This window comes from Brevibacterium gallinarum (genome assembly GCF_014836885.1).
Taxonomy (GTDB): domain Bacteria; phylum Actinomycetota; class Actinomycetes; order Actinomycetales; family Brevibacteriaceae; genus Brevibacterium; species Brevibacterium gallinarum.
Window position 1 is genome coordinate 1 of sequence record NZ_JACSPY010000014.1, and the last position, 56,168, is coordinate 56,168.

Sequence of the window (56,168 nt, forward strand, 5' to 3'; positions counted from 1 at the left end):
TGCTTCAACCAGAAACAAAAAATTCTGGCATCACAAAAACAAACAAACACGCTATTGAGTTCTCAAAGAACAGACGCCCTCCGCAGCTACTAAAGCCGTTTTCGCTTTGTTCACCGCGGCGCGATCGGTTATTAACTTTAGACTCACACTTCCGTGCTTTGCAAATCGCTTTTCCGTGATCTGCGCCACACGCTTCTTCGCTCTGGGTCCGCCGTGAACGACGGTCGTCGTGAAGATTCAGTGTCAGCTGTTCTCGACTGCCGTTCCAGTGGTAGCGAGGCATCCAGCGGTTCGTATGCGACCGGGATGGCCTGCTCTCTTCGGTGTTTCCGTCGAGCAACAGGTACTAATCTACACAGGGTCTCCAGGGCTTTGCAACTCGAGGGCGCTGTGTTCTGGCTCACCGCTGATTTCAAGCCGCAGAACGGGCCTCAGCACCCCCGAGGCGGCTGCCTCGGCGGGTGCCGAGGAACAGCACCACGGCACCTGCTCCGATGACGATCCAGCCGGAGACCCCCAGTGGGTTCGCGATGATCGGTTTCGACCAGGTCCCGTCGGCAGCGATGAGGATGCTGATCCCGGCCGCGGCGTTGAAGCCGCCATGGCCGATCGCAGCCGGCCAGATCGAACCGGACGTCTCCCGCAGCCAGACGAATACTGCGCCCACGCAGATGCAGCCGATCATCATGATCGGGATCGTGATCGGCGAACGCGTCTCGAAGTTGTGCCCGAGCAGCAGCACGGGTGCATGCCAGGCGCCCCAGATCGCACCGGAGACGACGATCATCGCAACGGTCCCCACACCTCGGCGGCGGAGCGCTGCCGTGAGGTATCCGCGCCATCCCAGCTCCTCGCCCAGGCCTAGCACCCCGTTGGGGACGAACGCTGCGATAACGACCTGCACGATCTGCAGCAGCACGAAGAGCACCAGCGGCATCGCCAGGCCCGTCGCCTCGAGCTGCTCGCGCGCCGCCGTCATCTGCCAGTCCGGTTCGAAACCGCCGAGCAGCATCGCCACAAGGCCGGCGAGAATCGTGAGGACGAAGACGATGCCGATCGCCAGCATGCTGAACAGCAGCACCCGGAGAGCCGGGTGGAGACGGCCGATGCGCCCGGCAGGGCTGCCGTCGGGCGTGCGCAGCGGCCCGGCGCCCAGCGCAGCGAACGTCTGCCGGAGGGGCACCTTCTCGACCACACGCATGACGGCGAGGGCGCTGATCGCAGGCGTGAACATCATGAGCGACATGAGCAGGACAGGCACGATGGCGGCGATGACCGCCTCACCGGTGGGCGGGTTGTCGGGATCGGCGTTCATGAGCTGGCTGGCAGGGCTGCCGGTGCCGAAGAAGAGCTCGTAGTTCAGCCACAGCGGGAGCACGGCAAGCCAGGCGAGACCATATGCCAGGAGGCAGAAGATGATGATGGCGCGCCAGGACCCGAAAGCCGGGTCTGCCGACGAGGCCCGGGGCGGGGATGCAGGCTGGGGAGTCGTCACTGAATCTCCTGTTCTCGATCGCTGTGTCCCTCAGCACACTATCGCTGTCTGACCGGGTTGGGAATCCAGCGCATCCAGCTCCCGGACATAGCCTTCCCGCAGATACCCCGGCCCGGTTACGGTTCTTTTCACACCGGATGTGCGATTCGAAGGAGAACCTATGCACCTGCCGACCACCCGCCTCATCACTGCCGCGGCAGCGGCCCTCGCCCTCGTCCTGACCGGCTGCGGTCAGGGCTCGGATTCCGGTTCTGGTTCGGGCTCCGGTGACGACGAGACCACGCGCGACCTGACGTTCGCCACCGGTGGCACAGCCGGTGTCTACTATCCGCTCGGCAGTGAGTTCAGCCGGCTCTTCGCCGAAGACGTCGACGGCCTCAGCGTCGTCGCTGTTGAGACCGATGGCTCTGTCGACAATCTCGGCCGGATCGCCAAGGGCGAAGCGCAGCTTGCGTTCTCTCAGACGAACACCGCCAACGACGCCCGGGATGCCACTGCGGAGTTCAGCGATCTGGACAAGGGCATCGACAACATCGGCTTCATCGGCCAGATCTACCCCGAGGCCGTCCATGTCATCACCCTGGCTGACAACGGGATCGAGAAGTTCGAAGATCTCAAGGGCAAGCGCATCGCGATCGGTGCGCCGGGCTCTGCGAACAAGGCGGTGGCCGGGCTGCTCTTCGAGGCCTACGGCATCGGCGAGGGCGACTACACGCCGTTCGAGGAGAGCTTCGCCGATGCACGGTCCAAGCTGCAGGACGGTCATGTCGATGCCTCCATCGAGATCATCGGCGTGCCGGCCGCCTCGCTGAGTGAGCTCGATGCCTCGGCAGATGTCCGGCTCATCCCCCTCGATGAGGACAAAGCCGAGGAGATCTCAGCTGACAACCATTACGAGGCCTACACGATTCCCGGCGGTTCGTACGGATTCGCCGAAGACGACATCACCACCGTCGCCGTCTTCGCATCCATCGTCGCCTCGCTCAACCAGGTCAGTGATGGCGACGCCTACGGGATCACGAAGACGATCTACGAACGCGCCGAGGACATCTCGCTGGCGCAGAAGCGGTTCATCAAGCTCGAGGATGCGCTCTTCGGCCGCGGGGACGTGCCATTGCACCCCGGCGCCAAGCGCTACTACGAAGAACAGGGCGTCGACACCGGCGAGTGAGCCGACGTGAATGCCGAACAGAGCCGGAGTGCAGATCCGCACTCCGGCCCTGTTTGTCGGGTGGGGACTGTCAGCGGGTGACGGACAGTGCCCCGAGGGTCTTCTTGCCGCGGCGCAGCAGCACGACGCCCCGGTTGCCGGCGTCGAGGACGTCATCGGTGGTGATCGTCTGTTCGCCGTCGGTGACCTTGACGTTGTTGACGTAGGCGCCGCCGTCCTTGATGGCACGGCGCGCCTCGCCCTTGGACTTGACGATGCCCGAGGCGGCGAAGGCGTCAGCGACCGGCATCCCGGCCGAGACCTCAGCGGCCGGCACCTGCGTGCCGGGCAGCTCGGCGGTCGCCGAGCCCAGGGTTCCCGGGTCGAGAGCTGCCAGTTCGCCGGAACCGAAGAGCGCCTCGGCGGCGGCGAAGACCTGCCGGGTCGTCTGCTCACCGTGGACGAGAGTCGTGACGTCCTCGGCCAGGGCCCGCTGCGCGACCCGCTTGTGCGGGGCGGCTGCGAACTCCTCGCCGATCTGGCCGATCTCCTCAAGCGAGCGGAACGAGAAGACCTTGAGGAACTTCATGACATCGCGGTCATCGGCGTTGAGCCAGAACTGGCTGAACGCGTACGGGCTGGTGAGCTCGGGGTCGAGCCAGACGGTGCCCGATTCGGTCTTGCCGAACTTCGTGCCATCGGCCTTCGTCATGAGCGGGGTGGCCATCGCGTGGACGCTGACCCGCTCGACGCGGCGGATGAGGTCAGCGCCAGCGGTGAGGTTGCCCCACTGGTCGGAGCCGCCGTGCTGGAGCGTGATGCCGTAGCGGCGGTAGAGCTCGAGGAAGTCGTTGCCCTGCAGGATCTGGTAGGCGAACTCGGTGAACGAGATGCCGTGCTCGCTCTGCAGACGGGCGGCGACCGTCTCCTTGGCCAGCATCCGGTTGACCGAGAAGTGCTTGCCGATGTCGCGCAGGAAGTCGATCGTCGAGATCTCGCCGGTCCAGTCGAGGTTGTTGACCAGCTGGGCGGCATGCGGGCCCTCGACGTCGAGGAAGCGCTCGATCTGGGCGCGGATCTTCTCCACCCAGCCTTCGACGACATCGCGTTCGTTCAGCGTCCGCTCCCCCGACATCCGCGGATCGCCGATGAGGCCGGTGGCGCCGCCGACGAGGGCGTAGGGGTTGTGGCCGGCCAGCTGCAGCCGGCGGGCGAAGAGCAGCTGGACGAGGTTGCCCATGTGCAGGCTGGGTGCGGTCGGGTCGAAACCGATATAGAAGCTGACCGGACCGGCGTTCAGCGCCTGCTGCAGCGCCTCCTCATCGGTGGACAGCGCCACCAGGTCGCGGGTCTTCAGCTCACGGAAGATATCAGTCACGATTCACCTTTTCTCATCGGGTCTGCGCGGCGCCGGAATCCGTGGCAGTCACCGCGCTGGTGCCGGGCGGATTCTTCCCGGCAGCACCACAGTGCATATCTTACTCAGACGCGCGGGACCGGCAGGGCAGGGTCCGCATCCCGTTCCGGGAACTGCGCCCCCAGCAGTCCCAACAGCGGCTCGGCCTTCACCGCAGTCTCCTCGAACTCCGCTGCCGGGTCGGACAGGGCGGTGATCGCACCGCCGACTCCGTAGCTGAAACCCTCGGCGGTGATGACGAGGGTGCGGATGACCATCGACAGGTCGAGTGCCCCAGACAGTGAGAAGTAGCCGAGCGCCCCGGAGTAGATGCCGCGCGGTCCGGCCTCGAGCTCGTCGATGATCTCCATCGTCCGCAGCTTCGGCGCCCCGGTCATCGACCCGCCGGGGAAGCAGGCGCGCAGGCAGTCGACGATCCCGGCATCATCGGCCAGCTGGGAGCGCACGGTGCTGACCAGCTGATGAACGGTCGCGTAGCTTTCGACCTCCAGGAACTGCGGCACGTCGATGCTGCCGGGCACTGCCGTGTGTGTCAGGTCGTGGCGGACGAGGTCGACGATCATGAGGTTCTCCGCCCGCTCCTTCTCACTCGCCTGCAGCTCGGCGCGCATGAGCGTGTCAGTATGCGGGTCGGCCGTGCGCGGCCGGGTGCCCTTGATCGGCTTCGATGTCGCCTGCCGTTCAGTGCTGATTGCGAGGAACCGTTCGGGAGAGGTCGAGAGCACCCCGACCTCCCCGAAGCGCAGCAGGCCGGCCAGCGGGCTGCGGCTGGCCGAGCGCAGCCGCCGGTAGGTTTCGACGATCGGCAGCCGCACCTGACCGGTGATCTCGTTGGTCAGGCAGATCTCGTAGCTCTCCCCCGTCCAGATGAGCTCATGACAGCGGTCGATGAGCGCCTCGTAGGCAGCCCGGTCGTGGCGCAGCCTCAGCTCCCCGGTGACGGGCGGGCCGTGCGGCGGCAGCACCGGCCCCGAGGCGGTGAGCGCGCGGGCGGCGGCAGCGAACCATGCGTCAGTGCCGGTTTCGAGTTCTGGGGTGGTGAGTGCCAGCAGGTGGGCGGTGCCGGTGTGGTGGTCGATGATGATCGCGCGGTCGGCGAAGATGAGCTGCGCATCGGGCAGCGGTGAGGTGTGGGCGGTGCTGGCGCCGCATTCGGCTTTGAGCTCGTAGCCGAGGCTGCCGATCCAGCCGAGGGCGAACCCGCAGCCGGTCTCCGGCAGCTCGACTGCCGCACGCATCGTCTGCATGCCGGCCTCTTCACCGGAGAGCCAGTCGAAGAACCCCGACTCGATCGTCTGCTCCCCCAACCGGCCGGTGACCGTCAGCGTGCCTGCGGGGACGTCTGCGGTGACCCGGTGTGCCAGCGGTCCGGAGGCGTCGCCGAGAATGCTGAAGCGCCCATCGGGGTGGGCTGGGTCGCGGCTGTCGAGCCAGAAGGCATGCGTGCTGTCGGTGAAGAGACCGGTGAAGACGGCCTCAGCCGGGACGGTCAGCCGATGTGTCTGATGTGCCAGTCGCAGACCGGGCAGCGCGGCGAGCTCACCGGCGACCGGTGCACCGGAATCGTGTGCGGCCAGGCTGGCGGCTGCCGTGGGAGCCGGTGCGCGCTCGGCTGACGGCAAGGGATCCGAAACGCGGGCAGGCCGGTGGGTGGCGTTCCAGTCTGCAGCGAGCGCGAGGAAGTTCTCCAGCAGCTGCCGGCCGGCTGCGGTGGCGATGGATTCGGGGTGGAACTGCACACTCCAGGCCGGTCTGCTGCGGTGCGTCAGCCCCATGATGGTGCCGTCCTCAGCACGGGCGGTGACGCTCAGGTGCGGGCCCGGGTCGGTGACGGCCAGGGAGTGGTAGCGGACCACTGCGGTCCCGGCGGGCAGACCTGCGAAGAGGCCGGTGCCTGTGTGCTCGAGCGTCGAGATGCGGCCGTGGCGGGGTTCGGCTGCCGGGCCGATCGTGCCGCCGTGGGCGAGTGCCAGAGCCTCGTGGCCGAGGCAGACGCCGAGCAGCGGGATCGGCACCTCGGCGAGCACGGCTGCGCTGATGCCGATGTCGCCCGGCTTCTCCGGGGTGCCGGGTCCCGGTGAGATGACGACGGCGTCGTAGCCGGTGAGGGCGTCGAGTGCGGTGGGATCGCTGCGGTGGGAGATGACGGCAGGGGTGCTGCCGGCCAGCGTGGCGATGAGGTCGACGAGGTTGTAGGTGAAGGAATCATCGTGGTCGATGATGAGGATCCGGTTCACCGCTCACCTGCCGTCGGGGTTCGTGCCTGCCGGGCCGGTGCGGCCCGCAACTGAAGTAAAGCACATGCCGGTGCATGGGTGACCAGACGACGACGCCCGCCGTCCCGCCCAGGACGGGCGGAGCGGCGGGCGATCAGCGGAATCCAGCCTCAGTTCAGCGAAGCCGGATTCAGCTCAGCGAGTCGAGGAGTCCGCGAAGTCGCGCAGGCGGCTGAGTTCCGCCTCGGCGCTGGCCAGCTGCTGGGCGACGGCACTGCGGGCGGTGCCGCCCTTGGCTGACCGGGCGTCGATCGAGCCGAGCGTCGTGAGCACCTCGCGCATCTCGGGTGTGAAGTGCGCGGAGATCTCCGCATAGTCCTCATCGGAGAGATCCCACAGCTCGACACCGCGCGACTCGGCCTTCGCAACGGCTGCGCCGGAGAGCTCGTGGGCCACACGGAACGGCACGCCCTGGCGGACGAGCCATTCGGCGACATCGGTGGCCAGCGCGAAGCCGCGCGGGGCCAGATGCGCCATCCGCTCGGTGTTGAACGTCAGCGTCTGCACCATCCCGGCGAAAGCCGGCAGCACGAGGGCCAGGGTGTCGACGGCGTCGAAGACCGGCTCCTTGTCCTCCTGCAGATCGCGGTTGTAGGCCAGCGGCATCGCCTTGAGGGTGGCGAGCAGCCCGGTGAGGTCGCCAATGAGGCGGCCGGCCTTGCCGCGGGCGAGCTCGGCGACATCCGGGTTCTTCTTTTGCGGCATGATCGACGAACCGGTCGAGAACGCATCATCGAGGGTGATGAAGCCGAACTCGGCGGTCGCCCAGGCGATGATCTCCTCACTCAGCCGCGACAGGTCGATGCCGGTCATCGCCGCGACGAACGTGAACTCTGCGAACACATCGCGGCTGGCGGTGCCGTCGATGGAGTTCTCCACCGAATCGGAGAACCCGAGCTCGGCAGCCACCGCCTGCGGGTCGACGCCGAGGGAGGATCCGGCCAGCGCACCAGAGCCGTAGGCCGAAGCGTCGGCCCGGGCATCGAGATCGACCAGCCGCTCGACATCGCGCATGAGCGGCCAGGCGTGGGCGAGCAGATGGTGGGCCAGCAGCACCGGCTGGGCGTGCTGCAGATGCGTCCGGCCCGGCATCGGCGCCTCCGGGTGGGCCTTCGCCTGGGTGATGAGCGCCTCGACGACATCGAGGACGAGACCGGCGATGATGCGCGAGGAGTCGCGGATGTACATCCGGCCCATCGTCGCGATCTGGTCGTTGCGCGACCGCCCGGCACGCAGCTTGCCGCCGAGCTCCGGCCCGGCGATCTCCAGCAGCCCGCGCTCGAGCGCGGAGTGGACGTCCTCATCGGAGTCGGCTGCCGTGAACTCACCGGAGGTCACGCGGCGCTCGAGCTCGTCGAGGGCTGCGATCATGCCCTCGAGCTCGCTCTCATCGAGCAGCCCGGCCCGGTTGAGCACCCGGGCGTGGGCCCGGGAGCCGGCCAGATCGTAGGCGGCCAGCCGCCAGTCGAAGTGCGTCGACTTCGACAGCAGCGCCACCGCATCCGAGGGCCCCGAAGCGAACCGGCCGCCCCACAGGGCCAGCCGCTCAGGCGCCTCGGGCCCGGATCCGGCTGCGTGCTCGGGTGAGGTTCCAGGTGCCGGGCTCACAGCCGGATGCCCTTGTCGAACTTGTGGTCGCGGGCGGCAGCCTGCTTCGAGGACAGTCCGTAGATGTCGATGAAGCCGCGGGCCGAGGACTGGTCGAAGGTGTCGCCTTCGTCGTAGGTGGCCAGGCCGAAGTCGTACAGCGAGGACTCCGAGCGCCGGCCGGTGACAGTCGCACGGCCGCCGTGGAGCTCCATGCGGATCTCACCGCTGACGTACTCCTGGGTGTCGTCGATGAACGCGTCGAGCGAGCCCTTGAGCTCGGAGAACCACTGGCCGTCGTAGACGACCTCGGTCCAGCGCTGGTCGACCATCCGCTTGAAGCGGGCCTGCTCGCGCTCGAGCGTGATGTTCTCCAGCTCCTTGTGCGCAGCGATGAGGGTCATCGCGCCGGGGGCTTCGTAGATCTCGCGGCTCTTGATGCCCACGAGCCGGTCTTCGACGATGTCGATGCGGCCGATGCCCTGGGCGCCGGCGCGCTGGTTCAGCTCCTCGATCGCCTGCAGCGGGGTGACGTCGCGGCCGTCGATCTTGACCGGGATGCCCTTCTCGAAGGTGATGGTGACCTCGTCGGCCGGCGGCGGGAAGGTCGGGTCGTCGGTGTAGTCGTAGACGTCCTTGGTCGGGCCGTTCCAGATGTCTTCGAGGAAGCCGGTCTCAACAGCGCGGCCCCACACGTTCTGGTCGATGGAGAACGGGTTGGACTTGGTTGTGACGATCGGCAGATCGTTGCGCTCGGCATATTCGATGGCCTTCTCGCGGGTGAGCGCGAGGTCGCGGACCGGGGCGATACACTTCATGTCCGGGGCCAGGGAGGTGATGCCGACCTCGAACCGCACCTGGTCGTTGCCCTTGCCGGTGCAGCCGTGGGCGACGGTCTTCGCACCGAACTTGCGGGCGGCGGTGACGAGGTGCTTGACGATGACCGGGCGGGACAGCGCCGAGACGTTCGGGTAGGCGTCCATGTACAGGGTGTTGGCCTTGAGCCCGGGCATGCAGTACTCGTTGGCGAACTCGTCGCGGGCGTCGGCGACGTAGGCCTCGACCGCACCACAGTCGAGAGCGCGCTGGCGGATCGTCTCCAGGTCCTCGCCTCCCTGGCCGACGTCGACGGCCATCGCCACCACCTCGGCACCGGTCGCCTCGTGGATCCAACCGATGGCCACCGAGGTGTCGAGGCCGCCTGAGTAGGCGAGCACAATGCGTTCAGTCATGTCGGGACTCCTTTTCGGAAAGGTCGTTACTGTTCAGAATATGGGTCAGGGTCCGCCGGGTGCACCTGCACCCCGGCCGGCCCGCAGGTCTGGGTTATGCGTCGCCGGCCAGCTCGTGCAGCTTCTCGGCCAGGGCCTCCCCGCTGGTGGACTCGGCAGCGATGACGAGGACGGTGTCGTCGCCGGCGATCGTGCCGAGCACCTCGGGGATGACGGATCGGTCGAGCGCTGAGGCCAAGTACTGGGCGGCCCCGGGCGGGGTGCGCAGCACGACGAGCTGGCCCGAGCTGGTGGCGGTCACGAGCAGCTCTTCGAGCAGTCGCTGCAGCTTCGCGTCGAGCAGGTCGGTGGCCTGCGCGGACTGCAGGCTGCGGTCCCCTCCCTCGCCGGGCACCGCGTAGACGGAGCCCTTGGCGGTGCGCACCTTGACCGCGCCGAGATCGACGAGGTCGCGTGACAGGGTCGCCTGCGTCACGGAGAAGCCGCGGCCGGTCAGCAGCCCGGCAAGCTCGGTCTGCGAGCGGATCGTCTCCGTGCGGATGAGCTCGATGATGAGCTGCTGGCGGGCGGCCTTGGTCGTCGGTGTCAGCTGTTCGCTCATCCGCGTGCCTCCAGCCAGGCCATCAGCCCCATCTGGGCGTGCAGCCGGTTCTCGGCCTCATCGAAGACGACCGACTGCGGCCCGTCGATGACCTCGGCGGTGATCTCCTGGCCGCGGTAAGCCGGCAGGCAGTGCATGACGAGTGCGCCCTCAGCTGCGACATCGAGCAGTGCGGCGTTGACCTGGTAGGGCATGAACGGCGAATCGGCGCCGCCCCGGCCCTCAGCGTCCTGGCCCATCGACACCCACGTGTCGGTCACCAGCACATCGGCGCCGGTGGCGGCCACCGCGGCGTCGTCGGTGATCTCAATCGACCCGCCGGTCTCGACGGCCAGGGCCTGCGCGCGCTGAACGATCGCGGCGGCCGGCTGGTGGCTGTCCGGTGCTGCGATGCGCACGTGCATGCCGGCATTGGCGCCGGCGAGCAGGTAGGAGTTGGCCATGTTGTTCGCCCCGTCGCCGAAGTAGGCAAGCGTCGTGCCGGCCAGTCCCCCGGGTGCGTCGGTGGGCCGGTGTTCGCGGATGGTGAGCAGGTCGGCCAGCAGCTGGCACGGGTGGTAGTCATCGGACAGGGCGTTGATGACCGGCACCGAGGAGTTCGCGGCCATCTCTTCGAGGCCGACCTGCGCGTAGGTGCGCCAGACGATCATCGAGACCATCCTCGACATCACCTGTGCGGTGTCGGCGATCGACTCCTTGTGCCCAAGCTGCGCCTCACCGGGGTTGATGATGAGCGGGCTGCCGCCGAGTGCTGCGATGCCTGCGGCGAAGGACACGCGGGTGCGGGTGGAGGTCTTGTCGAAGATGACGGCCACGGTCTTGCGTGCCGCGTCCGAGGCGGCGGCTCCCGGTCCGGCGAAGGGCACCTGGGTGCCGGGGTCGGCTTTGAGTTCGGCTGCCAGGTCGAGGACCTCGAGCAGTTCGGTGGGGCTGAGGTCGGTGTCGGTGAGGAAGTGTCGGGTCATGACTGTGCCTTCACGGTCTCGGAGATGAGTGCTGGCAGAGCATCGAGGAAGTCCTGCAGCTGTGTCGGGGTGATGATGAGCGGAGGTGCCAGGCGGATCCGGTCGGGGGTGACCGGGTTGATGATGAAACCGGCCTCCTGCGCGACTGCTGCAAGTGCGCCGGCGACCGGCAGCTCACCGGCGACTGCCTGCTGCGGGTCGGTGATGGCGAAGGAGCGCAGCAGCCCTGCCCCGCGCGCCCCGGTGACACCGGGGACGGCGGAGAGCTGCTCGGCCAGCCAGTCGCCGGTCTCGCGGACATGGGCGAGAAGGCCGTCTGTCTCGATGGTGTCGAGCACGGCGAGTGCGGCCGCGGCGCTGACGGGGTTGCCCCCGAAGGTGGTGCCGTGCTGGCCGGCGGACAGCAGTGCACTGACCTGTTCACCGATGGTGATGAGCCCGCCGATCGGGATGCCGCCGGCCAGTCCCTTGGCCACGGTGATCGCATCGGGTGTGATGCCCTCGCCGATCTCCGGGTGCTGGAAGGCGAACCAGTGGCCGGTGCGGCCGATGCCGGTCTGCACCTCATCGAGAATCATGAGCGCCCCGGCAGCGCTCGTCGCCTCGCGCACGGCTCTCAGGTAACCGTCCGGGTGCAGGCGCACGCCGCGCTCTCCTTGGATCGGTTCGATGATGACGGCAGCGACCGTGTCGTCGACGGCGGCTCTCAGGGCGTCGATGTCACCGAAGGGCACATGGGTGACCTCGGGCATGAGCGGGGCGAAGGGTGCGCGGTAGGCTTCCTTGGCCGTCAGGGACAGGGCGCCGATGGTGCGGCCGTGGAAGGCGCCGTCGACGGCGATGATCTTCGACCGGCCCGGGCTGCCGGCAGCAGGGGCGTCCACCCGGCGGGCGAGCTTGATGGCGGCCTCATTGGCTTCGGTGCCGGAGTTGGCGAAGAACACCTGGGAGCCTGCCGGTGCTCCGGCGATCTCCAGCAGCTTCGACGCCAGGTTCAGCTGGGGGTCGGTGGTGAAGAAGTTCGAGACGTGGTCGATCGTCGACAGCTGGCCGGTCACCGCCTCGGTGATGGCCGGGTGGCCGTGGCCGAGGGTGTTGACGGCGATGCCGCCGAGCAGGTCGAGGTAGTCCTTGCCGGCATCGTCGGTGACGGTACAGCCGTGGGCTGCAACGAGCTTGGCCTTCGGGGTGCCGAAGACCGGCAGCATCGTCTGGGCGTAGTCGTCCTGCCAGCTCATGCCTGTCCTCCCTTCGTGTGGTCATCTTGGACCATGGTGCCGATGCCTTCGGTGGTAAAGACCTCCAGCAGCAGCGAGTGGGCCATCCGGCCGTCGATGATGTGTGCCTGCCGCACGCCGGCTTCGACTGCTTCGAGCGCGGCGGTCATCTTCGGGATCATCCCGGAGTCAAGCCGCGGCAGCAGCTCGCGCAGCTCGGCCGGGGTGATTGCTGAGAGCAGTGAGTCCTTGTCCGGCCAGTCGGCGTAGAGGCCGGGCACGTCGGTGAGCATGACGAGCTTGTCGGCGCCGATCTGGCGGGCGATCGCGGCGGCGGCGAGGTCGGCGTTGATGTTGAGCGGCTTGTTGACGGCTCCGCCTGCTTCAGCGGCGATCGAGCAGATGACCGGGATGCGGCCGGCGGCCAGCAGCTCGTTGATGAGCTCAGTGTTGACCGAGACGATCTCGCCGACCCGGCCGAGGTCGATCTCCTCACCGTCGACGGTGGCGGTTGTGCGCTTGGCCAGCAGCAGGTCGCCGTCTTCGCCGGAGAGCCCGACGGCGGCGTCGCCGTTCTGGTTGATGCGGGCGACGACCTCGCGGTTGACCTGCCCGGAGAGCACCATCCGCACGACCTCGGCGGCCTCTTCGCTGGTGACGCGCTGGCCGGCGCGGAACTCGCTTTCGATGCCGAGGCGATCGAGCATCCGGGAGATGTGCGGGCCGCCGCCGTGGACGACGATCGGGCGCAGGCCGGCGAACCGCAGGAAAGCGATGTCGTCGGCGAAGGACTGCTGCAGCTCCGGGGATACCATGGCATTGCCGCCGTACTTGATGACGATGGTCGCGCCCTTGAAGGTCTTGATCCACGGCAGCGCCTCGGTCAAGGTCTCAGCTTTGGCCTGAGCCTGCACGAGCCGGTGGGCAGAGGATGTCTCAGTCATGATGAGTAGGCGCTGTTCTCTTCGACGTAGTCATGGGTCAGGTCCGAGGTCCACACGCTGGCTTCGAAGTTGCCAGCGTGCAGGTCGATCTCGACGACGACGCGGCGGTCGAAGAGCACCTCAGCGGGATCGGCGGCCGGGGCGGAGCCGACGCAGACGGGCACGCCGTTGAAGGTGACGTCGATGGCCTGCGGGTCGAACTCGGCATCGGTGGTGCCGACCTGGGCGACGACGCGGCCCCAGTTGGGATCCTCTCCGAACACGGCGGCCTTGAAGAGGTTCGAGCGGGCGACTGCGCGGGAGACGTCGACGGCCTGCTGTTCGGAGAACGCGCCGCGGGTGGTGATGGTGATGTCGTGGCCGGCACCCTCGGCGTCGGTGTGCAGCTGGGCGGTGAGCTCGCCGCACACTTCGGTGAGCAGGCGGGTGAATTCGACGAGGTCGGCCTGGTGTTCGGAGGCCCCGGAGCTCATGACGATGACGGTGTCGTTGGTCGACATGCAGCCGTCGGTGTCGAGCCGGTCGAAGGTCTTCTGGGTGGCTGCGCGCAGGGCGATGTCGAGGTCGGCGGATTCGACGACGGCGTCGGTGGTGATGACGACGAGCATCGTCGCCAGTCCCGGTGCGAGCATGCCGGCACCCTTGGCCATGCCGCCGATGCGGTAGGCGGTGCCCTCGCGGGTAGCCGTCTTGGCCACGGTGTCGGTCGTCATGATCGCCTCGGCTGCCGCCGCCCCTGCCTCCGGAGTGGCGGCGGCAGCGTCGAGGGCAGCGGCGAGGTGGTCGAGGATCGGTTCGCGGAATTCCGGTCCCCCGACGCCGATGAGGCCGGTCGAGCAGACGAGGACGTCGCTCGGGTCAGCGTCGAGGAGTTCGGCGGTGCGGGTGGCGGTGAGTTCGGTGGTCTCGTAGCCGTAGTCGCCGGTGTAGCAGTTCGCACCACCGGAATTCAGCACGACCGCTCGTGCGGTGCCGTCTGCTGAGGCCTGCTGGCTCCACAGCACCGGGTTGGCCTTGCAGCGGTTGGCGGTGTAGACGGCAGCAACCGCATCGGCGGGGCCGTCGTTGACGACGAGGGCAAGGTCGGTCTTGCCGCTGGGCTTGAGTCCGGCGGTGGTGCCTGAGGCGCGGAAGCCGCGCGGGTAGGTCACGCTCATGATGCGACTCCATTCGGCTGGCGAGTCGGCGGTGGCGGCGGCCACCACCCTTCAATATGCATAACAATACAGCAGAAGTGAACTTTATTCATCCCCTGCGGTGTCATGGTGAGGGATGTCACGACCGCCTGGCTGCTCGCCCGCGCCTCAGGGGGCCAGTCCCCCGGTCGGCAGTCCGGTGGCTTCGGGCAAGCCGAGGGCGAGGTGGGCCGACTGCAGCGCCTGGCCGGCGGTGCCGCGCACGAGGTTGTCGAGGGCGACGACGGTGACGATCCGCCCGGCGCGCTCGTCGATGCCGAACTGGAGATGTGCGGTGTTCGACCCGGTGGTCGCTGACAGCTGCGGCCAGGCGCCTTCGGCGAGCATGTGCACGAAGGGCTCATCGGCGTACGCGGCGGCATACACCTCGGCGACGGCCTCGCGGGTCAGCTGCGCACCACCGGCCGGGACGGCTGAGAGCGTGGCGAGGATGCCGCGGCTGACGGGGATGAGGGTGGGGGTGAAGGAGATGCGCACCGGCCCGTCGGCGGGATCGGCGCCGAGGGCGAGGTTGAGGTTCTGTTCGATCTCGGGCACGTGCCGGTGGGTGCCGGCGACGCCGTAGGGTGAGGCGTTGCCGAGGATCTCGGCTGCTGTCAGGTGGGGCTTGAGTGCCTTGCCTGCTCCGGAGACGCCATTGGCCAGCACCGCACTCAGTCCGGTCGGCTCGATGAGCCCGGCCTGCAGCAGCGGGCCGAGGCCGAGCGTCACCGCGGTGACGTTGCAGCCAGGCACTGCGATGCGGCGGGTCTGCCGTAGCGCCTCGCGCTGCTTGGTGCCGTCGGCCAGCAGCATCTCGGGCAGCCCGTAGGTCCAGGTGCCCGGATGATCGCTGCCGTAGAAGGCCTCCCAGGCGGCTGGGCTGATGAGCCGGTGGTCGGCGGCGAGGTCGATGATGAGGGTCTCAGGTGAGGTCTCGGCGAGCGCGGCTGCGATCTCGCCCGAGGCGCCGTGCGGCAGGGCGAGGACGACGACGTCGTGGCCGGCGAGCACCTCGGCGGTCGAGGGCTGCACCGTCATGTCGCCGTAGGCGAGCAGATGGGGCTGGTGGACCGCCAGCCGGTCACCGGCGCTCGAATGGCCGCAGACCGTTGTAACGTGAAGTTCCGGGTGACTGCTCAGCAGCCTGAGGACCTCACCGCCGGCGTAGCCGGTGGCGCCTGAGACTGCGACTGACATTCGCGACATATGCATAATCATACCGCATCATCGAACTTTATTCAGGAGGGGTTGTGGCCCACGTTGTACAGGCGATCGAAGCCGGCGGACCGGAGGTGCTGCGCTACACCGAGATCGACGACCCGCAGGCAGGTCCCGGCGAGCTCCTCGTCGAGGTCGCCGCTGCAGGCATCAACTTCATCGACACCTACCGGCGCAGCGGCCTGTATCCGATGGAGTTCCCGCACGTCGTCGGCAGCGAAGGCGCCGGACGCGTCATCGCCGTTGCCGATGACGTCACCGGATTCTCAGTCGGCGACCGGGTCGCCTGGCACAACGCGCCCGGCTCCTATGCCACCAGCGTCGCCGTTCCGGCTGCCGGGGTGCTGCGGGTGCCCGAAGGCGTGTCCGATGAGGTCGCTGCCGCGATTCCGCTCCAGGGCCTGACGGCCCAGTACCTGGCGACCGGTTCGCACCGCCTTGAGCCGGGCCAGACCGCCCTCATCCACGCCGGTGCCGGCGGGGTCGGCCTGCTGCTCACCCAGCTGGCCAAGCACCTCGGCGCCCGCGTCATCACGACGGTCTCGACTGAGGAGAAGGCCGAGCTGTCCCGCGGTGCCGGCGCTGATGAGGTGTTCCTCTACGGCGAGGGCGTCGACATCGCCGCCACTGTCCGCGACCTCACCGACGGTGAGGGTGTCGACGTCGCCTATGACGGCGTCGGCAGGGACACCTTCGACGCCTCGCTGGCCTCGCTCAAGGTGCGCGGTTCGCTCGTGCTCTTCGGTGCGGCCTCCGGGCCGGTCGAGCCCTTCGACATCCAGCGGCTCAACTCCTCCGGCGGGCAGTTCCTCTCCCGGCCCTCGCTGCAGTGGTTCGTCCGCAGCCCCGAGGAGCTGGCCGAGCGTTCGGGCATGCTCTTCGACGGGCTCTCGACCGGCTGGCTCGACTTCCGCGTCGGCCACGAGTTCCCGCTCGCCGAGGCTGCCGAGGCGCATCGTGCGCTCGAGGGCCGCAAGACGACCGGCAAGGTCATCCTCAAGCCCTGATCCGGGCACTGTTCTTCCCGGCGGCGGGATCCGATGAGGTGCCGTCGGGAAGGGCGTCGATGATCGCCGCGGTGCCGGTTTAACCCGAGGTCGCGCTATTTGAATCTTCTCGTCGCCAGCGCCGGCGCCAGCACGACCGCGGCGAGCACGAAGCCGCCTAACAGCACCCACGCGCCGAAGTAGGTGAACAGCTTGAGATCCGGGGCCAGCGGCGGGCCGAAGTCAGCTGACATCATGACGACGCCGCCGAGGATGAGGGCGGTGGCGATGATGACCTGCACGAGCTGGTCGACCGTCGTGCGCACGAGGTTCTTGATGAGGTCGATGTTGAGGCCGCTCGTGCCGATGTCGAGGGTGCCGTCCTCCAGGTGCTGGGCGATCCGGCTGATCTGGGCCGGCAGCGAGGCGAGCATCGGGGCGTTCGCGGTGAAGTACAGGTCGGCATGGCCGAGGCTGTCCCGGAAGCTCACCGCCTCGCGCATGAGCGTGTCGCTGTGAGCGCGCACCAGATCGAGCAGGTCGATCGTCGGGTCGAGCTTCTTGAGGCTGCCCTCCAGCGTGGAGATCGCCCGGAATGCATCAGCAACGGCGCTCGGCAGTTCGAAGCCGTTGTCGACGACGAAGGACAGCAGTTCGGAGAACATCGCCGATGAGCTTCCGGAACCGCCGTCGAACTGGAGCATGATCTGGCCGATCTCGCGCTGCAGCAGCCGGATGTCGACACCGACCGGCGCCCCGAACAGGTCGAGGATAGCGGTGGTGGCAGCCTGCGAGTTCTGCCGTTCGAAGGCCATGAGCAGCAGGGCGATGTCGCGGCGGTCGCGCATGTCGAGTCGGCCGACGTTGCCGAAGTCGATGAGCCCGAGGCGCCCGGCCGGGTCGATGAGGATGTTGCCGGCATGCAGATCGGCGTGGAAGACGCCCTTGTGCAGCACCTGCCGGGCGACGGTCATGAAAAGCTGGTCGGCTGCCTCGCGGCGGGCGATCATCGACAGGTTCTCCACCAGGTCGCCTGCCTTCGACAGCGGGATGCCGTCGACGCGTTCGAGGACGATGACGCGTTCGCTGCTGAGTTCGGGGTACACGCGCGGGACGTCGACGAGCGGCTGCCCGTCGGGCCCGTGGGGCCAGCCGTTGCCGTGGTGCTGGGCGGCTTCGCGCAGCAGCTGGGTGTTGCGCACCTCGGTGCCGTAGTCGAGCTCTTCGTTGAGCGATTCGATGAAGCCGCGTGCGATCGAGCGCACGCCGATCTTCTTCGCCCACCCTGCCCGGTTGTGCGCCTGATCGGCCAATGCGCGGATGATGTCGGAATCGGCGCGGACCTGCTTGCGCAGGTGCGGGCGCTGGACCTTGACGACGACCTGGGTGCCGTCGGCGAGCTTGGCGGCATGCACCTGCGCGACCGAGGCGGCAGCCAGCGGGGTCTCGTCGAAGGAGGAGAACACCTGGTCGACGGGCCTGCCGAAGGAGCGCTCGAGCACCGGCCGGATCTGGTCGAAGTCGACCGGCGGCACATCGGACTGCAGCTTGGAGAACTCCTCGACGAACTCCTGGGGCACGACATCGGAGCGGGTGGCGATGAACTGGCCGAGCTTGACGAAGGTGACCCCGGCGGCGGCGAACGCCTCGGCGGTGGTGCGTGCGATCTCGCGCATCGAGACCTTCAGGGTCGGGATCCGCGGGCGCAGGTAGCGGGCGAGTCCGTAGCGCAGCAGGATGCGCTGGATCTGGGAGACGCGGCTGACCCGCCGGTAGAGCACCGGCAGGCGCACGATCTGGCGCATGACCGAGGAGAAGGTGCCGGTGGGCAGCACGAGTTCGATGGCCAGCAGCAGGAACATCTGGATGACGATGAGCCAGGCGAAGATGAGCAGGAAGACCATGACGGCCGGGAAGCTCATCTCGATCCACGGGATCTGCCCGCCCTGGGAGATGCCGAGCAGCTCGTAGGCCTGCAGGGTGATCGGCCACAGCGACATGCCCATGACGAGCGAGACGATCGTGTTACGCAGCGTCCCGGTGCCGACGGTGATCGTCCGGCGCACGAGCACGCCGACGATAACGGCATTGAGCAGACCGAGGAGGATCGAGTAGAGCACGTTCATGTTCGTCTGCCTTCCCCGTGTCTGTCCAGCTTCAGCTGATGTCCATCTCCGTGATCAGCTTACGGGCTTGTGAACCGGCTGCGGGGATCTGCTGGCTGAGCGTTTCTGCAGTGTCGTGACCAGCGCGGATGTAGCGGCCGGTCCACCCGTCGAGCTCACCGGAGGCTGCCGCAAGAGCGAGCGCGGCGAGCTCGGCAGGCGAGGTCCAGTCGTCGTCGGTGCGCCAGTCGTGCATCGGCATCGAGGCGGTCATGTCCGAGCGGATGACGCCGGGGGCCAGTTCGAAGATCTTCAGCCCCTTCTCGTCGCCGAAGTGGACGACGGAGTCGGCGATGCGGAACAGCGCGGCCTTCGATGCCGAGTAGGCGCCGTAGGCCGGGGTGCCCTGCGCACCGGATCCGGAGTTGAGGTCGATGATGCGGCCCGGCTGCCCGGTCGCCTCGGCCGTGGCGATGAGGACCGGGGCGAAGGCGTTGATCATGAGCAGTGGGCCGATGACGTTGGTGCCGATGACCCCGACGAGGGACTCCGGGTCGGCTTCCCACAGCGGGCCTTCGCTCGATTCAACCCGTCCGGCGTTGTTGATGAGCACCCCGAGGCGCACTCCGGTGGCCTGGGCATGTGCCTCGATGTCACCGCGCAGCGCGGCTACGGAGTCCGGCTGGGAGACGTCGACGCCGAATCCGGTGACCGTGCCCGAGGTCTCGGCTGCGATCTCTGCGGCAGCCGCCTGGGCACGTGCGGTGTCGGTGGCGGTGATCGCCACCGGGTAGCCGGCTTCAGCGAATCCGGTGGCCAGGATCCGGCCGATGCCGCGGGATCCTCCGGTGATGAGGGTCAGCGGGCGGGTGGTCTCGGCTGCGGTCATCTCAGCTCCTCACCTCGGCGCCGAAGCGCTCGGCGGCCACGGCGGTGGCGGCCTCGCGCAGTGCAGAGGCCTCGTCGGCGGTCATTGTGCGGTCCGGGGCGCGGAAGGTCAGGCGGAAGGCCAGCGACTTCTTGCCTTCGGGCACCTGGTCGCCTGCGTAGAGGTCGAAGATCTCGACGTTCTCCAGTTCGGTTCCCGCACCTTCGCGCAGCGCGTCGGCCACCGCCGAGGCGGGGGTCGCCTCGTCGACGAGGAGCGCGACGTCCTGCCGGGAGACCGGGTAGGTCGAGAGCACCCCGGCCCACGCGCGGGTGTCGGACTGGGTCAGCAGCGCATCGAGGCTGATCTCGAAGGCGACCGTGCGGGCGGGCAGGTCGAGGGTCTCGCAGACCTTCGGATGCAGTTCGCCGGCGTGGCCGAAGTGGGTGCCGTCGGTGAAGTCGAAGCGCGCGCAGCGTCCCGGATGGTACGGGGCGATCTGGTCGGCTGACACGGTGAGTTCGAGTCCGCAGGAAGCGGCGATCCGGTGCACCGTATCGATGACATCGGCAGCATCGGCCTTCCGGCCGGCGCCGAGCACACCCGGTGCTTCGGCATAGCCTGCCATGATGCCGGCGAAGTGGTACGGCTGGGCCGGCACCGAGGCGAAGATCGCCTCAAGCTCGTCCTCGCTCGGGTGGTAGCCCGGGGCGTAGGACTCGACTGGTGCCAGTTCGGTCGTCTCCGGCTGGGTCACGAGCCCGGCTTCGAAGATCGCGATGTCCTTGAAGCCGCGGCCGAGGTTGCGGGCGGCGGCATCGACGAGGGTGGCGAGCAGGTGGGTGCGCATGAGCGGCTGGTCCTCGGCCATCGGATTGGCCAGCCGGACGTTCATGCGGCGGGCATCGCCTTCCGGGATCCGCAGGGCGTCGCTGCGGGCGTCGGAGGTGAACGGGTAGGTCAGCACCTCGGAGTAGCCGAGCGCGGTCAGCAGATTCGAGATCCGCCGGCGGGCGGCCTGGGCGGCGTTGAGGCCCTTGCCGCCGGGGGCCACCGGCAGCACGGACGGGATCCGGTCGTAGCCGCCGGCCCGGGCGATCTCCTCGACGAGGTCGACATCGTCGGTCAGGTCGGCCCGCCACGTCGGGACGGTGACCTCCAGGATCTCAGCCTCGGGGTCAGCGACGTGGCAGCCGACGGCGCCGAGCAGCCGAACGATGTCCTCGCGGCTGTCCTCGGTGCCCAACCGCCGGTTGGGCAGGTCGGCTGCAAGCCTGACGGTCCGGGCCTGCGGCTCCTCGCCGGCGATGGTGACGGCCGGTTCAAGGGTGCCGCCGCCGAGTTCGACGAGCAGGTCCGCGCAGCGCTTGGCAGCCACCGGGCCGAGGGCGGGGTCGACGCCGCGTTCGAAGCGGCGGGCGGCCTCGCTCGGCAGCCGGTGCCTCCGGGCGGTGCGGGCGATCGAGATCGGGTCGAAGTGGGCGGCCTCGATGAGGATGCTGGTCGTCTCGGGGCCGACTTCGAGGTCGGCTCCGCCCATGACGCCGGCCAGGCCGATGATCCGGCTCTCACCTGCGGCACCGCCTTCATCGGTGATGAGGAGGTCCTCGGGATCGAGAGTGCGGGTGACATCGTCGAGGGTGGTGAGCTTCTCCCCTGCCTTCGCGCGGCGCACGACGATCTTCTCACCGAGGGCGTCACGGTCGTAGGCGTGCAGCGGCTGGCCGAGTTCGAGCATGACGTAGTTGGTGACGTCAACACTCAGGCTGATCGGGCGCATCCCGGCTTCGGTCAGCCGGCGCTGCATCCAGTACGGGGTCTGTGCGCTCGGGTCGATGCCGGTGACCTGCAGGGCGGTGAACCGGTCGCAACCGGGTACACCGTGGATCGGGGCATCATCGGCCAGCTCGACCGGGTAGCCGTCATCGGTGGGCTCCGGTGCCGGCTGATCGGCCGGGTCCGTGAAGTCCTGGTCTTTGAGCATCGCGAATTCGCGGGCGAGGCCGCGCATCGACAGCTGGTAGCCGCGGTCAGGGGTGACGTTGACGTCGAGGGTGACCCGGTCGAGGCCGAGCAAGCCCAGTGCGTCGTCACCGGGTTCGCCGGTGAGCCCGAGGCGGGTGAGGACGATGATGCCCTCGTGGTCCTCGCCGAGGCCGAGCTCCTTGGACGAGCAGATCATGCCGTCGGAGATGTGCCCGTAGGTCTTGCGGGCGCTGATGGCGAAGCCGCCGGGCAGCACCGCGCCGGGCAGCGCGGCGGCGATGAGGTCGCCTGCTTCGAAGTTGTGGGCACCGCAGATGATGCCGCGCGGTTCGTCCTCGCCGACGTCGACCTGGCACCAGTTGACGGTCTTGCCGTTGGAGTGGGTCTCCTTCTCCAGTTCGAGAACCCGGCCGACGACGAGCGGGCCGGTGACCTCGGGGGCGATGAAGTCCTCTTCCTCCAGGCCGATGCTGGCCAGTTCGGCAGCGAGCACCCGCGGGTTGTCGACGACGGAGAGGTCGACGTAGTCGGCGAGCCATTCGAGTGGGACGAGCATCAGGCATTCACTCCAAACCGTGCTGAGAACCGCAGGTCGCCTTCGACCATGTCGTGCATATCGTTGATGCCCTCCTGGAGCATGAGCGTGCGCTCGATGCCCATGCCGAAGGCGAAGCCCTGGTAGACGTCGGGGTCGATGCCGGCTGAGCGCAGCACGTTCGGGTGCACCATGCCGCAGCCGCCCCATTCGATCCAGCCGGGTCCGCCGACCTTGTTGGGGAACCAGAAGTCCATCTCGGCGCTCGGCTCGGTGAAGGGGAAGAAGCTCGGGCGCAGCCGGGTGCGCGATTCGGGTCCGAACATCGCGCGGGCGAATTCGTCGAGGGTGCCCTTGAGGTGGGCCATCGTGAGGTTCTTGTCGATCGCGATGCCCTCGACCTGGTGGAACACCGGGGTGTGGGTGGCGTCGAGCTCATCGGTGCGGAAGGTCTTGCCCGGGCACACGACGTACAGCGGGGCGCCGCGTTCGAGCAGTGAGCGCGACTGCACCGGGGAGGTGTGGGTGCGCAGCACGAGGCCGGCCTCGGCGGGCTCGACGAAGAAGGTGTCCTGCATCTGGCGGGCCGGGTGGTCGGGCCCGAAGTTCAGGGAGTCGAAGTTCAGCCACTCGGATTCGACCTCGGGGCCTTCGGCGACTTCCCAGCCGTGGCCGATGAAGTGGTCGGCGATGCGCTCCTGGATGAGCTGCAGCGGGTGGCGGGCACCGCCTCGGCGGCGGGCCGAGGGCAGGGTGACGTCGATCGCCTCGGCGACGAGCACCTCGGCGTCGCGCTGCTCTTCGAGCGCTGCCAGGCGCGCGTCGTGAGCCTTCTTCACCTGTCCGCGGGACTGGCCGACGAGCTTGCCGGCAGCTGCCTTCTCCGACTTGTCGAGTGTGCCGATCTCCCGGTTCGCCAGCGCCAGCGGCGCTTTGTCGCCCATGTGGGCCAGGCGGGCGGTCTTGAGCTCATCGAGGTTCGAGGCGGCATCGAACGCCGTCAGCGCAGCCTCAACGGCGGCGGCGACGGCGGACTCATCGCGCGGATCGACTGGCGCAGACATCTGCCTTCTTTCTGTTAGCGGACTCTCCATCGCATCCCGCGCATCCCGGCGCAGGAGCAGACCACGAGCCAGTCTAACGAACCGCGCACCGGCACGTGACCGCGTCCCACAGCTGTTGCCTCGCCACCGGCGCCCGCTTAGTGTCGAGGCATGGACTCCACCTCCGCGCAGCCTGTGGCTGCCTCCCCCGAATGGTTCGACGACAACCGCCGCAACTGGGATGACCGGGCCGCCGTGCACGTGGCCTCCGGCTACGGCATCCAGGCCCTCATCGACGATCCGCAGGCGATCCCCGACACGCTGGCACCCGATCTGCCCTACCTCGGCGACCTCTCCGGCGCCTCGGTCATCCATCTGCAGTGCCACCTCGGCACCGACACCATCGGCCTCAAACGGCAGGGTGCCGGCCGGGTCGTCGGCGTCGACCTCTCCGGTGAGTCGCTGCGCCAGGCCCGTGAGCTGGCCGCTGAGTGCGGTGCCGACATCGAATACGTCGAGTCGAACGTCTACGATGCCCGTGCTGCAGTCGACGGTGAGTTCGATATCGTCTTCTCCACCCTCGGGGTGCTGTGCTGGCTGCCCGATGTCACCGCCTGGGCGCAGGTCGTCGCCTCCCTGCTCACCCCCGGCGGGACGTTCCTCATCCGCGATGACCATCCGTTCTTCATGACGATCGGCGATGACGTCTCCGCAGGTCTGCGCGTCGAGCAGCCGTACTTCCAGCAGGCGCAGCCGATGACGTGGGAGGACGACTCCAGTTATGTCGACGCACCGGACGCCGAGCCGATTAGGAACACCCGCAATCATCAGTGGAACCATTCGCTCGGGGAGATCATCACCGCGCTGCTGCAGGCCGGCCTCGTCATCGACACCGTCGAGGAGACCCAGCATTCGGCGTGGGCGCGGTGGCCGGAGCTCATGTTCGAGGACGAGCACGGCTACCGGCTGCGGGAGAACCCCGAGCGGCTGCCGCTGCAGTTCCGCATCACCGCCCACAAGCCCTGAGACGGCCCGCGCCGGTTCTCACCTGGTGACAGGCGCGCTGCGGCTGCTGTCTGCAGTCGTAGAGTGAGCCCATGTCGTCATCGCTGCCGAATCATCGCGCCCTCATGACGGGGCTGACGATGGGAACGTGGCTCAACCCGATGAACTCGACGATGATCACCGTCGCGCTCATCGCGATCGCCCGGGACTTCGGGGTCGGGTTCGCTCACGTCAGCTGGGTCGTGACGGTATTCTACCTCGTCTCCTGCACCGCCCAGCCGGTGCTCGGCCGGTGTGCCGACAGGTTCGGGCCCAAGAAGATCTTCGTTGCCGGGATGATCGTCGTGCTCATCGCCACTGTGTGGTCGATGCTCGCGACCGGGATCGTCTCCCTGTCGATCGCCCGCGGTCTGCTGGCCGTCGGCACTGCGTGCGCCTACCCCTCGGCAGTGACGCTGCTCGGTGCCTGGATCCCACCGGGCCCGGAGTCCGTGCGGGCACTCGGCCGGATCCAGGTCGTCAACATCCTCGGCATGGCTCTGGGACCTGTCGCCGGTGGGCTGCTGCTGGCGGCCTTCGGCTGGCATGCCCAGTTCTGGCTCAATGTGCCTCCGGCCCTGCTGGCTCTCATCCTCGTCGCCCGGGCAGCCCCGGCTGATGTACTCACCGCCGGGCAGCTCGATGCCGGCCGGCCCGGCACTGTCCCGCCTGCTGGCGACCAGGCGCCCACCGCCTCGGGAGCGGGTCGCAAGCGAGCGAACCTGGCGCTGTTCATAGACGTGCCCGGCATCATCGGGTTCACGGTGGCGATGAGTGCGCTCATCCTCGCACTGCTCGATTCGCTGCCCGGGCTCAGGCTTGTGCTCATCGCGGTTGCGGTCATCACCGGTGCGGCGTTCGCGTGGTGGGAGCTGCGCGCCCCGCATCCGGTGCTCGACCTGCGCGAACTCAAGGCGAACACCTCGCTGCTGCTCGTGCTCGCGCAGTTCGCGACGTTCAACGTCGTCTTCTATCTGTGGATGTTCGGGTTCCCGCAGTTCTACGAGATCGCCCGCGGCTACCCGGTCGCCCAGGTCGGGATGCTCATGGCGGTGCTGGCGATCGTGTCCGCGCTCTCGGTCATGCCGGCCACTCGGCTCATCACCCGGCTGGGACTGCGGCCCTTCGTGTTCGGCGGCTGCGCGCTGCTGTTCTCGGCGCTGGCGCTCATGTGGCTGGTGGGCACCGATGGGCACCCGGTGTTCGATGTGCTCATCCTCGCTGTGGCCGGGATGCCCTATGGGCTCATTCCGCTCGGCCTCAACCAGGGCATGTTCGCCTCAGCTCAGCGCGGCTCGGCCGGAGTGGCTGCCGGGCTGTTCCAGCTCACCCGCTACCTCGGTGCGGTCATCGCGATGGTCATCATGGCGCTCATCATCGGCGAGCAATTCGAGCCGGCCCGCTGGCAGCCGCTCATCGCCGCGATGGCGGTCAGCGGGGTCATCGCACTCGGTCTCGTCGCCCTGTGGCGGCCGCCGAGCGTGCGCCGGTAGACGGCTCAGAAGGTGTGCTCGGCTGCCGGGAAGGTTCCGGATTCGACGTCGGAGGCGTAGGCGCGGGCGGCATCGAGCAGGCTGGTGCGCAGGTCGGCGTACTGCTTGACGAAGCGCGGCATCCGCCCGCCGCGCAGTCCGGCCATGTCCTGCCACACGAGCACCTGCGCATCGCAGTCGGCTCCGGCGCCGATCCCGATCGTGGGGATCGACAGCGCCTCGGTGATCGCGGCAGCAGCCTCGCCGGGGACCATCTCGAGGACGACGGCGAAGGCGCCAGCAGCCTCGACCGCACGGGCAGTCTCAAGCAGCTCCTGGGCGGCATCGCCGCGGCCCTGGACGCGGTAGCCGCCGAGCTGGTGCTCGGCCTGAGGGGTGAAGCCGATGTGGGCCATGACGGGGATGCCGCCGGAGGCGAGCTTCTCGATCTGGGGCACCATCTCAGTGCCGCCTTCGAGCTTGACGGCGTGTGCGCCGGCTTCCTTCATGAAGCGGGCGGAGGTGGCGAAGCACTGTTCAGGCGATTCCTGGTAGGACCCGAAGGGCAGGTCGGCGACGACGAGGGCGCGCCGGGTGCTGCCGGTGACTGCCCGGACGAGCGGGATGAGCTCGTCGACGGTGACCGGCAGGGTGGTCTCGTAGCCGTAGACGTTGTTGGCCGCGGAGTCGCCGACGAGCAGGACGGGGATGCCGGCTTCGTCGAAGATCCCGGCGCTCAGCTGGTCATAGGAGGTGAGCATCGCCCATTTGAAGCCCTGCTGCTTGTAGTCCTGCAGGTGGCGGATGCGCACGCGCCCGGCCGGCTGCGGGCCGGCGGAGGCCTGCGGCTGGGCGGAGCCCTGGCTGGTGCCGGTTCCGTAGGGTGATGGCTGCTCGGTCATGGTGCTCCTCGGCTCGATGGGCGTCCGTTCAGTCTACGGACTCACGCCTGCACCGGCAGGCGGCTTCCTCCATCTGAGCTCGTAGCGCCACAGCGGCAGCCGCCTCCCGCACCGTGCCTCACATCAGCTGGCTGCGGGCGGATTCGTAGATGCAGATGCTCGCGGCTGTCGCGAGGTTGAGGCTTTCGGCCTGACCGTACAGCGGGATCGCGACCGCGGCGTCGCACAGTGCGCGGTCGGCCTCGGGCAGGCCGTGGGCTTCGCTGCCGAAGACCCACAGGGTCGGGCGGCTGAGGTCGAGGCCGGTGTCCCAGGGCACGTGCAGGTCATGTGCCGGCGGATGGGCGTCAGCGGCGAGCACCTGCTGGCCGCGGGCGCGGGCGAGCTCGGTCACCTCGGACAATCCGACACCGGTGACGATCGGCAGGTGGAAGATCGATCCGGCAGTCGAGCGGACGACCTTCGGGTTGAAGGCATCGACGCTGTTGGAGGTGATGATGATCCCGTCAGCGCCGGCGGCATCGGCGACGCGGATGACGGTGCCGGCGTTGCCGGGGTCGCGGACCTGGGAGAGCACGACGAGCAGCCGGGCCTTCGCGGTCACCACCGATGTCAGTTCGGCGGTGCGCTGTTCGCAGCTGAGCACGACGCCCTGGCTGGCGACGGTGTCGGAGATGAGCGGCAGCAGCTCGTCGGCGATCTGGCGCAGGCGCACCCGCCGCTGGGCCGCGAGTTCGAGCAGGTCGGGGTGGCGCTCGGCGGACTCAGCGGTCATGAAGGCGTCGACGATCGGCGCGTCCTGGGCCAGTGCCTCGCGGACTGCCTGGGGTCCTTCGACGAGGAAGTGGCCGGTCTTGTTCCGCCATGGGCGTTTGAGCAGCTTGCCAGCCTCTTTGATCCGCTTGGACTGCGGGGAGGTGAGCACGGGGCCGGTGAGGCCGGGATGGACGGGCAGATCGGCAGGCTGCGGGGAGCCGGGGCGTATGGGGGCCATGGCTCCACCCTACCTGCAGACAGCACTCAGCCCCGGGGGATTCCCGGGGCTGAGTGGGTGCGGTCTGTCACCGCTGCGGCCGTCGCCCGGCCGCTGAGTTCAGCTGCGTCAGGCTGCCGAGGTCTTGGCGGCGTTGACGTCGGAGGGCAGGGCCTCCTTGGCGACCTTGACGAGCGAGGCGAAGGTCGCTGCGTCGTTGACCGCGAGCTCGGCGAGCATGCGGCGGTCGACCTCGACTCCAGCGGCCTTGAGGCCCTGGATGAAGCGGTTGTAGGTCATGCCGTTGGCGCGGGCACCAGCGTTGATGCGCTGGATCCACAGGCGACGGAAGTCGCCCTTGCGGGCCCGGCGGTCACGGTAGCTGTAGACCAGCGAGTGGATGACCTGTTCTTTGGCCTTGCGGTACAGGCGCGAGCGCTGACCGCGGTAGCCGGACGCACGGTCGAGAATGACCTTGCGCTTCTTCTTGGCGTTGATCGCCCTTTTCACACGTGCCACGTGTACTCCTTATGAAATCGGTGCGCGCACAGCGGTGCGCTCGGGCAGCGGGCCCGGTGTCGTCAGGCCTTGCCCAGAAGCTTGCGAGCCTTGGCTGCGTCGCCGCCGGTCATGACCTGGTCGACGGACAGGCGGCGCTTGCGCCGCGAGGACTTGTGCTCGGCCAGGTGGCGCTTGTTCACGCGCTCACGCATGACCTTGCCGCTGCCGGTGATGCGCATGCGCTTCTTGGCACCGCTGTGGGTCTTCTGCTTCGGCATAGTGCCGTCTCCTTATCGTTCTCTAGCGCAGCCGGGCCCGAGGTGGGGGCTGGCGCTGCACGGTGTGCTTCCCGGCCGTGGGGCCGGCAGGCACCAAACTTACGCGTCGGCCTCGGCGTCGCGCTTCTCTGCCTTGGCCTGTGCTTCGCGCTCGCGGCGGGACTTCACCTCGGCGCTGGCGCCCTTGGCTCCGCGGGATGCCTTGCGGGATTCCGCCTTGGCATCTGCCTTGGAGCGCACGGGCGCGATGACCATCACCATGTTGCGGCCGTCCACCCGGGGGGCGGATTCGACTGTGCCGAGATCGGAAACATCCTCAGCCAGCCGGTTGAGCAGCTTGATGCCCATCTCGGGGCGGGACTGCTCACGTCCGCGGAACATGATCATGACCTTGACCTTGTCGCCGCCGTTGAGGAAGCGGGAGACATGGCCCTTCTTGGTCTCGTAGTCGTGCTCATCGATCTTCAGTCGGAACCGGATCTCCTTGAGAGCCGTGTTGGCCTGGTTCTTCCGGGCCTCGCGTGCCTTCTGCGCCGATTCGTACTTGAACTTGCCGTAGTCCATGAGCTTGACCACAGGCGGCTTGGCCTGGGGTGCAACCTCTACAAGGTCGAGATCGGCTTCGCGGGCGAGGTCGAGCGCCTTGCGGATGGCGACGATTCCGACCTGTTCCCCGTTGGGTCCGACGAGACGGACCTCGGGGACCCGAATCCGATCATTGATACGCGGCTCGCTGATGTGCTCGCTCCTTCTTCAGCAGATGATGATCACGACCGCTGAACGGGAAAAGGCCCCCTTCAGCGCATGCGAAGGGAGCCCAGACGAACGAACTGCGGATACAACGCCGCATCGGCCAGCGCAGTGCCGGCCGTCATTCGAACCCGATCACCAGTGATGATCCAGGTGGGAGCTGAGCTCCACTTTGCACGAAGTTCAGTGTACTACCCGATGCAGCGAAGTGCACATCGGGTTGTGGATACAGCATGTCAGACGGCCGATTCACTCGCGCAAACGCGCGAAGCGCACGCGCGCGGGCGTGCCTGACCACGCGCGGACGTGGTCTGAGCGGACGCACCTGGCCTGAGGGAGGGCTCATATTGGCCGGCCCGCACCCGTGTGGGAAGCTGGTGGGCATGACCGACGCATCTTCGCATTCTGAGTTCCAGCCCGATTCTGCCCATGAGCAGGCTGCCCGCGACATCGCCGAGGTGCCGGCGCTGGAGATCATATCCTCTGCCGCACTGCACCTCATGAGCGCTGCAGCGATCAAGTGCGGGCTGAGCGAGGACACCGAGACGCAGAAGGCCGCCGACCTCATCGACCTCGACGAGGCGCGCAAGCTCATCACCTCGCTGGCCGGGCTCGTCACGGCTGCCGCCCCGGAGATCGGCAACCACCACGCCCGCCCGCTGCGCGACGGGCTGCGCAGCCTGCAGCTGGCCTTCCGTGAGGCCTCGGCGATCCCCGATGCTCCCGGCCAGGGGCCCGGCGAGAAGTTCACCGGCCCGGTCTCCTGAGACCGCGGGCCCCGAGGTTCCCAGTTGCCCCCAGAGGCCTCAGCCGAACATCTCTGAGACCCGCAGCACTCCCCCGGCGTCCTCGAACTCCTGCCTGACTGCCTCGGCGAGCGCATCGTCGAACAGGAAGTCGAGCGCAACTCCGGCGAGCCCGTAGGCGCCGTCGAGGACCCCGGTCTCGGCGGACTCGGACGCGGCCGCCTCGGCGAAGCCGCGGGTGTGCAGAGCGGTCTCCGCGTCTGCGATCCGCAGCATCGGGTGGATGCCGGGAACGAGGTAGCTGACATTGCCGAAGTCCGTCGACGCCGCCAGGCTGTCGCTCACGACCCCGCGCGGCAGGGGTGCCCGGCCGCGCTCCTGCTGGCGGATCGACCAGCGGCCGGTGAGCGCCTGATTGGCACGCACCGGCATGCTCGGCGGGTGCTTGTCCCACCGCACCTCGACCCCGCAGCCGGTCATGAGCGCCGCCCCGCGGGCGATGTCCTCGACCCGCTGGGAGAGATCCATCAGGGTCTCAGGCTCTGCGGAGCGGACATAGATGCTCACACGCGCCGATTCGGTGATGATCGACGGCCGATCCCCTCCCTCGGGGACCGCGGCGTGCACCCGGTCGATGGGCAGCATCTGCTGCCGCAGGAGCCCGATTCCCTGGTACAGCAGCGAGGCGGCGTCAAGGGCATTGCGGCCCATGAAGGGCTGGGCGGAGGCGTGGGCGGCGACACCGGTGAACTCGACGTCGAGGAGGCGCCGGCCGATCCACAGCACGTCAGCGGCGTCGTATCCGGCCGGATGCAGCATGATCGCGGCATCGAGGTCCTCGAAGGCCCCCGCCTGGGCCATGTACTCCTTGCCGGTATGCCCCTCCTCGGCCGGGGTGCCGAGCAGCACGACCTGGCCGGGAAGCTCGTCCTCACGCCCGGCATAGGCGCGCGCGATGGCGAGGAACGCACCGACACCGGTGGCGGCGATGACGTTGTGCCCGCAGGCGTGGCCGATATCGGGCAGGGCATCGTATTCGGCGCAGATGCCGATCGTGCGCCGGCCGCTCGGCCCGAAGCGGGCGCACAGGGCGGTGTCGAGGCCGTAGGCGCCGCGCTCGACCTCGATGCCGGCGGCCTTGATCTGGGCGGCGATGCGGCCAGCGGAGCGGTGCTCCTCAAAGGCGAGCTCGGCATAGCCGTAGATGTCACCTGCGAGGCTCAGCAGCTGCGGAGCGAGCGCGTCGACGGCCGCACGCACATCAGCCGTCGCCTCGGCCGGGGCGCCGGTGAAGGCGCTGCCCGGCGGGTCGGCGGCAGCGGCGCGAGCGGCCATCTCGGCCTTGAGCAGGTTGAGGTAGGTGGGGTCGGGGACCGTCGGCTGACTGCCGGGTGCGGGGTGCGGGTCGGACATGGGCTGTGCTTCTCCTCTTCGTGCCACCGGGATCGCCGGCGGCAGCGGGTCGGGCAGGCGCGTGTCTTCCCAGGCTACCGAGGCCGTGGTGCGGCGGCGACGTCACCGGCACCTCCGCCTCGGCAGCGGGGATCAGAGCTGGATCGGGTTGCCCGGCCCCAGCGGCAGGTCGAGGAAGAACCACAGGGCGAGCATGCCGAGCCAGGCGAGCCAGAACGGGATGACGAAGGGCAGCATGCGCGACATCAGGGTGCCGATGCCGGCGTCGGGCTGGTAGCGGCGCATGAGTCCCAGCAGCACGATCATGTACGGGTTGAGCGGGGTGATGATCTGGGTGGCGGAGTCGCCGACGCGGAAGGCCGCCTGGGTGAAGGCCGGTTCGTAGCCGATGAGGGCGAACATCGGGACGAAGACGGCGGCCATGAGCGTCCACAGCGAGGACCCGGAGATGATGAGCAGGTTGAGGCAGGAGGCGAGCGCGACGAAGCCGATGATCGCCACGAAGCCGGTCAGCTCCATCGCCTCGAGTGCCGCAGCGCCCTTGACGGCGGTCCAGGAGCCGATGCCGGTCCAGTTGAACAGGGCGATGAACTGCCCGAGGATGAACGCCAGCACGAGGAAGGACATCATGTCCTTAAGCGCCTGGCCCATCATCGTGACGATGTCGTTCATCTTCGTGATCGCCTTCGACACGATGCCGTAGACGACGCCGTTGGTGAAGAAGACGATGAACACGATGAACACGATCGAGTCGAGCAGCGGTGAGGTCGGCAGGAAGCCGCCCTCTTCGTTGCGCCACGGCGAAGCCGGGATGAGGAAGGCGAAGAGCAGCAGGGCTGCCAGCAGCACGGTGGCGATGCCGGAGGCGATGAGCGCCTTCTTCTCGCCGGCGTCGAGGTAGGGCGAGAGCTCGTCGTCGCGGGAGTGGACGCTGCCGTCCTCGTCGATCTCGGTCTCCTCGCGCGGGGTCTTGGTGCGCTCGAGCTGGGGTTCGAGGATCTTGTCGATGATGAGGCCGGCGATGAGCGAGAGCACGATGGCCGAGCAGACGTTGAAGAAGTAGTTCGAGACCGGGTTGACTGCAGCGTAGTCCTGGCCGGGCAGGGATTCCATCACCGCGGTGGTGATGCCGGCGAACAGCGCGTCGAGTGAGGTCGGGAAGATGGAGGTCGAGTAGCCGGCGCCGGTGGCGGCGAAGCCGCCGAGCAGGCCGGCGACCGGGTGACGGCCGGCGGCTTTGAAGACGAGGGCGGCCAGCGGGGGATGATGATGAAGGCTGAGTCGCCCATGACGGAGAAGCTCACGCCGACGAAGGCGACTGCGTAGGGCAGCATCCAGCGCGGGGCGGAGCCGAAGGTAATGCGCACGAGCGCGGCGAGCATGCCGGTCTTCTCGGCCACGCCGACGGCCAGCAGCAGGGGCAGCACGGTGGCCAGCGGCGGGAAGCCGACGTAGTTGGCGCCGATGTTGGCGGTGAACCACGCCATGCCCTCACCGGTGAACAGGCCCTTGATGACGACTTCCTCGTCGCTGCCGGGCAGGGAGACCTTGACGCCGGAGAGCGCCATGAAGGTCGAGATGATGCCGGTGATGACGAAGAGGCCGAGAAACAGGGTGAAGGGTTCGGGCAGCTTGTTGCCGATGCGCTCGACGGTGTCGAGGAAGCGCTGGCCGATGCCCGGCTTCTCTGGCGCCTGGGCGGATGTCGACATGGGGACTCCTGGGGGGTGAGCATGTGCGTTGCGGATGTGTCCCCAGACACACTAAACGAGATCATCTGCGAAGACATGCCCGAGGCGGCATATTCCGGGCCTGCCGGCCAAAACCACCCGGCGTATCTCACACCGTGAGAGGAACCCGGGCGACCAGGGGGATTTCATGACTGCAACACGCGGAGTTCAGCGAACCATTTCTTGAGTCATTCCAAATTACTGTTAGACTGAAGGCATGTCTTCACCGACACCTGCTGAGACGATCCGGGCGGCTGGCCTGCGGGTGACCGCACCGCGCCAGGCGGTCTTCGAAGTGCTCGCCGAACGGACTGATCATCCTGACGTCGAACAGATCACGACGAACACCCGGGCGCGCATCGGAAAGGTCTCCCACCAGACCGTTTACGACGTGCTCTCAGCTTTCGAGCGCGCCGATCTGGTGCGCTGCATCGATCCTGCTGGGTCGGTCGCTGCCCGCTATGAGCTGCAGCGTCACGACAATCACCATCACCTCGTGTGCCGGTCGTGCCATCACATCCAGGATGTGCCGTGCCGGACCGAAGGTGTGCCGTGCATGCACCCTGCTGAGGACTTCGGCTTCTCTGTGGAGCTGGCCGAAGTTGTCTACTGGGGGCTGTGCGATCGGTGCCAGGCCGCTGCTGCAGGAGCTGATCAGCCCGCAGCGACGGCGTCCGTCGAGCAGTCGGCTGGCTAGAACAAGCAACCACTCCACCGCAACCCCACGTGCGTCGGCGTGCACACGCGCCGGGCGCCTCACTTCAGGAGGACGTGTGACTGAGAAATTCACGACCAATGACTTCGGCATCCCCGTCGGCAGCGATGAGCACTCGCTGACCGTCGGTCCGAACGGCCCGATCCTGCTCCAGGATCACTACCTCATCGAGAAGCTCGCCCACTTCAACCGCGAGCGCGTCCCGGAACGCGTGGTGCACGCTAAGGGCGGCGGTGCCTTCGGTAAGTTCACCGTGACCAACGACGTCTCGAAGTACACCCGCGCTGCTGTGTTCCAGCCGGGCACCGAGACCGAGGTGCTCACCCGCTTCTCGACCGTCGCCGGTGAGCAGGGCTCGCCTGACACCTGGCGCGATCCGCGTGGTTTCGCCGTGAAGTTCTACACCACCGAGGGCAACCTCGACATCGTGGGCAACAACACCCCGATCTTCTTCATCCGCGATGCCATCCAGTTCCCGGACTTCATCCACTCGCAGAAGCGGATGAGCGATTCGGGTCTGCGCGATCACAACATGCAGTGGGACTTCTGGACCCAGGTTCCGGCCTCGGCCCACCAGGTCACCTACCTCATGGGCGATCGCGGCATCCCGCGGTCGTGGCGTGAGCAGAACGGCTACGGCTCCCACACCTTCCAGTGGGTCAACGCCGAAGGCGAGCGCTACTGGGTGAAGTACCACTTCAAGTCCAACCAGAAGGACGAGTTCATCGAGAAGTACGGTCACGAGGGCTTCTCGGCCGAAGAGGCTGATGAGATGGCCGGCATCGACGCCGACTTCCACCGTCGCGACCTGTTCGAGGCCATCAAGGCCGGCAACTTCCCGTCGTGGCGTCTGATGGTCCAGATCATGCCGTACGAGGATGCGAAGACCTACCGCTTCAACCCGTTCGACGTCACGAAGATCTGGCCGCATGAGGACTACCCGCTGACCGAGGTCGGCGTGATGGAGCTCAACCGCAACCCGGAGGACTTCTTCTCCGAGATCGAGCAGGCTGCCTTCGCACCGTCGAACCTGGTTCCCGGTACCGGTCTGAGCCCGGACAAGATGCTCATGGGACGCATCTTCGCCTACGCCGATATCCACCGCTACCGCATCGGTGCGAACTACGCACAGCTGCCGGTCAACCGTCCGAAGGCCGCTGTCAAGCACAGCTACTCGAAGGACGGCAGCATGTCCTACGAGAACTACCCGAAGGACCAGCCGGTCTACGCGCCGAACTCCTACGGCGGCCCGCACGCCGACGCCTCCCGCACCACCGAGAACAACCTTCTCGATGTCGATGGCGACGTGATGCGCTCGGCCCCGACGCTGCGCGAGGATGACGACGACTTCTCGCAGGCAGGCGCCCTCGTGCGCGAGGTGATGGACGATGCCGCGCGCGACCGTATGGTCGGCAACATCTCCGGTCACCTGCTCAACGGAGTGAGCGAAGAGATCCTCGTGCGTGCCTTCCAGTACTGGAAGAACGTCGACGCTGATCTCGGTGCTCGTGTCGAGAACGTCGTGCGTGCCGCGCAGAAGGAGAACGCCGGCACCGACGGCACCATCAACAAGCCGAGCTGATCGGCTCACCGTGCAGGCGGCTGACTGCCTGCGGTGAATGACGGCGGGGCCGGTGTCCAGGAGAGATCCTGGCACCGGCCCCGCTTCGTGTCTCCCGGCAACCGCCTCAGCCGGTTGCCGCTGACGATCGGATGCTGCTGTCGATGTGCCGGATGAGCATGTCGAGGGCCACGAGGTTGTGCCCGCCTTCGGGCACGATGAGGTCGGCACGGCGCTTGGCTGGCTCGACATAGAGCTCGTGCATCGGCTTGACCGTCTTGAGGTACTGCTGTTCGACCGATTCGAGGGTGCGTCCGCGTTCGATGACATCGCGTTTGATCCGGCGCAGGATCCGCACATCGGCATCGGTGTCGACGAACAGCTTGATGTCGAGCAGGTCAGCCAGCTCCGGTTCAGAGAAGATGAGGATGCCTTCGACGATGAGGACCGGTGCCGGTTCGATGCGGATGGTCTCTGACGAGCGGTTGTGGTCGGCGAAGTCGTAGACAGGGCAGTCGACGGCCTGCCCGCTGATGAGAGTGCGCAGCTGCTCGATCATGAGGGCGGTGTCGAACGCGTCGGGAGAGTCGAAGTTCAGCGCGGCCCGCTCGTCATAGCTGAGCCCGTCATGCTGCTTGTAGTAGTTGTCGTGATAGATCACGGAGGTCTGTCCGGCGAAGCGCTCGATGAGCGCGCGTGTCAGCGTCGTCTTTCCGCTGCCGGTGCCGCCGGCAATACCGATGGTGAATGATCGGCTCACGATTCTTCTCCCCCGTCTGATGATGCGTCCCAGCCTATAGGCTGCTGGGTGTGTGCGCTTGTGTGCCGGTCAGCTCAGTTCCGGCTGGGTTCGGCTTCGGTGAGTGTGATCGCCAGCGAGTCGACGAGGCTGACGAACTCCTCGTGTGCGCTCAGCTTCTGCTGGAAGGCCGCCAGCTCCGCCTGCTCGGGTCGTCGGCTGACTTTGAGGACGAGCCGGATCTCCGGGCCGGAGACATGGACGCTGCCGCTGCCGGGCTGCACGCCGATAGCCGAGATGAAGTCGCTGCCGGTGGCTGCCGCTCCTGCGGCTTTGGCCACTCGCTGATCGGCCCACGCCGGATGCCAGTTGTGTCCTTGGACGAAGGACCACAGGGCGGTGCGGCGCAGCAGGAAGGCGTGCGGGCTGCCGGGGTCGATGACCACGAGCTGGGAGTCCTCTTCGATCGCGGCGACACACAGCCGTTCGCTTTCGATCGGCACTGGGCGGGCCTCATCGGCCCACCGGGTCAGGGTGGGGATGTCGGTGAATGCCGGGGTGCACTCCCGGCCGTCTTCGGCAGCCAGGCGCACCATCGCCATCTCCGACTTGTTGTCGTGGACGAGCCCGCGCTCGTCGACAGTGTGCTCGACAGCTGCCGGCACGACGGGTGCGTAGATGCGCACCTGTGCAAGCGCCGCGAGGACATCGCGGTGGCGCTTCGGGTCCAAGGGCGCGGCTGCCACCGCCTGGAGCGCGCTCAGCAGGCCCTCATCGGCTTCTCCTGTGTCACCGGAGAAGGGATTGGGCTTGAGGTCGCGGCCCTCCCATGGGATGCCTGCTGAGTCGGCGCCACCTGCTGCGATGTGCGGTGGCAGCGGACGGCTGCCCGGCTGCGGATCGGTCATCAGCGTCCTGCGACTTCGAGAGCTTCCTGGAGGGTGAACTTGCCGGCGTAGAGGGCCTTGCCGACGATGGCTGAGTCCACGCCGAGGGGCACGAGTTCGCGGATGGCGCGCAGGTCATCGAGGCTGGAGACGCCTCCGGAGGCGACGATCGGCTTGTCGGTGCGCGAGGCGATGTCGCGCAGCAGTTCGGTGTTCGATCCCTGCAGTGTTCCGTCCTTGTTGACGTCGGTGACGACGTAGCGGCTGCAGCCGGCTTCCTCGAGCTGGGCGAGGATCTCGTAGAGGTCGCCGCCCTCCTTGGTCCAGCCGCGGGCGGCCAGGGTCGTGCCGCGCACGTCGAGGCCGATGGCGATCCGGTCGCCGTAGGCGGCGATGACCTCGGCCGTCCAGCTGGGGTTCTCCAGCGCTGCGGTGCCGATGTTGACGCGTTCGGCGCCGGTGTCGAGGGCACGCTCGAGCGTCTCGGTGTCGCGGATGCCGCCGGAGAGCTCGACCTTGATCGAGACGGCCTTGGTCACCTGCTTGAGCAGCGGGTAGTTGGTGCCGCGGCCGAACGCGGCATCGAGGTCGACGAGGTGGATCCATTCGGCTCCGCCGTCCTCGAACTGCTGGGCGACTTCGACGGGGTTGCCGTAGTCGGTTTCGGTGCCGGCTTCTCCCTTGACCAGGCGCACGGCGGTGCCGTTGGAGACGTCGACTGCCGGCAGCAGTGTCAGGGCGGGTTCGCTTGCGAGCTGTGACATGACCTCTTCTTTCATTTCTGCGCTGCGCTCAGCGCCTGAATCCAGTTGGCCAGCAGGGTCGTGCCTGCGTGACCGGACTTCTCGGGGTGGAACTGTGTGGCCCAGGTGGTGCCGTCTTCGACGGCGGCGATGAACGGGCTGTCCAGCGTGCACGTGGTGACGGCGGCTTCGGCCGGGGCTTCGGTGGCTGCGTAGGTGTGGACGAAGTAGAACCGCTCGCCGGCGATGCCGGCGAACATCTGGCTGCCTGGGGCCGCAGCGACCGTGTTCCAGCCCATGTGCGGCAGCACGGGGGCATCGAGGCGGGTGACGTTGCCCTCCCACAGCCCGATGCCGGCAGTGGTGAGACCGTGTTCGGTACCCGAGGTGTAGAGCACCTGCATGCCGACGCAGATCCCGAGCATCGGGCGCTGTTCGCGGTGCCGGGTGCGGATGACCTCGACGGCACCGGCGGATTCGAGTGCGTCCATGACGGCGGCGAAGGCGCCGACGCCGGGGACGAGCAACCCGTCCGCGGTCGCGGCACGGTCGAGGTCGTCGGTGAGCTGCGCGGTGGCTCCAGCGCGTTCGACGGCGCGCAGGGCGGAATGGACGTTGCCTGCGCCGTAGTCGAGGACGACGATGTCGGCGCTCATGTGCGTGCGGCTCCGAGCACTCTGCTGATGCGCTGGATGGAGACTCCCAGGGCGATGGCGGCGATGACGACGCCGGCCCAGGCGACCATGCTGCCGTTGAAGACGCCGATGAAGCTGGCGACGATGCCGACGAGGGCGAGGAAGGCGACCACCATCCACAGCAGCGCGGTGCGGGCGAGCGCCTCACGGGCCGGGGTCATCGTGGCTTTGCTGGCTTCGAGCTTGGACATCTTCGAGGTGTCGAGATGGCCGTCGATGTCGCGCGGTGCGATGGTCTCCAACAGCAGCTTCTCGACCTCGGCTGGAAGGTTCGTCAGCGCCAGTCCTGCCGGCACGTCGGCTTCGCGGCTGCCGCTGCGGAAGTGCCCGGCATCGATCTGCTCGTCGTTGCGGGCGAGCATGAGGACTTCGTGCTTGCCGGAGAGCTTCGAGATCGTCGCAGCCACGTCATTGCCCTCAGCGATGCTCGTGTCGTCGAGCACGATGGCTGAGAAGCTGCCGACCGGCACGACATCACAGCGGATGTCGGACAGGGTGCATGCGGCGGCAAGCTGTTCGGCACGGCCGAACGGGGTGACGATGACGGTGCGGCTCACAGGGCTCCCTTCGTGCTCGGCACGGCGGTGGTGCGGGGGTCGTCTTCAAGCGCGGTTCGCAGCGCGCGTGCGAAGGCCTTGAACTGGGCCTCGGCGATGTGGTGCGGGTCCCGGCCCGCCAGCAGCCGCAGGTGGGCGGTGATACCGGCGTGGACCGACAGCGATTCGAGGGCATGTCCGACCATCGAGCCGGTGAAGTGCCCGCCGATGAGGTGGTACTGCTGACCTTCGGGTTCGCCGGTGTGGACGAAGTAGGGGCGGCCGGAGATGTCGATGACGCAGTGCGCCAGGGCTTCGTCCAGCGGCACGGCGGCATCGCCGTAGCGGCGGATGCCGGCCTTGTCCCCCAGCGCCTCGCGCATGGAGTTGCCGATGACGATGGCGGTGTCCTCGACGGTGTGGTGGACGTCGATGTGGGTGTCACCGGAGGCTTTGACGGTCAGGTCGCACAGCGAGTGCTTGGCCAGTGCGGTGAGCATGTGGTCGAAGAACGGCACGGTCGTCGAGATGTCAGCCTGACCGGAGCCGTCGAGGTTGATGGTGACCTCGACATTCGATTCGCTTGTGCGGCGGGTGGAGGTGGCGGTGCGGCCTGTCATAGGTTCTCCAGGGTCTCAGGGTGGGCGGCGACGATGACGCTGATGGCCTCGATGAAAGCGGTGGTCTCCTCGGTGGTGCCCGCGTTGACGCGCAGGTGTCCGGGAATGCCGATATCGCGGATGAGCACGCCGGCGTCAAGCAAGCGCTGCCACAGCAGTCTTGTGTCGGACACGCCGCCGAAGAGCACGAAGTTCGCATCGGTCTCCGCGACGTCGAAGCCGAGCTCTGTCAGCGCGGTGACCATGCGGTCGCGCTCGGCGATGAGCGCTTCGACGTTGTCGAGCAGCACCGGGGTGTGCTCCAGTGCGGCGCAGGCTGCGGCCTGGGTCAGGGCCGAGAGGTGGTACGGCAGACGCACGAGGCGCAGCGCGTCGGTCACGGCCGGGTGGGCGATGGCGTATCCGAGGCGCACGCCGGCGAAGGCGAAGGCCTTGCTCATCGTGCGTGAGACGACCAGGCGCGGGTTCTCGCGCAGCAGGTGCACGGCGGTGGTGTATCCGGGCCGGGCGAATTCCGCGTAGGCCTCGTCGACGATGACGATGCCGGTGCTGGCGTGCAGCACCGCTTCGATGACCTCGGCGGGCAGTCCCCCGCCGGTGGGGTTGTTCGGCGTGCACAGGAACACGACATCGGGCTGATGCTCGCGTACGGCCGCAGCCGCGGTCTCGGCACTGAGGCTGAAGTCCTCACCCCGGTCGACGGCGATCCAGCGGGCCCCGGTCGACTGCGTGATGAGCGGGTGCATCGAGTAGCTGGGCACGAAGCCGAGTGCGGTGCGTCCGGGACCGCCGAACGCCTGCAGGATGTGGGACAGGACCTCGTTCGAGCCGTTGGCTGCCCACAGCCAGTCGGCGGTGAGGAAGTCAGCTGGCGTCGATCCGTCACCCGACTGACGAGAGGAGAAATCCTGCACGTAGGTCAGGAGCAGCTCACGCAGGCGGGTGAATTCCCGGTCGGGGTAGCGGTTGAGCCCGCGCAGCTGCGCATCAACGGCACGGCGCACTGCATCGACGACGGTCGGCGGCACCGGATGGGAGTTCTCGTTGACGTTGAGAGCGACGTCGACGGCCAGTTGCGGCGCCCCGTAGGGCTCTTTGCCGCGCAGGTCGTCTCTGAGCGGAAGATCACTGAGCGTTAGCACCGCACCAGTCTATCGAGCGGGGACTTCGAGTTCCTGCCCGGGGTGGACGACTGAGGTTTCCAGACCATTCATCTCGATGATCCCCTGCATCGTATCGCGCGGGTCACCGCTGCCGGTTGCCTCAGCGGCGATGGTCCACAGCGACTGGCCCTGCTCGACGATGACGGTCTCGGCCGGGACGACCGGCTCGGCGCTGCCGATGGCCTGCTGAGGACGCACCATGAGCACCAGCAGTGCTGCTGCACCGGCGATGACGGCTGCCATCGCGATGGTGCGCAGCAGACGCAGACCCTGCTTGCCCCGCGGGGTCAGCCGCCACGTGCGGTGCGGCGCACCGGTGCGGCTCCACGCGTTCATCGCTGCTGTGCTCATGGTGTCCTCCTCAGATCCTGTCTTCCCTAGCAGGCTGTTGCGCTGAGTCCCGGCCTGCCGGCTTCCCTCCGTCAGACCGGAGACTCGAACACATGTACTATTTAAGGACATATTCGAAGAAATGTCCAGTCCCTGCGAACATCTGTGCGAAAATGGATTCGAACGGAAGCTCGCGGGTCTGATGGAAAGACTGTCACCAGGCACTGACATCGCTCGCTGACCAGGAACGACGCTCGACTGCACACGGGGGAAGCAATGGCCGAACAGAAGAAGAGAGGGCGGGGACGTCCCCGCAACGAGGACATCATCTCCGAGATCGAGGAGTTCCGCGCTCGTCGGGGAATCGACACCGAGGACTCGCTCAACATGGTCGGTGCCGACGACCGGCGTCTGACTCCCCGTCAGAAGATCGTCCTGCAGACCATCGAGCAGGCGGTCATCGACAACGGCTACCCGCCGAGCATGCGCGAGATCGGCAAGGCCGCCGGGCTGGCTTCGCTGTCCAGCGTGGCGCACCAGCTCGCCCAGCTCGAGCGCCTCGGCTATCTGCGCCGGGATCCGCGCCGGCCGCGCGCCATCGAGATCGTCAATCCCGCCGATGAGGCTGCCAAGGCAGTCGAGGAGGCGTTCATCGAATCGTCGAATCTGGCCCAGGTGCCGGTGCTCGGCCGGATCGCAGCCGGCGGACCGGTGCTGGCCGAGGAATCCGTCGAGGACGTCTTCTCGCTGCCGCGTCAGGTGGTCGGCAGCGGTGAGCTGTTCCTGCTCAACGTGGTCGGCGACTCGATGATCGAAGCTGCGATCTGCGACGGCGACTGGGTCGTGGTGCGCAAGCAGCCGACGGCTGAGAACGGTGAGATCGTCGCGGCCCTCCTCGACGATGAGGCGACCGTCAAGCGGCTGCAGCGCCGTGACGGTGTGCAGTGGCTGCTGCCGGAGAACAAGGACTACGATCCCATCGACGGCACCTATGCCACGATCATGGGCATCGTCGTCGCGGTCATCCGCCGCGTCTGAGCACCCCTGCAATGCAGCACTTCGGCGCTTGGTCTTCGGACCGGGCGCCGCAGTCGTCTGTGCAGCATCAGCTCACCGGCAGGATCAGTCCTCGCCGTTGGGTGCCAGCCGGCTGAGCGCATCGCGGACGAGAGCCGGGTTGTCGGTGCGCCACATCGGCGGCAGAGAGGCGAGCAGGAAACCTGCGTAGCCGGCGGTGCGCAACCGGGAGTCGAGCACGGCGACGACGCCCTGATCCTGCACGGAGCGGATGAGCCGCCCGGCCCCCTGCGCCAGGCGCAGTGCGGCATGGGTGGCGCTGACGGTCATGAACCCGTTGGCACCGCGCTGGGCTGCAGCATGGGTGCGGGCGAGTGCGAGCGGGTCGTCGGGGCGTGGGAAGGGAATCCGGTCGATGACGACGAGCCGGCAGGTCCGCCCGGGCACGTCGACGCCCTGCCACAGCGACATGGTGCCGAACAGGCAGGTGTCGGGTTCGGCGGCGAACCGGCTGACGAGTGCTGAGAGGGTGTCCTCGCCCTGCAGCAGAATCGGCATCGGCAGGTGCTCGCGCAGCACAGTGGCCGCCTGTTCGGCAGCGCTCTTCGACGAGAACAGCCCGAGGGTGCCGCCGCCGGAGGCTGTCACGAGTTCGAGCAGCTCCTCCAGGGTCTCTTCGCTCAGCCCTCCCCTGCCCGGCTTGGGCAGGTGTCCAGCGACGTAGAGGATCCCCTGCTTGTCGTAGGAGAACGGGGAGCCGACGTCGATCGCATCGTAGGCCGGCGCCTCGGGCCCGGCGAGACCGAGCGAGGCGGCGACCGGTTCGAACTTCCCGCCCAGGGCCAGCGTCGCCGAGGTGGCGATGACGGTGGCTTCGGCGAAGAGACCGTTGCGCATGGTGCCGGCGACGCTGAGCGGGGCGACGACGAGCGAGGTGGTGTTCTCGCGGAAGGTGCTGCGGCTGACCCAGGAGACGTCGTTGCTGTCCGGTTCGGCCATCCGTTCGGCGAGGTCGAAGACCTCCTGGACGCGGGCGCGGGCCATCTGCCGGCCGGCGTCAGCGTCCTTGGCTTCGTTTCCGTTGGTATCCGACAGCAGCCGGCTGGCGGCATCCCGGATCTGGCGCACCGCCGCGGCGAGGTCCTCGGGCCAGCGCACGATGAGCCCCTCGCTGGCGTGTTCGAGTGCGCGTTCGAGTGCGCTGGCGGCGGTCGTGAGATTCTCGATGCTCGATTCCTGCGCCGAGGTGTGCTTGCGTGCCGAGGAGGCCGCCGCGTTGAGCATCGTGACGGTCAGCGAGCCGGTCAGTGCGTTCGTCACCCGGTCGCGCAGCTCGTGGGCCTCATCGACGATGACGGCACCGTGCTCGGGCAGGACGTTGGCTTCGCCGAAGGAGTCGATGGCCAGCAGCGCATGGTTGGTCACCACGACGTCGGCCTCGCTGGCCCGGATCTTGGCGCGTTCGGCGAAGCACTCCTCGAACATCGGGCATCTGCTGCCCAGGCAGTCGAAGGAATTGACCGAGACCTGCGCCCAGGCGCGGTCGGAGACACCGGGGGTGAGGTCGTCGCGGTCGCCGGTGTCGGTGGTGCGCTCCCAGGAGCGGATGCGCTGGATCTCCTCGCCAAGGGCGGTGATGCCCGACCCGCCGCGGTGGGCGGCGCCGTCGGCGCCGAGGTCGAACAGCGTCGTGTCTCCGTCGTCGGGGTAACCGCCGTCGAGCTTGTGCTTGCACAGGTAGTTGCGCCGCCCCTTGAGCACGGCGGCACGCGGTCGCGTGTCGAGTTCGCCCTTGATCGCCTTGACCAGGCGCGGCAGGTCGCGGTCGATGATCTGGGCCTGCAGCGCCAGAGTCGCCGTGGAGACGATGACGCGCTCACCGGTGCGCACGGCGTACTCGACGGCCGGCACCAGGTAGGCCAGTGACTTGCCGGTGCCAGTGCCGGCTTGGACGAGGAGGTGGGAGCCGTTGTCGAGTGCGGCCCCGACCGCCTCGGCCATGTCCTGCTGTCCGCGGCGCGGTGATCCGCCCAGTGCTGAGACCGCGGTCTCCAGCAGCGGCGGAATCCGGCTCATGCGCGGTGGCCGGCGGCGGCTCCCGCCCCGGCTTCGGACTCAGCTCCGGTGTCGGTGTCTGCCGGGAGGGGCTCCTGGCCGGCGAACATGTCCGGCTTGCGGAACTCCTCCAAGGCTGCGAGCAGGTCGGCATCGACCTTCGCCTGCACGGCGGTGCCTTCCGGCAGGTGCTTCTCGACGAGCACAGTGCCCTCGTCGTGGATGCGGGAGACGAGGTCTCCGCGGTCGTACGGAAGCAGCACGGTCACCTCGTGATCGGGTGCCGGCAGCAGTTCGGCCAGTCGCTCGCGCAGCTCATCGATCCCCTCACCGGTCGCTGCCGAGACGGCGACGGCCTCCGGGTAGCGGGCGAGCAGGCCGGTGAGCACATCCGGGTCGGCGAGATCGGACTTGTTGAAGACGATGAGCTCGGCGATGTCATCGGTGTCGGCCTCGGCGAGCACTTCGCGCACGGCTGCCAGCTGTCCGTGCGGGTCCGGGTGGGCGGCGTCGACGACGTGCATGAGCACATCGGCGAACGTCGCCTCCTCCAATGTGGAGCGGAAGGCCTCGACGAGCTGATGCGGCAGGTTGCGCACGAACCCGACGGTGTCGGTGAATGTGAATTCGCGGCCGTCCTCGGTCGTCGCCTGCCGCACGGTGGGATCGAGGGTGGCGAAGAGCTCGTTGCGGACCATGACATCGGCGTCGGTGAGCCGGTTGAGCAGGGAGGACTTCCCGGCGTTGGTGTAACCGACGATCGCCACGGCCGGGACCTGGTGGCGCTGCCGGTTGGCGCGCTTCGTCTCCCGTGCCGGGGTCATATCGGCGATCTGGCGGCGCAGCTTGGCCATCCGGGTGCGGATGCGGCGGCGGTCGAGTTCGATCTTCGTCTCACCGGGACCGCGCGAGCCGATGCCCTCACCGCCGGCGACCCGGCCGCCGGCCTGCCGGGACATCGACTCACCCCAGCCGCGCAGGCGCGGCAGGAGGTATTCGAGCTGGGCGAGTTCGACCTGGGCTTTGCCCTCGCGGCTCTTGGCGTGCTGGGCGAAGATGTCGAGGATGAGCGCGACCCGGTCGATGACCTTGACCTTGATGACGTCCTCGAGGCCGCGGCGCTGGCTGGGTGCCAGTTCGGTGTCGACGATGACGGTGTCGGCGCCCACGGCGGCGACGATGTCGGCCAGTTCTTGGGCCTTGCCGCGTCCCAGATACGTGCCGGGGTCCGGGTGGTCGCGGCGCTGCAGCACGCCGTCGAGCACGGTCGAACCGGCCGTCTCGGCAAGCGAGGCGAGCTCACGCAGCGATTCCTCCGCCTCGGCGGCGGTCCCGCGCGTCCAGATCCCGGCGAGCACGACCTTCTCCAGGCGCAGCTGCCGGTATTCGACCTCGGTGACGTCTTCGAGTTCGGTTGAGAGCCCGGAGACGCGGCGCAGCGCCTCGCGCTCGAGCGCATCGAACTGGCTGTCGTCCTGGTGGACGCGATCCTCGTCGGTGAGCGCGGAGCCGCCGCGGGAGAGGATCCGGTCGATCATCGCGTCGTCGCGGCTGCGCTCGGTCTCTGCTGGCTGGCCGGCTTCCTCTGCTGGCTGCCCGGTTTCGGCGGCTGGGGTGGTCTCGTCTGCACGGTGACGGCGATGGGTATCGCTTGGCATCGTCCTCATTTCTTCTCTGGCGGTCTTCTATTGTCCCACACGGCACCGGCGTCTGCGCCCTGCGCGCACCGTAGGATGGTGGCGATGAACGAGCACTACTTCTCCGCCCAGCCGGCCAGCGACGCGCAGCTGCGCACAATCGATGTGCGCCTGGCAGGCCGCGAGCTCAGCGTCTCGACGGCTGCCGGGGTCTTCTCCCCCGGTCATCTCGACACCGGCACGCGTCTGCTGCTCGACGAGATCCCCGACCCGCCTGCCGGTGATGTGCTCGACCTGGGCTGCGGCTGGGGGCCGGTCGCCATCCACACCGCCCTCACCGGCGCTGATGCCGGCACGCACCCGCGTATCTGGGCGCTTGATGTCAATGAGCGCGCCCTCGATCTGGTCCGCCGCAATGCCGCCGACCTGGGGCTGGGCTCGATTCGTGCGGTGACCGGAGCGGACATCCCGCCTCAGGTGCGGTTCGCTGCGATCTATTCGAATCCGCCGATCCGAGTGGGCAAGGCCGTACTGCACGAGCTGCTGCTCACATGGCTGCCCCGCCTTGCGCCCGGCGGTGCGGCGTGGCTGGTGGTGGCCAAGAAGCTCGGTGCTGATTCGCTGCTCACCTGGCTGCGCAGCGCGCTCGGCGAGACATACGCCGTGGAGCGGACGACGACATCGAAGGGCTTCCGGATCCTGCGCATCGAGCGGCTGGCCGACTGAGCGGCTGGCTGGCCACCTGGCCGTTCCCGAGGCGGTTCAGAGCAGCCGGCGCAGGCGCGCCTTGAGCTGTTCGGACAGTTCGATCGCGGCGGTGAGTTCGGCTGGGCCACTCAGACTGACCTGGTGGCCGTTGATGTCGACGCGCACGGTGCCGCCGGGCTGGTCGACCAGCCATTGGATCGGTCCGTGGGCTCCGGCCCAATGGTGGGCTGCCAGGGCGGCTGCGCAGGCTCCGGTGCCGCAGGCCTGGGTTTCGCCGACGCCGCGTTCGAACACGCGCATGCGCAGGCTGCCGGTCGTCGGGTTGCCGTCGCCGCCAGGTTCGATGACGATGTATTCGATGTTGGTCCCGGCCGGCGGGTCGGGGTTGAGCTGCGGGACCGCAGTGAGTTCGGCTGCGGCGAGCTCGTCGACTGAGGCGAGCGCGACGACGGTGTGCGGGTTGCCCATATCGACGTCGAGGCCCGGCCGGGCGACGTCGATGCCGCGGGTGAGCACGAGCGTGTCCGCGGCGCCGTCGCCGGAGCCGGGCAGCTGCCACCGGCCCATGTCGACGCGGTACCAGACCTCGGATTCGCCTGTCGGATCCGGTTCGATCGTCACGGTCTTGACGCCGGCGCGGGTGCCGACCGGCAGTGTCTGGGGGTCGGCGGCGAGGTCGTAGCTGCGCAGGTAGTGGGCGAAGGCGCGCACGCCGTTGCCGCACATCTCAGCAATCGAGCCGTCGGCGTTGCGGTAGTCCATGAACCATTCGGATCCGGCTTCAGCGGCCGTGACCGCTTCGGGAATGCCGGCTGCAGCACAGCGGATGACGCGGATGAGGCCGTCGGCGCCGATGCCGCTGTGCCGGTTGCACAGGAGTGCGACCTGGTCGGCGTTGAGGTCCTGTTCGCCGGCGGGGTCGTAGAGGAACACGAAGTCGTTGGCGGTGCCGTGCCCGGTCGACAGCGCCGGCGGTGCGGCGGTGTGGTGTGCGGCGTGGGCGTCGGTCATCGGCGTGGCTCCCTTTCAGCCGGCGGCGTCTCGGCACCGTGAGCATAGCACTGCCGGTACAGCGCTTCTGCCTTCTCCACCAGCTCGGGATCGGTGGCGTCGAGCCACTCGATGCGCTCGTCGCGGCGGAACCAGGTCAGCTGACGTTTGGCGAACTGACGGGTGCGTATGATCGTCGACTCGATCGCTGCCTCGGCGGTGGTCTTGCCGTCGAGATAGTCGATGATCTGGGCGTAGCCGATCGCTTGGGAGGCGGTCCGGCCCTCCCGCAGCCCCTCACCGAGCAGGCGGGTGACCTCGTCGACCCATCCGGCTTCCCACATCCTCTCCACGCGGGCGGCGATGCGCTCGTTGAGCACTGACCGGTCTTCGGCCAGGCCGATCTGCACGGTCGGCATGGCGTATGCGTAGCGGGGCAGGTGGGCGGTGAAGGGCTGGCCAGTCAGTTCGATGACCTCCAGGGCGCGGACGATCCGCCGGGTGTCACCGGTGGTGATCTTCGCTGCGGCGGCCGGGTCGAGTGCGGCGAGCCTGTCGTGCAGACTGCCGGGGCCGTGCTCGGCGGCTTCGTCTTCGAGCCGGGTGCGAATGGATGGGTCGGTGCCGGGGAAGGTCATGACATCGGTGGCCGCACGCATGTACAGTCCGGAGCCGCCGACGAGGATCGGCACCCGGTGGCGGGTCTGCAGATCGCTGATGATCGCCCGGGCACGCGTCTGGAAGTCTGCGACCGAGGCGTCTTCGGTGACGTCGAGGATGTCGATGAGGTGGTGTTCGATGCCGCCGCGTTCGTCGACGGGCAGCTTGGCTGTGCCGATGTCCATGCCGCGGTAGAACTGCATCGCATCGGCGTTGACGATCTCGCCGTGCAGGCGCTGTGCCAGGGCGACGGCGAGGTCGGATTTGCCGGTGGCGGTGGCGCCGACGATGTTGATGACCGGCGTGACGGGCTGGGTCGTGCGGTCCTCTGGATTCATCTCAGCTGCGGGTGCGGATCGTCGGCATGCCCAGCGATGTCGGTCCAGCCGGCCCTGCTGCCGGGCCCGAGGGGGCGCCGCAGCTGTCAGCCTGGCTGCGGTCCCAGGCGTCTCCGGAGCGGGTGCGGCGGACGGTGTAGGCGGCATCGGCGATAAGGAAGTACGGCTTGGCCTCGGTCACCGTTGTCGAGACGACGTCGCCGGGGCGGACGTCCTGGGCTGCGGGGTCGATGCGTACGTGGACGAGCCGGTTGTCTTCGGCCCGGCCGGTCATCCGGCCGTGTTCGGCATCTCCGGTCTTGGTGACCAGCACGTTGACGTCGGTGCCGATGAGCTTGCGGTTCTCCTCCCAGGCGATTTCGTCCTGGAGGGCGACGAGGCGTTCGAAGCGCTCCTGCACGACTTCCTTGGGGACCTGGTCGTCCATCGTCGCGGCCGGGGTGCCCGGCCGGATCGAGTACTGGAAGGTGAAGGCCTGGCTGAAGCGGGCCCGGCGCACGACGTCCATCGTGGCCTGGAAGTCCTCTTCGGTCTCTCCGGGGAAGCCGACGATGATGTCGGTGGTGATGGCTGCATGCGGAATCGCGTCGCGGACCTTGTCGAGGATGTTGAGGAACCGGCTGGTGCGATACGACCGGCGCATCGCCTTGAGGATGCGGTCAGAGCCGGACTGCAGCGGCATGTGCAGCTGCGGCATGACGGCTGGGGTCTCGGCCATCGCGGCGATGACGTCATCGGAGAACGCTGCCGGATGGGGGCTGGTGAAGCGGACCCGTTCGATGCCTTCGACGGCGCCGACGGCGCGCAGCAGCTTGGCAAACGCTCCACGGTCGCGGAACTCGACGCCGTAGGAGTTGACGTTCTGGCCCAGCAGCGTCACCTCAGTGATGCCGTCTGCCGCGAGCGCTTCGACTTCGGCGAGGATGTCACCGGGCCGGCGGTCTTTCTCTTTGCCGCGCAGGGCCGGGACGATGCAGAAGGTGCAGGTGTTGTTGCAGCCGACCGAAATCGACACCCAGCCCGAATGCGTCGATTCGCGGGTTGTCGGCAGGGTCGAGGGGAAGACGTCGAGGCTTTCGAGGATCTCGACCTGTGCTTCCCTGTTATGGCGGGCCCGGTCGAGCAGGGCCGGCAGTGAGCCCATGTTGTGGGTGCCGAAGACGACATCGACCCAGGGGGCGCGCTTGACGATCGTGTCGCGGTCCTTCTGGGCCATGCACCCGCCGACGGCGATCTGCAGGTCCGGGTGCTGTTCCTTGACCTGGGCGAGCCGGCCGAGGTTTCCGTAGAGGCGGTTGTCGGCGTTCTCGCGCACCGCGCAGGTGTTGAAGACGACGATATCGGCCTGGTCGCCGGCGTCTGCGCGGACGTATCCGGCGTCGTCGAGGAGTCCGGAGAGCCGTTCGGAATCGTGCACGTTCATCTGGCACCCATAGGTCTTCACCTCATAGGTGCGCGTGCGATTGCCGGCTTCCGGTTCAGTCAGTGCGATTGCCTCAGTCATCGGCAGACATTCTAGCGTGTACTCCCCCCACGACCCCACACGCTGGCTGTGGCTGATAATCTGCCGATTCATCCCCGATCTTAAAGGAGTGACCTTCATGTCACGCCCCGCCGTTCTCGATTCCATCAGTGTCTCCGGCGCACCGGACCAGGAGCGGCGATGACTGATCTCATCGTCTCGCTGACAACGGCTGCGTCTCTGGGCATCGCAGGGGTGATCCTCGCAGCTGTGGCATACCGCGGGCAGCGGGAAACGCTGCTGCGCAATCTGTGGGTGGGGCTGCGGACAGCAGCGCTGATGGAATCGGACGACGCATGGGTCGCCGGTCATCGGGCTGCCGCACGCTATCTGTGCATTGCCGGTGCCGGGCTGATCGTCAGTGCTGTGGCGAGCGTGTTCCTCACTGAGGCGGCTGTCGCGGTCGTCGCACTCGCCGGGTGCGCGTGGGTCTTGGCGTGGGTCTTCATCGCCTCGCGCGTTGCCGCCAGGGCAGCAGAACGCGGTTAGATTCAGCTGGGCCTGCAGCTGTCAGTCGGTTTCGAGCACCTGCCGGGTGACAGCGAACGACAGGCCGGAGGGGAAGCCGCGGCGGGCGAGCATGCTGAGGATGCGGCGCTGGCGTGTCTCATACGGAAGTGTCCGGGTCGAGGCTGCCTTCTTCTCGGCGACGGCGTAGGCGAGGTCCCATTCGTCGTCGATCTCGCCGAGGGCGTCATCGGCAATGGGCCCGTCAATGCCCTTCTTCTTCAGCTCGCGGCGCAGCGCTGATTGTGAGAGTTTGCGCTGTTCGCGCTTGGCTCGCACGAAGCTGTGGGCGAAGTTCGCATCATCGAGCAGCTTCGATCCCTGCAGCCGTTGGATGAGGGTGTCGACGATGTCCTCAGGGTGCTCGCGGCCAAGCAGCTTATCCCGCAGCTCGGCTGAAGAGTGGTCGCGCGCGGCGAGCATATTCAGTGCCCGCTTCTTCGCCCGCTTGTACTCAGGATCCTCAGCGATCGGATCCGGCTGTTCGTCCGCGGCGGTGTCATGCAGCCTGGCAGTCGCGTCTGCACCCTGGATCTGCCCGTCGGTACCGACGGAGTCGATTGCCTGCTGCAAAGCGGCCAGGACATCCGCATTGCTGCGCGCGTCCTGGCCGCCTGCCGGCTGATCAGCTGGGGACATTGTCCAGTGAGTCAGGCGCCTCAGCTGGAGCAGCCGTGCCGCCTTCGGCCTCTGCTGCGTCTTCCTCGACCTTGATGAGGCCCATCTTGTGCTTGATCTTCAGTTCGATCTCCTCGGCCAGACCGGGGTTGTCGCGCAGGAAGTTCCGCACATTCTCCTTGCCCTGCCCGAGCTGGTCGCCGTCGTAGGTGAACCAGGAGCCGGACTTGCGGATGATGCCGTTGTCGACACCCATGTCGATGAGGCTGCCCTCTCGCGAGATGCCCTGGCCGTAGATGATGTCGAACTCGGCCTGCTTGAACGGCGGGGCGACCTTGTTCTTCACGACCTTGACGCGGGTGCGGTTGCCCACGGCGTTGCCGGCTTCCTTGAGCGTTTCGATGCGGCGGACGTCCATGCGCACCGAGGAGTAGAACTTCAGCGCCTTGCCGCCCGAGGTGGTCTCCGGGGAGCCGAAGAACACGCCGACCTTCTCACGCAGCTGGTTGATGAAGATCGCGGTTGTGCCGGAGTTGGCCAGGGCGCCGGTGAGCTTGCGCAGCGCCTGGGACATGAGGCGGGCCTGCAGGCCGACGTGCGAGTCGCCCATCTCGCCTTCGATCTCGGCCTTGGGCACGAGCGCGGCGACCGAGTCGATGACGATGACATCGAGTGCCCCGGAGCGGATGAGCATGTCGGCGATCTCAAGAGCCTGCTCACCGGTGTCCGGCTGCGAGACGAGCAGCTGGTCGGTGTCGACGCCGAGGGCCTTGGCGTATTCGGGGTCGAGGGCGTGCTCAGCGTCGATGAAGGCGGCGATGCCGCCGTTCTTCTGCGCATTAGCCACCGCGTGCAGTGCCACGGTCGTCTTACCCGAGGATTCCGGGCCGTAGACCTCGACGATGCGCCCGCGTGGGATGCCGCCAACGCCGAGGGCGATGTCGAGGGCGATCGATCCGGTCGGGATCGCCGCAATCGGCTGGCGGGTCTCTTCGCCCAGGCGCATGACAGCACCCTTGCCGAACTGGCGGTCGATCTGCGAGACGGTCGCTTCGAGCGCCTTCTCCCGGTTGCCGGCGGCCGGTGCGGCGCCGCGCGTGTTCTTCGCTGCCATGGGTTCCTCCTTGAGGTGGTTCATCGATCTGCCAGCAACTCTAGGCTCCGGCGCTGACATCGACTCGATTCACGATGTGAAGCTGTGGACAACCCGCGCACTGCGCACCTGTGGTCACAGCCGGGCGGCGTATCTGGGCACCACTATAGCGGCTCATGCGAACATCAGTTCGAAATGTGCGGCGTGTCGTCGATGTTGCCCTCTGGTCGAAGCTCGCCTCCGCATGTGTGACGCAGAGTCTTCGCTCGACGCCAGCGTCCCCACACCTGCTCAGAACGGGTTGGCCCGCGGCTTCTTGTCCTGACCGAGCCAGCGCTCTTCGGGAACACCTGCGGCAGCGCAGACAGCCAACCAGATCTCACGTGCCTCGAATCCGGCTTCGAACGCCTCGGCCGGGGTGCGTGAGCCCAGCGCTGAGAGCGCCAAGTCGGTGTGCAGGGAGGCTGCGCGGATGGAGCCGAACTCGTCGTTCATCAGCTCCCAGTAGGCGGTGTGGCGCATCAGGCCTGTCCGGCGAGCGCTTCGTCTGCGAGCACGCGCTCGGACAGCTCGGCGGGAACGGTGTCGGGAATGTCGACGCCTTCGCTGATCGCGAAGCGGTCGCTGACCTCGCGCAGCAGTAGGGAGACCGGCATATCGAGGGCTTCGCAGATGGCGGCGAGCAGCTCGGAGGAGGCCTCCTTCTGGCCGCGTTCGATCTCACTCAGGTAGCCCAGGGACACGCTGGCCCCGGTGGAGACGTCGCGCAGGGTTCGGTTCTGCCGGCGACGTGCGGTCCTCAGCGTGTCACCGATCTCGGTCCGCAGAAGAGTCATGTGCGTCCTTTCTCAGCGACAGGGTTCATGTGAAACCTTCAACACCGCGGTGCTGTGGTTTGTTCCATCCAATCTACCGTTTCCGTCAATCCGGCGCCGCCTCAGGGCCGCTGTTTAAGACAATGCCCAGCGATCTTGCACCCAGGCGGCCAGCTGGGACAGGCAGGCCTCGACGGTCGCCTGCCGGATCTGGGCGCGGTCGCCGGAGAAATCGTGGCCCACCACCTCGGGTTCGGCCATCTGCGGGGCGAGCAGGGCGGTGAAGACCCGGCCGACCGGCTGGCCGTCCTGCGGGTCCGGTCCGGCGACCCCGGTGCAGGCCAATGCGATATCGGCCTGGCAGGCGCGGGCGGCGCCGGTGGCCATCTGGGCGGCGACCTGCGGGTGGACCGCTCCCGAGGCGGTGAGCAGGTCGGCGTCGACGCCGACCAGTGCGGTTTTGAGGTCGGTGGCATAGGTGACCAGTCCCCCGCGCAGCACGGCCGAGGCGCCGGGCACGTCGGCGATCGTGGCCGCGAGCTTCCCGGCGGTCAGCGATTCGCAGGTGGCCACGGTCAGCCCGGCGTCGGTCAGGCGGCGGATGATCTCGGCGGTTCTCACGGGGTGACCTTGAGCCGCTTGTAGATCTGGACGAGGTAGTCGACACCGGTGACGATCGTGACGATGACCGCGGCGGTGAGCACGACCCAGGCGAAGATGACGAGCCAGAACGTCACGATGGCCGGCAGCACGGCGTGCAGCGGGGCGATGGCGATGAACAGCGCCAGCGCAACGGTCTGCAGCACGGTTTTGAGCTTGCCGCCCTTCGAGGCCGGCAGCACGATGCGCTTGACGATGAGGAGTCTGAGGATGGTGATGCCGAATTCGCGGATGAGAATGATGACCGGGATCCAGATCGGCAGCACGCCGATCCACCACAGACCCAGCAGGGCGGCGGACATGAGGGCCTTGTCGGCGATCGGGTCGGCGATCTTGCCGAAGTCGGTGATGAGGTTGTAGCGGCGGGCGATGTCGCCGTCGATCTTGTCGGTGATCATCGCAAGCAGGAAGATAATGAGCGCCCACAGCCGCCACACCGGGTCGAGGCCGTCGTGGGCGAGCAGCACGAAGAGGAAGACGGGGACGAGCAGGATCCGCACCGTCGTGAGGACGTTCGGGACGTTGAAGTTGCTCGGCTTCTGGGCAGCCGCATCGTGTGAAGTCATCACCGGCCAGTCTAGCCGCTCACTCACCCCCTGTTCAGGCCGGTGGCTGGGCCTCCAGCAGGTATCGGCAGCCGAGGTCGGCGCACAGTGCTGCGAGCTGTTCGGTCAGCCGTGCGGCCAGTGGGATGCCGTGGGCTGAGCGGTCGGCGCGGTGGGCGATCTGCGGGTCTCCTGCGACCTGGACGGGCACGGCCGGGTCCAGCGGTGCGGCTGCCCGCAGGTCCTCCCGCAGCTGCGCGGTGTAGCCGGCTGCCGGGTCGGCGGGGTTGACGAGACCGGGGTCGATGGCGATGAAGGTGTAGCCGACGTCGTGGAAGCCGTCCCTGTTGCCCGGCTGGTCGGCTCCGCCGAGTGCTGCCGACAGGATCTGCACCATGGTCGCCAGGCCGTAGCCTTTGTGCCCGGCGGCCTGCGGGCCGGGCCCGCCGAGCGGGCTGAGGCCGTAATTGCCGGATTCGTCGGTCAGTCCGGCATAGGCGGCTGCGGCGTCGCGGACCGGTGTGCCGGTGGTGTCGGTGACCCAGTCGGAGCCGAGCTGGCGGCCGGTGAGCTCGTGGACTTTCACCTTGTTCAGCGGCACGGTCGTCGTGGCCATATCGAGCACGACCGGTTCGTCGTCACCGGTCGGGGCGGCGAAGCCGATCGGGTTGGTGCCCATGAACGGGTGCTTGGCACCCGTCGGGGTCTGCAGCGCTCCGCGGGTCGAGCACATCGACAGGCCGATGAGGCCTTCGCGGGCGGCCATGAGCGCATAATAACCGGCGGCCCCGTAGTGGTTGGCGCGGTGCACGGTGGTCAGCCCGATGCCGAACTCACGGGCCTTCGCCATCGCCTGGCGCATCCCCGCATGCCCGGCCAGGTGCCCGAACCCGGCACGCGCGTCGATGAGGACGCTGGCGCCGTGGTCGTGTTCGATGACCGGTTCGGCGGCCGGGTCGATGAATCCCTCGGCGATCTCCTGGTGGTAGATCGGCAGCATGGAGATGCCGTGGGAGTCGATGCCGGACAGGTCGGTGTGGAACATCACCTCGGTGCAGATCTCAGCAACCTGCTCACCGGCGCCGAATGCGCGCATGATCTCGACGATCTGATCCCGCGTCGAGGCGGCGGTGTAGCGCGGTTCGCTCACCGGTTCGTCAGCTGCCACGCGTCTTCACCGGAGGCCTCGACGATCTCCAGGCCGGTCTCCGGGTCGATGTCGCCGGGCTGGAAGCCGGCGGCGTCGTCGTCGGTGGCCACCGGTGAGTCGTAGGCCTGGTCGCCTTCCGGAGCGCCAGCCGGGTCACCTGTGCCCGAGGCGGCCGGCGCCTCGGGAGCGGCCGGCGGGTCCTCGCCGCGCAGGCGGGCGATGACCTCGGGCAGCTGTTCGGGGGTGATGAGCACGTCGCGGGCCTTCGGTCCCTCCGAGGGGCCGACGATGCCGCGGGATTCGAGCAGGTCCATGAGCCGGCCGCCCTTGGCGAAGCCGACGCGCAGCTTGCGCTGCAGCATCGACGTCGAGCCGAACTGGGTGGTCACGACCTGTTCGGCGGCCTGGATGAGCAGCTCGAGGTCATCGCCGATCTCCTCGTCGATGACCTTCTTCGGCTCGTCGACGGCGACGTCCTCGCGGTAGACCGGGGTGAGTTCGCCCTTGACGTGCTCGACGACGGTGTGGATCTCCGATTCGTTGACCCACGCGCCCTGCACGCGCATCGGCTTGGCTGCGCCCATCGGCAGGAACAGTGCGTCGCCCTGGCCGATGAGCTTCTCCGCACCCGGCTGGTCGAGCACGACGCGTGAGTCGGCCAGCGAGGAGGTCGCGAACGCCAGACGGGAGGGCACATTGGCCTTGATGAGGCCGGTGACGACGTCGACCGAGGGCCGCTGGGTGGCGAGCACGAGGTGGATGCCGGCGGCGCGGGCGAGCTGCGTGATCCGCTGGACGGAGGCCTCGACATCGCGGGGGGCGACCATCATGAGGTCGGCGAGCTCGTCGATGACGACGAGCAGGTACGGGTACGGGTGGAGTTCGCGCTCCGAGCCGGGAGGCGCGGTGACGGTGCCCTCGCGGACGGCCTTGTTGAACTCCTTGACGTGCTTGAACCCGAAGTGGGCCAGGTCGTCGTACCGGGTGTCCATCTCCCGCACCACCCAGTCGAGAGCCTCGGCGGCCTTCTTCGGGTCGGTGATGATCGGGGTGATGAGGTGCGGGATGCCGGCGTAGATGGTGAGCTCGACGCGTTTGGGGTCGACGAGGATCATGCGCACCTCGTCGGGGGTCGCGCGCATCATGATCGAGGTGATCATCGAGTTGACGAAGCTCGACTTGCCCGAACCGGTCGCACCGGCGACGAGCAGGTGCGGCATCTTCGCCAGATCGGCGACGACGAAGCCGCCTT

The 56,168-nt window shown here is 67.8% G+C and carries 52 protein-coding genes and 1 pseudogene (1 of these 53 running past the window's edge); 10 read left to right on the top strand and 43 right to left on the bottom strand.

All coding sequences use genetic code 11. The features are described 5' to 3' along the window. Positions 1–412: 412 nt before the first annotated feature. Positions 413–1,495 (bottom strand): CPBP family intramembrane glutamic endopeptidase, encoded by a 1,083-nt coding sequence (locus H9634_RS14935; RefSeq protein WP_191726852.1) that lies wholly within the window; start codon positions 1,493–1,495, stop codon positions 413–415. A 160-nt stretch (positions 1,496–1,655) separates the two neighbouring features. Between H9634_RS14935 and H9634_RS11855 the strand changes: the two genes are divergently transcribed. Then, positions 1,656–2,666: a TAXI family TRAP transporter solute-binding subunit gene (locus H9634_RS11855; protein ID WP_191726854.1), complete on the top strand. Its 1,011-nt coding sequence runs from the start codon at positions 1,656–1,658 to the stop codon at positions 2,664–2,666. Positions 2,667–2,736: 70 nt separating this feature from the next. Here the strand turns inward: H9634_RS11855 and tyrS are convergent, their stop codons facing one another. From tyrS to argC, 10 genes are all read right to left on the bottom strand, one after another. After that, positions 2,737–4,023 (bottom strand): tyrosine--tRNA ligase, encoded by a 1,287-nt coding sequence (tyrS, locus tag H9634_RS11860; protein ID WP_191726856.1) that lies wholly within the window; start codon positions 4,021–4,023, stop codon positions 2,737–2,739. Between the two features lie 104 nt (positions 4,024–4,127). Further along, positions 4,128–6,299, bottom strand: coding sequence for an aminodeoxychorismate synthase component I (gene pabB / locus H9634_RS11865; protein ID WP_191726858.1), 2,172 nt, complete (start codon positions 6,297–6,299; stop codon positions 4,128–4,130). A gap of 174 nt (positions 6,300–6,473) precedes the next feature. After that, on the bottom strand, positions 6,474–7,946 hold the full coding sequence (gene argH, locus H9634_RS11870) for an argininosuccinate lyase (protein WP_191726859.1): 1,473 nt from the start codon (positions 7,944–7,946) through the stop codon (positions 6,474–6,476). Beyond that, positions 7,943–9,157, bottom strand: a complete 1,215-nt coding sequence (locus tag H9634_RS11875; protein ID WP_191726860.1) for an argininosuccinate synthase — start codon at positions 9,155–9,157, stop codon at positions 7,943–7,945. Before H9634_RS11875 ends, argH begins: the two co-directional genes overlap by 4 nt. Before the next feature lie 94 nt (positions 9,158–9,251). After that, entirely contained in the window at positions 9,252–9,758 is a 507-nt protein-coding gene (locus H9634_RS11880; RefSeq protein WP_191726862.1) for an arginine repressor, read from the bottom strand. After that, positions 9,755–10,723: an ornithine carbamoyltransferase gene (gene argF / locus H9634_RS11885; protein ID WP_191726864.1), complete on the bottom strand. Its 969-nt coding sequence runs from the start codon at positions 10,721–10,723 to the stop codon at positions 9,755–9,757. The genes H9634_RS11880 and argF overlap by 4 nt, the downstream gene beginning before the upstream one ends. Next, a complete protein-coding gene (locus tag H9634_RS11890; protein WP_191726866.1) occupies positions 10,720–11,961 on the bottom strand; it encodes an acetylornithine transaminase in 1,242 nt (413 codons plus the stop codon). Before H9634_RS11890 ends, argF begins: the two co-directional genes overlap by 4 nt. Next, positions 11,958–12,884 (bottom strand): acetylglutamate kinase, encoded by a 927-nt coding sequence (gene argB, locus H9634_RS11895; protein ID WP_170273499.1) that lies wholly within the window; start codon positions 12,882–12,884, stop codon positions 11,958–11,960. The genes H9634_RS11890 and argB overlap by 4 nt, the downstream gene beginning before the upstream one ends. Next, positions 12,881–14,041, bottom strand: a complete 1,161-nt coding sequence (gene argJ / locus H9634_RS11900; protein ID WP_191726867.1) for a bifunctional glutamate N-acetyltransferase/amino-acid acetyltransferase ArgJ — start codon at positions 14,039–14,041, stop codon at positions 12,881–12,883. Before argJ ends, argB begins: the two co-directional genes overlap by 4 nt. Positions 14,042–14,188: 147 nt before the next feature. Continuing rightward, positions 14,189–15,268 carry an N-acetyl-gamma-glutamyl-phosphate reductase gene (argC, locus tag H9634_RS11905; RefSeq protein ID WP_225210898.1) on the bottom strand — a complete coding sequence of 360 codons (1,080 nt, stop codon included), beginning with the start codon at positions 15,266–15,268 and terminating at the stop codon, positions 14,189–14,191. Positions 15,269–15,312: 44 nt separating this feature from the next. Between argC and H9634_RS11910 the strand changes: the two genes are divergently transcribed. Continuing rightward, the gene (locus H9634_RS11910) at positions 15,313–16,287 is read left to right on the top strand and encodes a quinone oxidoreductase family protein (RefSeq protein WP_191726870.1); all 975 of its coding nucleotides are present in this window, start codon (positions 15,313–15,315) and stop codon (positions 16,285–16,287) included. Between the two features lie 95 nt (positions 16,288–16,382). Here H9634_RS11910 and H9634_RS11915 read toward each other — a convergent pair whose 3' ends face one another. Genes H9634_RS11915 through pheS form a run of 4 tightly spaced genes read right to left on the bottom strand, consistent with a single transcriptional unit; the run spans position 16,383 to position 22,824 of the window. After that, positions 16,383–18,392: an ABC1 kinase family protein gene (locus tag H9634_RS11915; RefSeq protein WP_191726872.1), complete on the bottom strand. Its 2,010-nt coding sequence runs from the start codon at positions 18,390–18,392 to the stop codon at positions 16,383–16,385. 31 nt (positions 18,393–18,423) lie between these two features. Beyond that, on the bottom strand, positions 18,424–19,260 hold the full coding sequence (locus H9634_RS11920; RefSeq protein ID WP_191726873.1) for an SDR family NAD(P)-dependent oxidoreductase: 837 nt from the start codon (positions 19,258–19,260) through the stop codon (positions 18,424–18,426). 1 nt (position 19,261) lies between these two features. Continuing rightward, complete coding sequence (gene pheT / locus H9634_RS11925) at positions 19,262–21,781, bottom strand: phenylalanine--tRNA ligase subunit beta (RefSeq protein WP_191726874.1); 2,520 nt, start codon at positions 21,779–21,781, stop codon at positions 19,262–19,264. Next, positions 21,781–22,824, bottom strand: coding sequence for a phenylalanine--tRNA ligase subunit alpha (gene pheS, locus H9634_RS11930; RefSeq protein WP_191726876.1), 1,044 nt, complete (start codon positions 22,822–22,824; stop codon positions 21,781–21,783). Before pheS ends, pheT begins: the two co-directional genes overlap by 1 nt. 150 nt (positions 22,825–22,974) lie before the next feature. Here pheS and H9634_RS11935 point away from each other — a divergent pair, with 150 nt between their 5' ends. Beyond that, positions 22,975–23,829, top strand: coding sequence for a class I SAM-dependent methyltransferase (locus H9634_RS11935; RefSeq protein ID WP_191726877.1), 855 nt, complete (start codon positions 22,975–22,977; stop codon positions 23,827–23,829). Between the two features lie 71 nt (positions 23,830–23,900). Further along, positions 23,901–25,340: an MFS transporter gene (locus H9634_RS11940; RefSeq protein WP_191726879.1), complete on the top strand. Its 1,440-nt coding sequence runs from the start codon at positions 23,901–23,903 to the stop codon at positions 25,338–25,340. Positions 25,341–25,345: 5 nt separating this feature from the next. Here H9634_RS11940 and panB read toward each other — a convergent pair whose 3' ends face one another. The 5 genes from panB to infC all read right to left on the bottom strand — a co-directional run bounded on the left by panB (position 25,346) and on the right by infC (position 28,711). Continuing rightward, the gene (gene panB / locus H9634_RS11945; RefSeq protein WP_191726881.1) at positions 25,346–26,221 is read right to left on the bottom strand and encodes a 3-methyl-2-oxobutanoate hydroxymethyltransferase; all 876 of its coding nucleotides are present in this window, start codon (positions 26,219–26,221) and stop codon (positions 25,346–25,348) included. Positions 26,222–26,339: 118 nt separating this feature from the next. Then, on the bottom strand, positions 26,340–27,215 hold the full coding sequence (locus H9634_RS11950; RefSeq protein WP_191726883.1) for a TrmH family RNA methyltransferase: 876 nt from the start codon (positions 27,213–27,215) through the stop codon (positions 26,340–26,342). A gap of 108 nt (positions 27,216–27,323) precedes the next feature. Further along, positions 27,324–27,713, bottom strand: coding sequence for a 50S ribosomal protein L20 (gene rplT / locus H9634_RS11955; protein ID WP_102162653.1), 390 nt, complete (start codon positions 27,711–27,713; stop codon positions 27,324–27,326). A gap of 62 nt (positions 27,714–27,775) precedes the next feature. After that, on the bottom strand, positions 27,776–27,973 hold the full coding sequence (gene rpmI / locus H9634_RS11960; RefSeq protein WP_102162652.1) for a 50S ribosomal protein L35: 198 nt from the start codon (positions 27,971–27,973) through the stop codon (positions 27,776–27,778). A gap of 99 nt (positions 27,974–28,072) precedes the next feature. Further along, on the bottom strand, positions 28,073–28,711 hold the full coding sequence (gene infC / locus H9634_RS11965; protein ID WP_170273565.1) for a translation initiation factor IF-3: 639 nt from the start codon (positions 28,709–28,711) through the stop codon (positions 28,073–28,075). 395 nt (positions 28,712–29,106) lie between these two features. Between infC and H9634_RS11970 the strand changes: the two genes are divergently transcribed. Beyond that, positions 29,107–29,490, top strand: a complete 384-nt coding sequence (locus tag H9634_RS11970) for a DUF1844 domain-containing protein (RefSeq protein WP_170273479.1) — start codon at positions 29,107–29,109, stop codon at positions 29,488–29,490. Between the two features lie 39 nt (positions 29,491–29,529). Here the strand turns inward: H9634_RS11970 and H9634_RS11975 are convergent, their stop codons facing one another. Both H9634_RS11975 and H9634_RS11980 read right to left on the bottom strand, forming a co-directional pair. Continuing rightward, a complete protein-coding gene (locus H9634_RS11975; protein ID WP_170273478.1) occupies positions 29,530–30,882 on the bottom strand; it encodes a M20 family metallopeptidase in 1,353 nt (450 codons plus the stop codon). A gap of 132 nt (positions 30,883–31,014) precedes the next feature. Beyond that, positions 31,015–32,594 (bottom strand): annotated as a pseudogene (locus H9634_RS11980) (AbgT family transporter). A gap of 235 nt (positions 32,595–32,829) precedes the next feature. On the opposite strand from H9634_RS11980, the gene H9634_RS11985 reads away from it, so the two are divergent. Both H9634_RS11985 and H9634_RS11990 read left to right on the top strand, forming a co-directional pair. Continuing rightward, positions 32,830–33,309, top strand: coding sequence for a Fur family transcriptional regulator (locus H9634_RS11985; RefSeq protein ID WP_191726884.1), 480 nt, complete (start codon positions 32,830–32,832; stop codon positions 33,307–33,309). 76 nt (positions 33,310–33,385) lie between these two features. Beyond that, on the top strand, positions 33,386–34,909 hold the full coding sequence (locus tag H9634_RS11990) for a catalase (protein WP_170273475.1): 1,524 nt from the start codon (positions 33,386–33,388) through the stop codon (positions 34,907–34,909). A gap of 106 nt (positions 34,910–35,015) precedes the next feature. Here H9634_RS11990 and udk read toward each other — a convergent pair whose 3' ends face one another. The 8 genes from udk to H9634_RS12030 form a co-directional block, all read right to left on the bottom strand. Continuing rightward, on the bottom strand, positions 35,016–35,648 hold the full coding sequence (gene udk, locus H9634_RS11995; RefSeq protein ID WP_191726886.1) for a uridine kinase: 633 nt from the start codon (positions 35,646–35,648) through the stop codon (positions 35,016–35,018). A gap of 74 nt (positions 35,649–35,722) precedes the next feature. Continuing rightward, positions 35,723–36,535, bottom strand: a complete 813-nt coding sequence (locus H9634_RS12000) for an SseB family protein (RefSeq protein WP_191726888.1) — start codon at positions 36,533–36,535, stop codon at positions 35,723–35,725. Next, positions 36,535–37,278: a bifunctional 1-(5-phosphoribosyl)-5-((5-phosphoribosylamino)methylideneamino)imidazole-4-carboxamide isomerase/phosphoribosylanthranilate isomerase PriA gene (gene priA / locus H9634_RS12005; RefSeq protein ID WP_191726889.1), complete on the bottom strand. Its 744-nt coding sequence runs from the start codon at positions 37,276–37,278 to the stop codon at positions 36,535–36,537. Before priA ends, H9634_RS12000 begins: the two co-directional genes overlap by 1 nt. Positions 37,279–37,289: 11 nt before the next feature. Next, complete coding sequence (gene hisH / locus H9634_RS12010) at positions 37,290–37,913, bottom strand: imidazole glycerol phosphate synthase subunit HisH (RefSeq protein WP_191726891.1); 624 nt, start codon at positions 37,911–37,913, stop codon at positions 37,290–37,292. Further along, positions 37,910–38,509 carry a hypothetical protein gene (locus tag H9634_RS12015; RefSeq protein ID WP_191726893.1) on the bottom strand — a complete coding sequence of 200 codons (600 nt, stop codon included), beginning with the start codon at positions 38,507–38,509 and terminating at the stop codon, positions 37,910–37,912. Before H9634_RS12015 ends, hisH begins: the two co-directional genes overlap by 4 nt. After that, complete coding sequence (gene hisB, locus H9634_RS12020) at positions 38,506–39,108, bottom strand: imidazoleglycerol-phosphate dehydratase HisB (RefSeq protein WP_191726895.1); 603 nt, start codon at positions 39,106–39,108, stop codon at positions 38,506–38,508. The genes H9634_RS12015 and hisB overlap by 4 nt, the downstream gene beginning before the upstream one ends. Further along, positions 39,105–40,250, bottom strand: coding sequence for a histidinol-phosphate transaminase (locus tag H9634_RS12025; protein WP_191726897.1), 1,146 nt, complete (start codon positions 40,248–40,250; stop codon positions 39,105–39,107). Before H9634_RS12025 ends, hisB begins: the two co-directional genes overlap by 4 nt. Positions 40,251–40,259: 9 nt before the next feature. Beyond that, positions 40,260–40,622, bottom strand: coding sequence for a LysM peptidoglycan-binding domain-containing protein (locus H9634_RS12030; protein WP_191726899.1), 363 nt, complete (start codon positions 40,620–40,622; stop codon positions 40,260–40,262). Positions 40,623–40,988: 366 nt separating this feature from the next. Between H9634_RS12030 and lexA the strand changes: the two genes are divergently transcribed. Continuing rightward, positions 40,989–41,639, top strand: a complete 651-nt coding sequence (lexA, locus tag H9634_RS12035; protein ID WP_225210908.1) for a transcriptional repressor LexA — start codon at positions 40,989–40,991, stop codon at positions 41,637–41,639. Positions 41,640–41,723: 84 nt separating this feature from the next. On the opposite strand, the gene H9634_RS12040 is transcribed toward lexA, so the two are convergent. Beyond that, positions 41,724–43,694 (bottom strand): ATP-dependent DNA helicase, encoded by a 1,971-nt coding sequence (locus H9634_RS12040; RefSeq protein ID WP_191726901.1) that lies wholly within the window; start codon positions 43,692–43,694, stop codon positions 41,724–41,726. Beyond that, complete coding sequence (hflX, locus tag H9634_RS12045) at positions 43,691–45,331, bottom strand: GTPase HflX (protein ID WP_404801692.1); 1,641 nt, start codon at positions 45,329–45,331, stop codon at positions 43,691–43,693. The genes H9634_RS12040 and hflX overlap by 4 nt, the downstream gene beginning before the upstream one ends. 84 nt (positions 45,332–45,415) lie before the next feature. Here hflX and H9634_RS12050 point away from each other — a divergent pair, with 84 nt between their 5' ends. Next, positions 45,416–46,036, top strand: a complete 621-nt coding sequence (locus tag H9634_RS12050) for a class I SAM-dependent methyltransferase (RefSeq protein ID WP_191726903.1) — start codon at positions 45,416–45,418, stop codon at positions 46,034–46,036. 36 nt (positions 46,037–46,072) lie between these two features. On the opposite strand, the gene dapF is transcribed toward H9634_RS12050, so the two are convergent. Genes dapF through miaB form a run of 3 tightly spaced genes read right to left on the bottom strand, consistent with a single transcriptional unit; the run spans position 46,073 to position 49,510 of the window. Continuing rightward, the gene (gene dapF, locus H9634_RS12055) at positions 46,073–47,029 is read right to left on the bottom strand and encodes a diaminopimelate epimerase (RefSeq protein ID WP_191726904.1); all 957 of its coding nucleotides are present in this window, start codon (positions 47,027–47,029) and stop codon (positions 46,073–46,075) included. Then, positions 47,026–48,006: a tRNA (adenosine(37)-N6)-dimethylallyltransferase MiaA gene (miaA, locus tag H9634_RS12060; RefSeq protein ID WP_191726906.1), complete on the bottom strand. Its 981-nt coding sequence runs from the start codon at positions 48,004–48,006 to the stop codon at positions 47,026–47,028. Before miaA ends, dapF begins: the two co-directional genes overlap by 4 nt. A 1-nt stretch (position 48,007) precedes the next feature. Next, positions 48,008–49,510, bottom strand: coding sequence for a tRNA (N6-isopentenyl adenosine(37)-C2)-methylthiotransferase MiaB (miaB, locus tag H9634_RS12065; RefSeq protein ID WP_191726908.1), 1,503 nt, complete (start codon positions 49,508–49,510; stop codon positions 48,008–48,010). Positions 49,511–49,669: 159 nt separating this feature from the next. Between miaB and H9634_RS12070 the strand changes: the two genes are divergently transcribed. Further along, positions 49,670–50,017 (top strand): SdpI family protein, encoded by a 348-nt coding sequence (locus H9634_RS12070; RefSeq protein WP_191726910.1) that lies wholly within the window; start codon positions 49,670–49,672, stop codon positions 50,015–50,017. 21 nt (positions 50,018–50,038) lie between these two features. Here H9634_RS12070 and H9634_RS12075 read toward each other — a convergent pair whose 3' ends face one another. The 8 genes from H9634_RS12075 to H9634_RS12110 all read right to left on the bottom strand — a co-directional run. Next, a complete protein-coding gene (locus H9634_RS12075; protein ID WP_191726911.1) occupies positions 50,039–50,674 on the bottom strand; it encodes a regulatory protein RecX in 636 nt (211 codons plus the stop codon). Next, positions 50,661–51,767, bottom strand: a complete 1,107-nt coding sequence (gene recA / locus H9634_RS12080; protein ID WP_175292818.1) for a recombinase RecA — start codon at positions 51,765–51,767, stop codon at positions 50,661–50,663. Before recA ends, H9634_RS12075 begins: the two co-directional genes overlap by 14 nt. A 270-nt stretch (positions 51,768–52,037) precedes the next feature. Then, positions 52,038–52,268 (bottom strand): DUF3046 domain-containing protein, encoded by a 231-nt coding sequence (locus tag H9634_RS12085; RefSeq protein ID WP_102162628.1) that lies wholly within the window; start codon positions 52,266–52,268, stop codon positions 52,038–52,040. Next, positions 52,268–52,582, bottom strand: coding sequence for a helix-turn-helix domain-containing protein (locus H9634_RS12090; protein ID WP_102162627.1), 315 nt, complete (start codon positions 52,580–52,582; stop codon positions 52,268–52,270). Before H9634_RS12090 ends, H9634_RS12085 begins: the two co-directional genes overlap by 1 nt. Before the next feature lie 114 nt (positions 52,583–52,696). Continuing rightward, a complete protein-coding gene (locus H9634_RS12095; protein WP_191726913.1) occupies positions 52,697–53,182 on the bottom strand; it encodes a CinA family protein in 486 nt (161 codons plus the stop codon). Beyond that, a complete protein-coding gene (gene pgsA / locus H9634_RS12100) occupies positions 53,179–53,787 on the bottom strand; it encodes a CDP-diacylglycerol--glycerol-3-phosphate 3-phosphatidyltransferase (protein WP_191726915.1) in 609 nt (202 codons plus the stop codon). The genes H9634_RS12095 and pgsA overlap by 4 nt, the downstream gene beginning before the upstream one ends. Before the next feature lie 34 nt (positions 53,788–53,821). After that, positions 53,822–54,934, bottom strand: coding sequence for an Ldh family oxidoreductase (locus H9634_RS12105; protein WP_318245103.1), 1,113 nt, complete (start codon positions 54,932–54,934; stop codon positions 53,822–53,824). Further along, a protein-coding gene (locus H9634_RS12110) for an FtsK/SpoIIIE family DNA translocase (RefSeq protein WP_225210899.1) crosses the window boundary here: on the bottom strand, positions 54,913–56,168 show its 3' end. The gene runs 1,426 nt beyond the window's last position; the window shows 1,256 of its 2,682 coding nt (coding positions 1,427–2,682); its start codon lies beyond the right edge, outside the window — the gene reads right to left on this strand; it ends in the stop codon at positions 54,913–54,915. Before H9634_RS12110 ends, H9634_RS12105 begins: the two co-directional genes overlap by 22 nt.

What these genes read in the sequence shown, in the direction of transcription:
- H9634_RS11855 (WP_191726854.1), top strand. Translation starts at nt 1,656, where the DNA reads ATGCACCTGCCGACCACCCGCCTCATCACTGCCGCGGCAGCGGCCCTC.
- H9634_RS11875 (WP_191726860.1), bottom strand. Translation starts at nt 9,157, where the DNA reads ATGACTGAACGCATTGTGCTCGCCTACTCAGGCGGCCTCGACACCTCG.
- H9634_RS11880 (WP_191726862.1), bottom strand. Translation starts at nt 9,758, where the DNA reads ATGAGCGAACAGCTGACACCGACGACCAAGGCCGCCCGCCAGCAGCTC.
- argF (WP_191726864.1), bottom strand. Translation starts at nt 10,723, where the DNA reads ATGACCCGACACTTCCTCACCGACACCGACCTCAGCCCCACCGAACTG.
- H9634_RS11890 (WP_191726866.1), bottom strand. Translation starts at nt 11,961, where the DNA reads ATGAGCTGGCAGGACGACTACGCCCAGACGATGCTGCCGGTCTTCGGC.
- argB (WP_170273499.1), bottom strand. Translation starts at nt 12,884, where the DNA reads ATGACTGAGACATCCTCTGCCCACCGGCTCGTGCAGGCTCAGGCCAAA.
- argJ (WP_191726867.1), bottom strand. Translation starts at nt 14,041, where the DNA reads ATGAGCGTGACCTACCCGCGCGGCTTCCGCGCCTCAGGCACCACCGCC.
- argC (WP_225210898.1), bottom strand. Translation starts at nt 15,268, where the DNA reads ATGTCGCGAATGTCAGTCGCAGTCTCAGGCGCCACCGGCTACGCCGGC.
- H9634_RS11915 (WP_191726872.1), bottom strand. Translation starts at nt 18,392, where the DNA reads ATGAACGTGCTCTACTCGATCCTCCTCGGTCTGCTCAATGCCGTTATC.
- H9634_RS11920 (WP_191726873.1), bottom strand. Translation starts at nt 19,260, where the DNA reads ATGACCGCAGCCGAGACCACCCGCCCGCTGACCCTCATCACCGGAGGA.
- pheT (WP_191726874.1), bottom strand. Translation starts at nt 21,781, where the DNA reads ATGCTCGTCCCACTCGAATGGCTCGCCGACTACGTCGACCTCTCCGTC.
- pheS (WP_191726876.1), bottom strand. Translation starts at nt 22,824, where the DNA reads ATGTCTGCGCCAGTCGATCCGCGCGATGAGTCCGCCGTCGCCGCCGCC.
- H9634_RS11935 (WP_191726877.1), top strand. Translation starts at nt 22,975, where the DNA reads ATGGACTCCACCTCCGCGCAGCCTGTGGCTGCCTCCCCCGAATGGTTC.
- H9634_RS11940 (WP_191726879.1), top strand. Translation starts at nt 23,901, where the DNA reads ATGTCGTCATCGCTGCCGAATCATCGCGCCCTCATGACGGGGCTGACG.
- panB (WP_191726881.1), bottom strand. Translation starts at nt 26,221, where the DNA reads ATGACCGAGCAGCCATCACCCTACGGAACCGGCACCAGCCAGGGCTCC.
- H9634_RS11950 (WP_191726883.1), bottom strand. Translation starts at nt 27,215, where the DNA reads ATGGCCCCCATACGCCCCGGCTCCCCGCAGCCTGCCGATCTGCCCGTC.
- rpmI (WP_102162652.1), bottom strand. Translation starts at nt 27,973, where the DNA reads ATGCCGAAGCAGAAGACCCACAGCGGTGCCAAGAAGCGCATGCGCATC.
- H9634_RS11970 (WP_170273479.1), top strand. Translation starts at nt 29,107, where the DNA reads ATGACCGACGCATCTTCGCATTCTGAGTTCCAGCCCGATTCTGCCCAT.
- H9634_RS11975 (WP_170273478.1), bottom strand. Translation starts at nt 30,882, where the DNA reads ATGTCCGACCCGCACCCCGCACCCGGCAGTCAGCCGACGGTCCCCGAC.
- H9634_RS11985 (WP_191726884.1), top strand. Translation starts at nt 32,830, where the DNA reads ATGTCTTCACCGACACCTGCTGAGACGATCCGGGCGGCTGGCCTGCGG.
- H9634_RS12000 (WP_191726888.1), bottom strand. Translation starts at nt 36,535, where the DNA reads ATGACCGATCCGCAGCCGGGCAGCCGTCCGCTGCCACCGCACATCGCA.
- priA (WP_191726889.1), bottom strand. Translation starts at nt 37,278, where the DNA reads ATGTCACAGCTCGCAAGCGAACCCGCCCTGACACTGCTGCCGGCAGTC.
- hisH (WP_191726891.1), bottom strand. Translation starts at nt 37,913, where the DNA reads ATGAGCGCCGACATCGTCGTCCTCGACTACGGCGCAGGCAACGTCCAT.
- hisB (WP_191726895.1), bottom strand. Translation starts at nt 39,108, where the DNA reads ATGACAGGCCGCACCGCCACCTCCACCCGCCGCACAAGCGAATCGAAT.
- H9634_RS12030 (WP_191726899.1), bottom strand. Translation starts at nt 40,622, where the DNA reads ATGAGCACAGCAGCGATGAACGCGTGGAGCCGCACCGGTGCGCCGCAC.
- lexA (WP_225210908.1), top strand. Translation starts at nt 40,989, where the DNA reads ATGGTCGGTGCCGACGACCGGCGTCTGACTCCCCGTCAGAAGATCGTC.
- H9634_RS12040 (WP_191726901.1), bottom strand. Translation starts at nt 43,694, where the DNA reads ATGAGCCGGATTCCGCCGCTGCTGGAGACCGCGGTCTCAGCACTGGGC.
- hflX (WP_404801692.1), bottom strand. Translation starts at nt 45,331, where the DNA reads ATGCCAAGCGATACCCATCGCCGTCACCGTGCAGACGAGACCACCCCA.
- H9634_RS12050 (WP_191726903.1), top strand. Translation starts at nt 45,416, where the DNA reads ATGAACGAGCACTACTTCTCCGCCCAGCCGGCCAGCGACGCGCAGCTG.
- dapF (WP_191726904.1), bottom strand. Translation starts at nt 47,029, where the DNA reads ATGACCGACGCCCACGCCGCACACCACACCGCCGCACCGCCGGCGCTG.
- miaA (WP_191726906.1), bottom strand. Translation starts at nt 48,006, where the DNA reads ATGAATCCAGAGGACCGCACGACCCAGCCCGTCACGCCGGTCATCAAC.
- miaB (WP_191726908.1), bottom strand. Translation starts at nt 49,510, where the DNA reads ATGACTGAGGCAATCGCACTGACTGAACCGGAAGCCGGCAATCGCACG.
- H9634_RS12070 (WP_191726910.1), top strand. Translation starts at nt 49,670, where the DNA reads ATGACTGATCTCATCGTCTCGCTGACAACGGCTGCGTCTCTGGGCATC.
- H9634_RS12075 (WP_191726911.1), bottom strand. Translation starts at nt 50,674, where the DNA reads ATGTCCCCAGCTGATCAGCCGGCAGGCGGCCAGGACGCGCGCAGCAAT.
- recA (WP_175292818.1), bottom strand. Translation starts at nt 51,767, where the DNA reads ATGGCAGCGAAGAACACGCGCGGCGCCGCACCGGCCGCCGGCAACCGG.
- H9634_RS12085 (WP_102162628.1), bottom strand. Translation starts at nt 52,268, where the DNA reads ATGCGCCACACCGCCTACTGGGAGCTGATGAACGACGAGTTCGGCTCC.
- H9634_RS12090 (WP_102162627.1), bottom strand. Translation starts at nt 52,582, where the DNA reads ATGACTCTTCTGCGGACCGAGATCGGTGACACGCTGAGGACCGCACGT.
- pgsA (WP_191726915.1), bottom strand. Translation starts at nt 53,787, where the DNA reads ATGACTTCACACGATGCGGCTGCCCAGAAGCCGAGCAACTTCAACGTC.